Raw genomic sequence first — 53,371 nt, 5'->3', positions numbered from 1 at the left:
ATAAAGTGAAACTTTAATCATTGAGGTTTTCCTCATCCCCATTAATTATTAGCCCTCACCAAGCGGATTTGTACGGGATAAACAAGATAGGTGGTGAACATATGCCCAAAAAAGTTCTCATTTTTTGTGATCCTGGGATTGATGATACGATGGCTCTCCTCTTAGCATTCTTTATCGATGAAATAGAAATCGTCGGTATCGTTGCTGATTACGGCAATGTTCCAAAAAAAACGGCCGTAGAAAATGCTCATTTTTTTAATAACGAAACAAAGAATAGAAATATCAAGATATTCGGTGGTTCAGAACGTCCCCTTACTGGTGCCCCACCTGCGTTTTTTACGGATGTACATGGGAAACAGGGGCTCGGTCCAATTATTCCAAAGGTGAATGTGACTAACGGAGAAATGGAGAATTTTTTTGAAGTCATTCCTCTTATTGAACAGTATAAAGATGAATTAATCATTGTGAGTTTAGGAAGACTTACCTCCCTAGCAATTTTGTTTATCATGTGCAAACAGTTAATGAAACAAATTAAATCTTACTACGTAATGGGCGGTGCCTTTTTACATCCTGGTAATGTTACCCCTATTTCCGAAGCAAACTTTTATGGCGATCCTACTGCCGCTAATATAGTCCTTCAATCCGCAGTTAACATGTACATATACCCATTAAACGTCACTCAATACTCCATCATTACACCAGAAATGGCAGAATACATTGAGGCAAAAGGAAAAGCTCCACTTGTCAAACCGTTATTTGATCATTATTACTACGGATATTATAAAGACGCCCTACCACATTTAAAGGGGAGCCCCTTCCATGACACAATGCCAATACTCGCTTTATTTGATAACTCTATGTTCACGTATCATAAATCACCTATTGTTGTCATGACAGAATCCTCTGCACAAGGAGCAAGCATAGGGGAATTTCGCTCTCTAGTGAACCAGAAGCCATTTATTGATTGGCCGGTTCATCAAATCGCAATTGATTTTGACTATAACCGCTTCTTCAAACATTTCATGTCACTTATGACGGGTGAACAATTTTAGCATAAAAAAACAGACCGTGATTTCTCACGGTCTGTCGTTTATTTTCTACAATTATCGTTTGATGTTATAGAAAGATTTGATACCATCGTAAACAGCGATTTCGCCTAGTTCGTCTTCGATGCGTAATAATTGGTTGTACTTAGCAATACGGTCAGTACGGCTCATAGAACCAGTTTTGATTTGGCCAGCGTTAGTTGCAACTGCGATGTCAGCGATTGTAGCATCTTCAGTTTCACCAGAACGGTGAGATACAACTGCTGTGTAACCAGCACGTTTAGCCATTTCGATAGCTTCGAAAGTCTCAGTTAAAGTACCGATTTGGTTAACTTTAATTAAGATTGAGTTAGAGATACCTTTTTCGATACCTTCAGCAAGTTTTTGAGTGTTAGTTACGAATAAATCATCACCAACTAATTGTACTTTATCACCGATACGCTCAGTTAATAATTTGTGACCATCCCAGTCGTTTTCGTCTAAACCATCTTCGATAGAGATGATTGGGAAGTCTTTGCAAAGCTCTTCATAGAAATCAACCATTTCTGCAGAAGTTAAGCCAGTACGGCCCTCGCCTGCAAGGTCATATTTACCAGTTTCTTTGTTGTAGAACTCAGAAGAAGCAACGTCCATTCCTAAGAATACGTTCTCGCCAGCTTTGTAACCAGCTTTTTCGATAGCTTCGATGATTACTTCTAAAGCTTCACGGTTAGAACCAAGGTTTGGAGCGAATCCACCTTCGTCACCTACTGCAGTGTTAAGACCTTTGTCATGTAATACAGCTTTAAGTGCATGGAATACTTCAGCACCCATACGGATTGATTCTTTGAATGTTGGAGCACCAACTGGTAAGATCATGAACTCTTGGAAGTCAACGTTGTTATCAGCGTGAGAACCACCGTTGATGATGTTCATCATTGGAGTTGGTAATTGTTTTGCATTGAATCCACCAAGGTAACGGTATAATGGAAGACCTACGAAGTCAGCTGCTGCGTGAGCTACTGCCATAGATACACCAAGGATAGCGTTAGCGCCTAGTTTACCTTTGTTTGGAGTGCCATCTAATTCGATCATAGCACGGTCGATACCAGCTTGGTCAGTTACATCGAAACCAGCGATTTCTGGAGCGATAATTTCGTTAACGTTGTTTACTGCGTTAACAACACCTTTACCAAGGTAACGAGATTTGTCACCGTCACGTAATTCTACTGCTTCGTGCTCACCAGTAGATGCACCACTTGGTACGATAGCGCGTCCGAAAGCGCCGCTTTCTGTGTAAACTTCTACTTCTACAGTTGGGTTACCACGAGAGTCAAGGACTTCGCGAGCATAAACATCAATAATTGTTGACATAATAAATTCTCTCCTTTTTATATAAGCAAATTATTTAATAATTGTTTTACCTGTCATTTCTTTCGGTTGTTCCACATTTAAAAGTGTAAGCATTGTTGGAGCGATATCTCCTAAAATACCACCTTCACGAAGCTCTACATCATTTTTTGTAACGATGAAAGGAACCGGGTTAGTTGTATGAGCTGTCATAGGACCGCCATCAGCAGTTAACTCCTGATCAGCATTACCATGGTCAGCAGTAATAAGTGCTACACCATCTTTTGCAAGAATCGCTTCTACAACTTTTCCTAAACATTCGTCAGTTGCTTCTACTGCTTTAATTGTTGGTTCCATCATCCCAGAATGGCCAACCATATCACAGTTCGCAAAGTTAAGAATGATAACATCATGTTTATCATTTTCGATTTCATTTACTAAAGCGTCCGTTACTTCGTAAATGCTCATTTCAGGTTTCAAGTCATACGTTGCAACCTTTGGTGAGTTAATTAAGATACGTTCTTCTCCTGGGAATTCAGCCTCACGACCACCGCTAAAGAAGAATGTAACGTGCGGATACTTTTCAGTTTCCGCGATGCGAAGTTGCTTTAATCCCGCTTGCGCAACAACTTCACCTAAAGTGTTATCAAGGTTCATTGGCTTGAATGCCACGTAACCATCTACAGTTTCACTGAAGTGTGTCATACATACGAATTCTGGAATGTGAGGTACTTTTTCACCACGATCGAACTCACGGAAGTCTTCGTTTGTAAATACACGAGCAATTTGAATTGCACGGTCTGGACGGAAGTTATAGAAGATAACTGCATCATCATCATTGATTGTTGCAACTGGCGTGTTATCTTCGTTAACAATTACAGACGGCAATACGAATTCATCATAGATACCGTTAGCATAAGAGTCTTCTACACACTCTTCTGCTGATTTATAAGTAGGGCCTTCACCATTCACCATAGCACTGTAACATTTTTCTACGCGATCCCAACGCTTGTCACGGTCCATAGAGTAATAACGACCAGAGATAGTCGCAAATTGTCCTACTCCTGTTTCTTTAATTACTTCATTCGTTGCATCGATATAACCTTTTGCTGTTTGTGGTCCAACATCGCGGCCGTCTAAGAATGCATGGATATAAACTTTCTCCACGCCTTCTTTTGCTGCTAAGCGAAGAAGAGCAAACATATGGTTCATGTGACTGTGCACACCACCGTCAGAAAGTAAACCGAATAAATGAAGTGCAGTACCTTTTTCTTTTACGCTTTTAATTGCATTTTGAAAAGTTTCGTTCTTATCGAACTCGCCTTCACGAATTGCAACGTTAACGCGTGTTAAGCTTTGATATACTACGCGGCCAGCACCGATATTTAAGTGACCAACCTCAGAGTTACCCATTTGACCTTCTGGAAGACCTACTGCCTCGCCACAAGCTGTAAGCGTTGTGTGAGGGAATTTGTTCCAGTAACCATCAAAATTAGGTTTCTTAGCTTGTGCTACAGCATTCCCGTAAGTTTCTTCACGAAGTCCGAAACCGTCAAGAATGATTAAAGCTGTTGGCTTTCTCATTTTACCGCCCCCAGAAGACCTAAGAACGAAGCAGGCTCTAAGCTAGCACCGCCAACTAAAGCGCCGTCGATGTCAGATTGTGCCATATACTCTTTAATGTTTTCTGGTTTTACGCTACCGCCGTATTGGATACGAACAGCTTCTGCAGCTTCTGGAGAAACAGCTTCTGCAACAACTTTACGGATGTGCGCACATACTTCGTTTGCATCTGCAGAAGAAGAAGATTTACCTGTACCGATAGCCCAGATTGGCTCATAAGCGATAACAGTTGCTTTAACTTGCTCTTCTGTTAAACCTGCAAGTGCTTTTGTCACTTGACCTGCTACTAGATCAAATGTTTTTCCGCTTTCGCGCTCTTCTAAAGTCTCACCACAACATACGATTGGTGTTAAACCATGTTCAAATGCTGCGATAGTCTTTTTGTTTACTGACTCATCTGTTTCAGCAAACATTTCACGACGCTCAGAGTGGCCAAGTACTACATAGCCAACTTTTAAGTCGCTAAGTGCTACTGGGCTAATTTCGCCAGTGAATGCACCATTTTTTTCGAAGTGCATGTTTTGTGCACCTACTTGTAAGTCAGTTCCTTCAGTTGCTGCTACAAGGCGCTCTAAGAATAGAGCTGGAGAGCAAACTACTGCATCAACAGCTGAAGCTGCTGGGATTTGACCTTTAACTTCCTCTACGAAGCTAACTGCTTCTGATAGAGTTTTATTCATTTTCCAGTTACCTGCGATAATTGGTTTACGCATGCTTTGCACCGTCCTTTTTCTTTGGCTGCTACTTATTTGTCGTTAAGACAAACTACACCTGGAAGCTCTTTACCTTCCATGAATTCTAATGACGCACCGCCGCCAGTAGAAATGTGGCTCATTTTATCAGCCATACCGAATTTTTCAACAGCTGCTGCAGAGTCACCACCGCCGATAACAGAGTATGTATCTTCTGCATCTGCTAATGCTTGTCCTACTGCTTTTGTACCTTCTGCGAATGGAGTCATTTCGAATACACCCATTGGTCCATTCCATACAACAAGCTTAGAATTTTTAATTACATCTGCATAAATTTCACGTGTTTTAGGACCGATGTCCACGCCTTCCCAGTTAGAAGGGATAGAGTCGATACCAACGATTTTAGTTGTTGCAGTTTCAGAGAATTCCTCAGTGATTACAACATCAACTGGCATGTAGAAGTTTACGCCTTTTTCTTTTGCAAGTTGCATAAATTCTTTAGCTAGTTCGATCTTGTCGTCTTCACATAGAGATAGACCAATTTCATGACCTAAAGCTTTAACGAATGTGTAAGCAAGTCCACCACCGATGATTAAGTTATCTACTTTGTCTAATAGATGACGAATTACACCGATTTTATCTTTTACTTTCGCACCACCGATGATAGCTGTAAATGGACGTTCTGGGTTAGAAAGTGCTTTACCAAGTACATCTAACTCTTTTTCCATTAATAGACCAGATACTGCTGGTAGGTAGTCTGCGATACCTGCTGTAGAAGCGTGAGCACGGTGAGCTGCACCGAATGCATCGTTTACGAAGATGTCAGCAAGTGCTGCAAATTCTTTCGCAAGTTCTGCATCGTTCTTTTCTTCGCCCGCATAGAAACGTACGTTTTCAAGAACTAATACGTCGCCTTCGTTCATTGCTGCAACCATTTCTTGTGCAACTGGTCCGAATGCTTCGTCCGCTTTTTTAACGTCTTTACCAAGAAGCTCGCCTAAACGTGCTGCTACTGGAGTTAAACGCATTTCTTCTACTACTTGACCTTTTGGACGGCCTAAGTGACTTGCTAAAATAACTTTCGCACCTTGCTCTACTAAATATTGAATTGTAGGAAGAGCTGCACGGATACGAGTTTCATCTGTAATTTTGCCTTCTTTCATAGGTACGTTGAAATCAACGCGGCAAAATACACGCTTACCTTTTAAATCTACGTCACGAATTGATTTTTTGTTCATTGGATTTCCCTCCGACTACTAGTTAGGATTGACAAAACCCACTCAAAAGCTTAACACATTTGCTTTTAAAACGAAAGAAGAGAGAGAGGGAACAAACCCTCTCCCTCGTTTTGTCATTGATAACTTATATAATTAAGAATTAAAGACCTTTTGAAGTCATGTAAGCTGCTAGGTCTACTACGCGGTTAGAGTAACCAGTTTCGTTATCGTACCAAGAAAGTACTTTAACCATGTTACCTTCCATTACCATTGTAGATAATGCATCGATTGTAGAAGAAGCTGTACATCCGTTATAGTCGATAGATACTAATGGCTCTTCGCTGTATCCAAGGATACCTTTTAATTCGCCTTCAGCTGCTGCTTTGAATGCTGCATTTACTTCTTCAACTGTTACTTCTTTGTCAAGTTCAACAACTAGGTCAACTAGAGAAACGTTAGCAGTTGGAACACGTACAGCTCCACCGTTTAATTTACCTTTAAGTTCTGGTAATACTAATGCTACAGCTTTAGCTGCACCAGTAGATGTTGGGATCATGTTTTCAGCTGCTGCACGAGCACGACGTAAATCTTTGTGTGGTAAGTCTAAGATTTGTTGGTCGTTAGTGTAAGAGTGAATTGTTGTCATCATTCCGCGTTTTACGCCGAATTTTTCGTTTAATACTTTAGCGAATGGAGCTAGACAGTTTGTAGTACAAGAAGCGTTAGATACTACGTTGTGGTTAGCTGCATCGTATTGTTCGTGGTTAACACCCATAACTACAGTGATATCTTCGTCAGAAGCTGGAGCTGAGATGATAACTTTCTTAACTGATCCACCTAAGTGTTTCTCAGCGTCTGATTTTTTAGTGAAACGGCCAGTAGATTCTACTACTACTTCTACTCCGTAGTCGCTCCATGGTAATTGAGCTGGGTCACGCTCAGCGATAACTTTAATTTCTTTACCGTTAACAACGATGCTGTTTTCGTTAGCAGATACTTCTGCATTTAAAGTTCCGTGAACTGTGTCATATTTTAAAAGGTGAGCTAATGTTTTAGCATCTGTTAAGTCGTTGATTGCTACTACTTCTACCTCAGAGTTGTTAAGAGCTGCGCGGAATACGTTACGTCCGATACGTCCAAATCCATTAATACCAATTTTAGTCATTTGAATTTCCTCCTTGGGGGATTATATTAAAGGGTAAAACCCTTTGTTAACTGTTTTGCTGCACCTTCATCTGTAATTAGAATTGAAGTGTGCCCTTGTTTAATTACAGCCTGTATTGCTTTTGCCTTTGAAGAACCTCCAGCGACTGCAACAACATGAGATACATTTTGTAAGTCCTCTAGTTGCATACCAACTGTTCTTACTTTATGAACAACATTTCCTTCTTCATTAAAGTAGTAACCGAAGGCTTCGCCAACTGCTTCGCTTGCCTGAATCTTTAACCAATCTGCTTCTGAAGTACTTCTGCGACGTGCCATTGTTAACGCATCACCTATTCCATGAATGACGATATTGGAAGATCGAATCAACTCAAGAACTTCTTTCACGGAAGGCTCTGTCACAATAGACGCATATGCTTCGCTACTAACATGGTCTGGAACATACAATAAGCGATAATTACTCATCGTATTTTGCGCCATCTTGGCACAAATGGTATTGGCTTCTAATTCAACACCTTCTCCAATTCCACCACGTGCTGGGACAAACAGCATATGTAAATCTTTGCAATCAAGTTGCATCATGTCCGCAGCAGCAGCTAGCGTAGTTCCTCCAGCCACAGCAACGATATTATTCGCTGTCAGACGGTCTTTTATACAAGTCACACAAGCACGGCCCATCTCCAGTTTGACCCAAGGTGATTCATCACTATCACCAGGGACAACGAAAACTTCATCCAAGTCTAATGTTTCCTTAAGTTGCTTTTCTAAAACCTTTAACCCGGAAATTTCTTTCATAAAGTCTTCCAAAGCAAGAACTAAAGCTGTTCCTTCTTCTGTCAAAGTCATTCCAGAAGAAGCGACGTGAACTAAGTTTTGTTCTTTCAAAACTTGAACTTCACTTCGCAATACTCGTTCTGTCATACCGAGACTTGCTGATAAGTTTCTTCTTCCAATCGGCTGCATGAGCCTAATGTATTGAAGAATTTGCATTCTCGTTTGCATAACAGGTAGCAGATCAGGTAATAATTTTTTTGTGTTCTGAATCCATGAGCGCATATCTTTTCTCCTCACTACATCGGTTCATTTTCCCTCGTGGTCACTTTACGTCCCGTAGTGACATTTTGTGTCCCACATAGGTTAAAAAAATAATCCCTGCTACGTGTATTATTGTAACAGGAGATAGAAACTTATTCAACTCTTAACTGCATTCTTTATATAGTTTATTATGACACCTTTGTGAATGTTACCATATTCTACTTGTTTTCCGTCCATTTCTACAACCGGAATCATTAAGTGATATTTTTCTAAAAGGTCATTATCTTCATATATATCTATTTCCTCGATTTGAAAAGAATATTCACATTGTACTTCCTGTAAAACTTGTTTCGCCTTCACGCAAAGGCCACAATCTTTTTTAGTATACAGTACAACTTTCATCTTCTTCACCTATCCGATCGTTTTTCGTAATGACGAAGCTGGGATATGCATTTGTTCTCTATACTTCGCCACTGTTCTTCGAGAAATAACAATTTCATGCTCTTCTTCTAATAATTTTGAAATCTTTTGATCTGAAAGTGGCTTTTTCTTATCCTCTGCCCCAATTAGCGTTTGAATAAATTGTTTTACACGTTTTGTAGAAACTGCTTCATCTTCAGTCGTCGAAACGGCATTGCTAAAGAACGATTTCATCTCAAATAAACCGTGTGGTGTTTGCACATATTTATTTCGCGTCGCACGACTAATTGTCGATTCATGCACACTTAACTCTTCCGCTACCTCTTTTAAAGCGAGAGGTCTTAAATACTCTGGACCTTTCCAGAAGAAATCACGTTGTTTTTCCATAATAATAGTCATTACTTGCAGCAATGTCTGTTTTCTCTGCTTCAAACTGCGCATAATCCACTGCACATGCTGATACTTTTCTGATACGTAAGATGCTACTTCACTTTCACTATTATTAAGAAGCGCACTATATTCAGAATGAATTTCAATTCTCGGCATATTTCTCTCATTCATTTGTAAAACGAGGCGATCGCCATCTTTTTTCACCGCCATATCAGGTACAATGTAAAGTGGTTTATCTGAAGAAAACGCAAGACCTGGTTTTGGTTGTAATGACGTTATACAATTTACCGCACTCTGCAATTCCTCATTACTACATTTCAACACTTGAACGAGCTTTCGCCAATCTTTCTTCACAAAATAAGCGAAATGATCTTCTACAACCTCTTCTGCTAATCCATTACGTCTTTGTAAGCGCTTCAATTGTAAGGTTAAACATTCCTGAATATTACGCGCCCCTACCCCTGCTGGCTCCAGTGATTGGACAAGCTCTACAGAACGGTCGACTACATGAATATGTGCAGAAAGGAGCTCTGCTAACTCTTCATTCGTTTCTTGTAAATATCCATTTCCATCCATGTTCATAATAATGAAAGAAGCTACTTTTCGCTCTTCTTCATCTATTTTATAATACTGTATTTGATTTAATAAATGTTGCTGAATCGTTGTAGAATCCACACTGTAGATTTCCATCTGATTCTCGACTTGTTTGCTGGTACTTTTACTGTTGTTAGAGCTCTTTTTCTTCTCCCTCTCAAAACCACCTAACTCAATAAGGGGATTCTCTAACGATTGCTCATACAAAAACTCCGATAATTCTTGTACATTATACTGGAGCATTGTAATCGCTTGCCTTAACTCTTGTGTCATTGCCAAACGTAAGCTTTGTTCTTGTAAAAGACTTGCCTTCAAACTAATCTCCCCCTTGTTTCTATTGTACAATAAGTTTGGTAAAAGGAGAATCCTCACGCAGACACCCATTCCAAAATATTATTAATTTATATGTATTAATGAGATTTACAACTTACAACCGAAATTTGAATAATATTGAAAGAAAATAATAAAATTAAAAATTATTATCAAGTACTAATAGTAAATCTTATCACTAGATATAACAAGAGGTAAATAAAAAAAGTCCTAACCTACAAAACGTAAGTTAGGACTTTTTGACGCGCCCAGAGGGATTCGAACCCCCGGCAGACGTGGTACCGGAAACCACCGCTCTATCCGACTGAGCTATGGGCGCATGATTATAGAAAACACTTCATTTTCTTCTCATAATAATAGCAATAAAATCCATCTAAATCAATAAAAATATCCCCGTAATACCTTATGCATCTTAGCTAAAAGCATATAAAATCCATTCCACCCCTAAATTTTCCAATCATAAATTCTCCCCAACTCACAAATTATAATCTTTGAATTGATATTCCAAAGGGGGCTTCATTCAATGACTGTAATTACAAAATTAAAGCAGACTGTTTCTGGATTAAAAAGTGCACAAGCTAGCTTAGAGGGATTCGCTCTTGATACGGATAACCAACAAGCTAAGCAACTTTTCCAAACAGCTGCGCAGCAAACACAAACGATTATCGATTCTTTAAACCCACGTGTTGAAGAAGTCCAACAAGAAGAACCACAATACTCACAGCAATAACGAACCAATCTTGCTGTGAAATAGAAAAAGGATGATATGCAGTCATCCTTTTTCTATCACATTACATATTGCAATAGAAATGGAATGATGATTATGCGAAAGATTGGACTTATAACCGCGTTATTTATACTTCTATTTAGTTCTTTTACCGGTTGTGATCATAGCCCATTAGATAAAAAGGTAAAGAAAGAAGAAACAAAACGAACAGAAAAAGAAAAGGGTCCAAAATTAACAAAGATGAGTACAGAATCCTTTAATCAATCTATATCGCAAGGAGCTAAGAAAAAGGCCCTTGCTATGGATGAAATTATAAAAAGCGCAGCAGTGAATTCAAATTTAGATCTCTACATAGCGGTTATACCTGAGCATCATGAAAGGTTTGGATTAAAACCTTTGCGCAAGAAACTTCAAAAGCAACTAAGTGATGAATATCCTACTTTCGATGTTCGTGTTAGTACAGATAAAAAAATCTTTATGTTACTCGAAAAGCTTGCAAACAAAATTAAGAAAAAAGAAGTATCTAAAGATGAGATCAAAAAACAGTTAAAGCTAATCGGATCAGAAATGGAATCTAACACTTAACGCTTTCGAATAGAAAAGGAAGGATTGCAATGTCAAGTAAAGATAAAAACTTAACCCCTGTACAACAGGAATACAAAAAATTTGAGCAAGAACGCGAACCGAAACGCCCTGTTCTAAAAAATTGTTTAAAGGCCTTTTTCGTTGGTGGTTTTATCTGCCTAATCGGGCAACTGATATCAACTTTTTATATTACGTATTTCGATTTTACCGAACGTTCAGCAGGAAATCCAACAGTCGCAACTCTCATTTTTATCTCAATGTTGCTAACCGGATTCGGTGTATACGATCGTCTCGGTCAGTTTGCAGGCGCTGGAACAGCTGTACCTGTCACTGGATTTGGTAACTCTGTTATCTCCGCGTGTATTGAACACCGAACGGAAGGTTTTGTACTCGGTGTCGGCGGCAATATGTTTAAACTAGCTGGTTCTGTTATTTTATTTGGTGTATTTTCCGCTTTCGTCATCGCACTTATTAAAACTATTCTCGTTCAATGGGGAGGGCTATAAATGTTACAAGGACACCGAACGTGGGTATTTGAAAACAAACCAGTCATTATTTCAACAGGGGTTGTCGGTGGACCATTTGAAGCAAAGGGGAACATCCCAGAAGACTTCGATATCCTTCATGAAGATTTATGGCTCGGACAAGATTCCTATGAAAAAGCACATAAGATTTTATTCGAAGAAGCTTGTAGTCGCGCTACTGAAAAAGCAGAGCTTCGTAAAGATGATATTCAATTCGTACTCGCAGGAGATTTAATTAATCAAATTACTCCAACAAGCTTTGCTTGCCGCACACTTGGGACTCCTTATCTCGGATTATTCGGGGCTTGCTCTACTTCTATGGAAGGTTTAGCACTTGGGGCAAGTATCGTAAATGCAAAAGGTGCAAAATATTTATTAACTGGAGCTTCAAGCCATAATACAGCTGTAGAAAAACAGTTCCGCTACCCTACCGAATACGGTGGACAAAAGCCGCCTACTGCACAGTGGACAGTAACCGGAGCAGGAGCCGCTATTTTAAGCGATACTGGACACGGTCCAAGAGTAACCTCTGCAACAATCGGTCGAGTGGTTGATATGGGATTAACGGATCCGTTTAATATGGGAGGCGCAATGGCTCCAGCTGCAGTTGATACAATTGAAGCCCATTTACGTGAACGTCAAATTGATGCCTCTTACTACGATTTAATCGTAACAGGCGATCTCGGACATGTAGGACGCGAAATTGCTTATGACTTACTACATAAACACGGCACGAAAGTAACGAGCGAACAATTTCAAGATTGCGGAATTATCATTTATAGAGAAGGACAACCTGTCATAGCTGGTGCTAGCGGACCTGGATGTTCTGCAACAGTCGTGTACGGTCATTTATTAAACCGAATGAAAAGAGGAGAGTTCAAAAAAATACTTGTCGTTGCGACAGGCGCTTTACTATCTCCACTTACATTCCAACAAGAAGAAACGATTCCGTGTATCGCTCACGCCGTTTCGATTGAATTTGGAGGTGCAACGCAATGATTTTTTTCTGGGCTTTCGTCATTGGCGGACTCATATGTGTAATCGGCCAACTTATGTTTGATGTCGGCAAACTAACACCTGCTCATACAATGGCAACACTCGTTGTTGCTGGAGCTATATTAGATGGATTTAATTTGTATGAGCCATTAATTGATTTCGCTGGAGCCGGGGCAACTGTACCTATTACAAGCTTTGGTAATGCCCTCGTTCATGGCGCAATGGAAGAAGCTGCAAAACATGGCATCGTTGGCGTTATTACCGGCATGTTTAAAGTAACGAGCGCCGGTGTATCAGCGGCTATTATTTTCGGCTTCATTGGAGCATTGTTATTCAAACCGAAAGGATAAGAGGTGTTTATATGACTGTTATCGCTAGCGTAAAAACTTGCCTTGCTAGTGTAAGGGGCGCTCAAGCAAGTTTAAGCTCCCTTTCATTAAATTCACAAGACGAAGAATCAAAACGCGTATTTCATGAATGTATGTTAGAAATGGACAGCGTCATCGCTGATTTAAAGGATAGAATTTCAGTATTAGAACGTGAAGAACCTCAATATAAAGGGTTTTAAGTAGACTGGAGGAAACGACTATGTCTCACCTGCCGGAATGGACACTTGTCATTCTTCGCTCTGTATTCATATTAATTATTTTATTCGCTATTACGAAATGGTTAGGGAAAAGACAAATCTCTCAGCTTTCCTTTTTTGAATACATAGCCGGAATGACGATTGGTGACATCGCTGCCCAAGTATCTACAGGGCTCGATTCAAAATTTTTTCACGGCGTCTTTGCGATACTCATTTTCGCTGTGGTACCTTTTTTAACAGGAATCCTCTCTTTAAAGAACAAAACAGCTCGGGACTTCTTTGAAGGGAAATCTACCGTATTAATAAAAGACGGAAAGATACTCGAAGATAACTTAAAGAAAGAAAAATATACGAGTGACGAATTACTGGAACTTCTCCGTGGAAAAAGTGCGTTCAGCGTAGCTGAAGTCGAATTTGCTGTCTTAGAACCGAGCGGAGAATTAAATGTATTATTAAAGAAAGATTCCCAGCCACTTACAGCAAAAGACATCGGTTTAAAAGTACCAAACGAGAAAGAACCACAAACTGTTATTATGGATGGAAATGTACTAGATGAACCTCTTTCAGCAAGCGGACATAACCGCGCTTGGCTACATTCAGAATTAGAAAAACTCGGTGTTGTTATTGAAAATGTCTTCCTCGGTCAAGTGGATTCATACGGACAACTTACTATCGACATTTACAATGACAAACTCCAAATGCCTTCTCCTCAAAACAAACCTTTATTATTAGCATCTTTAAAAAAATGTCATGCTGATCTTGAACTATTTTCCTTAGAAACAAAGTCGAAATCAGCAAGTGAAATGTATAGTAAAAACGCGAAACAAATCGAAAAGATTTTAAATAAAGTAACCTATCTTTTAAAAGACTAATTATCGAAAGAACGCTTCAGTTAAAAGGCGTTCTTTTCTTTTTTCTCCAGTTTTCATAACGTTTAAATTTATGTAATTCGGTTATGATGTTGAAGATACATAAGCAGGGAATTTCGAAAACATAGCGAATATTTCATGGTACAACTACATATTTTTTTGATTTAAAGTGGTTTCGTTTGACCTTTATTGACCATAATTGTATTATAAGACTAAGAAAGCTTTATAAGGAGGAAATAACAGATGAATTTAATTCCTACAGTAATTGAACAAACAAATCGTGGAGAACGCGCTTACGATATTTACTCTCGACTATTAAAAGACCGCATCATTATGCTTGGTAGTGCAATTGATGACAACGTAGCTAACTCAATCGTTTCCCAGCTTTTATTCTTGGAATCTCAAGATCCAGAAAAAGATATTCATATCTACATCAACAGCCCTGGTGGTTCTATCACAGCAGGTATGGCAATCTATGATACAATGCAGTTTATTAAACCACAAGTATCAACAATCTGTATCGGTATGGCAGCATCTATGGGTGCATTCTTACTTGCAGCAGGTGAAAAAGGAAAACGTTATGCACTTCCAAACAGTGAAGTAATGATTCACCAACCACTTGGCGGAGCACAAGGTCAAGCGACTGAAATCGAAATCGCTGCAAAACGTATCCTATTCTTACGTGAAAAACTAAACCAAATTCTTGCTGACCGCACTGGTCAACCACTTGAAGTACTACAACGCGACACAGACCGCGACAACTTCATGACAGCAGAAAAAGCTTTAGAATACGGTTTAATCGATAAAATCTTTACAAATCGTTAATACTTAAAAGCGAAAGCGGCTCGTTTAGAATCGCAGGTCGCTGGAGCTGGATACAACTAAAAGTGGAAGCGCCCTATAATTGGGCGCTTCTTTTATATATTGTTCCCCGCTCACATACCCCATCCAGTATCTCTCTAAATATATCAGCGATTTTTCAAATATATCGACCGTAACTCCGATTATATCGGCGATTATTTTAATATATCGACGTTTCGACACCACTTATCGACTTACCGACAATCCTCGACAAGCACGTCCCCCTTAAATACCCCTCCCCGCTAATTCGCACAGACAACAAAACAAAAAGCTATCGCATATACGCGATAGCTTTTTATTGTACATATGCAGCTAATGCTTCTAAAGCCTCTTCTGCATCTGAACCTTCTGTTGTAATTGTTATCATGCTTCCAGTTCCAATTGCTAAGCTCATAATCCCCATTATGCTCTTTGCATTTACTGTCTTTCCATCTTTCTCGATGAAGATATCTGCATGAAAGCGATTTGCCTCTTGTACAAACAACGCAGCCGGACGTGCTTGTAAACCGTTTTTTAATGAAACTTGAACTCTTTTTTGAACCACAGCTCCATTTCCCCTTTAACCTCTTATTTTTTTGCTACCGTTTCCCCCGCGCGTAATTTCTCTGCAATTTCATCGATTTTACGCAAACGATGATTAATACCCGACTTACTAATCTTCCCCCCGGATACCATCTCACCTAACTCTTTCAATGTTACATCTTGATAATCTCTTCGTAATTGTGCAATCTCTTGTAGTTTATCCGGCAATATATCAAGACCAACTGTCTCATCAATGTAACGAATATTTTCAATCTGCCTTAGTGCTGCACCAATTGTTTTATTTAAATTAGCTGTTTCGCAGTTCACTAAACGATTTACAGAATTACGCATATCACGTACGATTCGAATATCTTCAAATCTTAAAAGTGCATTATGAGCACCTATAATATTTAAAAACTCTGTAATTTTTTCTGCTTCTTTCAAATACGTAATGTACCCTTTTCTTCTCTCCAGCGTCTTACTATTTAAATCAAATCCGTTCATCAGTTCACATATAGCATCATTATGTTCCTTATATAACGAAAAGATTTCTAAATGATAAGATGATGTTTCTGGGTTATTTACTGAACCACCTGCTAAAAATGCTCCGCGTAAATACGATCGTTTACAACATTTCTTCTCAATCAGTTCTTGTGATATATTTCGAATAAATGAAAAGTCATCTCGAACGATATGAAGATCAGCTAATATTTCGCGAGACTTCTCAACAAGCCGCACAATATATACATTATTTTTCTTCAATCGCATTTTTTTACGAACAAGTAATTCTACCGTCACGTCATATCCTTTTTTCAAAAGCGTATAAATCCTTCTTGCAATTGCCGCATTTTCCGTTTGAATATCGATAGATAGACGACGGTTTGAAAAAGAAAGCGACCCGTTCATTCGAAGTAGCGCTGATAATTCTGCTTTCTCACAGCATTCCTTCATCTCAAGATTCGTCAACTCTTTCTTTGTTTCTGATGCAAATGACACAGTCAACACCTCCTTATACGATTATTGCGGAACAAAATTCTTGTCCTATATGAATGAGGAGCGCTACCTCAAACGAGGCAACGCATATTTATAACAATGAATATAAAATCGAAGCTAACTTTAACGTATCATGCCTTACAACATGATCATCATACTTCGCTAATCCCTCTTGAATAACATCAATATTATTTTCAACAAAACGTTCTTCATCCACTACAACTGGTGTAGACATTTCTTCATCATATAACTTACGTAATTCACAAGGAATCTCACGGTTATTTACAATTGCAGTATTGATAAATGGTTGCCCTAAATGATCGTGTAACGCCTGCACATGATCAAAAGCAGTATATCCCATCGTTTCACCCGCTTGTGTCATAACGTTACATACATATACCTTCTTCGCCTTTGCAGCAAGAACAGCGTCTCCAATTTTGTTAACAACTAAATTGGGTAATATACTCGTATACAAACTTCCTGGGCCGAAAACAAGTAAATCAGCTCGTTTAATCTCAGCCAACGTTTCATGCAATGGCTCTACATCTTCTGGAGTTAAAAAGACGCGATTAATCTTCTTTCCGTAATAAGGAATCTTTGATTCACCTGTTACAATTTCTCCATCTTCAAGTTCCGCATGAAGTACCGCACTTTGATTCGCTGCTGGTAATACACGTCCTCTGACATTTAATACTTTACTTGTTTCCGTAATTGCATGGAAAAAGTCTCCTGTAATCGAGGTCATACCTGCCAATAATAGATTTCCTAACGCATGACCTTTCAGTCCGTCTCCTGTTGTGAAACGGTGCTGAAATAAAGCTTCCACCAGTGGCTCTACATCCGATAACGCAACAAGTACGTTACGGATGTCACCTGGAGGTGGAATTTCTAGCTCATCACGTAATCGACCCGAACTGCCACCATCATCAGCGATTGTAACAACTGCTGTAATATCAACAGGATATTGCTTTAATCCTCTTAATAAAACTGAGAGTCCAGTTCCGCCTCCCATGATGACAATTTTAGGTTTTCTCTCTTTTTTCATCCCTTAATGGCCCTTTCTCTTCTCCACATCACGATGAGATACATGAACACTATACTCTGGTTTCAAATGTTTCCCAAGGTATTCTGTAAGCGTAACAGAACGATGCTGTCCACCTGTACATCCAATTGCAATTACAAGTTGACTTTTGCCTTCTCTTTTATAATGAGGCAGCATGAAAGTAATCAGATCCGTCAACTTCTCTAAAAACTTATGTGTCTCATTAAATTTCAGTACATACGAAGAAACTTCTTCATCTAGTCCTGTTAATGGCTTCATGTGTGGAATGTAATATGGATTTGGTAAAAAACGAACATCAAATACTAAATCTGCATCAATTGGAATACCGTACTTAAATCCAAATGACATAACATTTACACGAAATGCTTGCTCAGTTTCTGTTGAGAACAAGTGAACAATTTTTTCACGTAATTCTTTCGGTTTTAAATCCGATGTATCAAGCACAATATTCGCTCGTGCCTTCATATCTGTTAATAAATTGCGCTCTGCTTCGATTCCCTTTAATGGCAAACCAGTTGGTGCAAGTGGATGCGAACGTCTCGTTTCTTTATAACGAGTTACAAGCGTACTATCTTTCGCATCTAAAAATAAAATATGAGGAATAATCCATGTACGTTCTGATAAATCATCAAGTGCTCCCCATAAATGTTCGAAAAACTCGCGGCCACGTAAATCAATACCAAGTGCCACTTTATTCATTTTCCCTTTTGAATCCGCCATAAGCTCAATAAACTTTGGCAATAACATCGGTGGTAAATTATCTACACAAAAATATCCTAAATCTTCAAAACTTTGTAAAGCTACTGTTTTTCCAGCTCCAGACATCCCTGTAATAATTACCATTTTTATATCATTATTCTCTGTCATCGTATCCTCTCCTTGACGGTTTAACTCGGATCTAATCGATATGAAAGCAACTCAAAATCTGGGGTATATACAAATGTACCGTAGATTATGCCATTTCCTTTAATTAAATAATCAATAATGTGATAATCTCCTGGCGCCATTGCTAAATCATCAATTTTATCAAATGTATGCCAACCAATGATGCCTTCTTCGCTCTCTAGTTTGTTTTCTCCTGCAAAATCTGTCGCTAAAAAGGAGAACATCATCCATTCAGAAACAACTTTATCACCTTCTTGGATGACAAAGGTGAAGACCCCCTTTAACGCTGGGTTTTTCAAATAAATACCTGTTTCTTCGCGATATTCGCGAACAACGGAATCTCTTACAGTCTCACCACGCTCCATTTTCCCGCCTGGTGCAACCCACCAATTCCGGCGAGGTTTTTGGAGTAAGAGTACTTCATTATCTCTAATTAACACACAGTTTGTCACTCTTTGCATGTTTCTTCACCTCAGCTACTTGCAGTAAAATTCCTCACTGCATACTTCTTTCATTATACTATCAAAAACAGTTTGCTACAACGAAGGAGCCAGTCCTCTTTCGCTAAGCATATGCTACTCAGCAATTTTAAAAAAGCTTTCTATAACAAGCAATGTAAATGCTTATACTTTTAATGAATAGCATGAAAAATCCCCTTAACGCTTTTTATCGCCAAGGGGATTAAAGTACTTATTTCTTACCGAAATAAGTAACAATCGCAAATCCTAAAATAAAGGTAATGATTGAACTTATAATTGAAAATCCACCAGTCGGAATCCCAGGGAATACAATTACAATCGAACCGATTACAAGTCCAATAATTGCCGCAAATGTCATACTTTTATAACGATCTAATAAAAAACTAATGCCTTTACTACTTACAACAAATCCGACCATAACACCAGCACCGATAACCACGATTAAAGGTAAATTAAGTGTAGTTAAAGCGTTAATTGCTGTTGGATACACACCAATAATTAATAAAATAAACGATCCACTAATCCCAGGAAGCAGCATGGCCATACTAGCCATCCATCCTGCGAAAAATAAACCAATTGCATTTAAAATTGTTAACGTCGTAATCGGATCTGCTGCCTTATCTGGTTTAAAGAAAGCTGTAATCGCAACAAGAATTGCTGCAACTATTAATAAAACGATGTGCTTACCTTTAAACGACGACTTTGCATCAGCTTCCCTCATTAACATCGGTAATATACTAATAATTAAACCGAGGAAGAAAAATTGAGTCGGTTCATAATGATTTGCAAGTAAATATTTAATAACGTGACTTAACGTTAAAAATGCCGCTGCCACACCAGCTGCAAGGGGAATTAAAAATCCTAAATGTTTTTTCCATTCACGACTAAAGAATCCACTAATTGCCGCAAGCAATTGTTCATAAATCCCTAACACAACAGCGATTGTACCGCCGCTCACACCAGGAATTAAATCACTAACGCCCATACAAAATCCACGATATATATTACGCCATTCCATACTGAATAAATTCCTCATTTCTTATAGTGATTTTTTCCGTAAAGTCCAGTATATCAATAAGAAAGCTTATAATCCTTATATTTTTTGACAAAACTTTGACATTTTCACACAAAAAAAGAAGAAAGCTCCTGTCGGTAGCTTTCTTCTCACAAGGTATATTATCCCTTATTTTTCTGATACAGTTTTTAATTCCTCTAATAATTCTTCTACATAATGTTGTGCACTTTGCGCTGCAATACTACCGTCACCTGTTGCAGTTACAATTTGACGAAGCATTTTTTCACGAACATCACCAGCTGCGAAAATACCAGGGATTTTCGTTTCCATACGCTCGTTCGTTTCAAGGTAACCATTTTCATTTGTAATACCTAGTTCAACAAATGGTTTTGATAAAGGTAACATACCGATGTATACAAATACGCCGTCAGTTTTGACTTCTTTCTCTTCTCCACTATTTACGTCCACAAGTGTTACACTTCCTACTTTACCACTTGCTTCGTTGATTTCTTTTATAGTGTGATTCCAAATGAAATCTACTTTTTCGTTTTGGAAAGCACGGTCTTGTAAAATTTTCTGTGCACGAAGCGTGTCACGACGGTGAACGATCGTTACTTTTGATGCGAAGCGTGTTAAGAACACACCCTCTTCAACAGCAGAATCTCCGCCACCAATTACGATAAGCTCTTTTCCTTTAAAGAATGCTCCGTCACATACTGCACAATATGATACACCGCGGCCGCCAAGTTCTGTTTCACCCGGTACACCAATTTTTTTATACTCTGCACCGCTTGCAACGATAATTGCACGTGCTTTATATTCTTTTTTACCAGCAATAATTGTTTTGTATTCTTTACCATCGATGACTTTTTTCACATCACCGTATGCATATTCAGCACCAAATTTCTTCGCATGCTCAAACATTTTATTTGATAAATCTGGTCCTAAAATAGACTCATAACCTGGGTAGTTTTCTACATCTTCCGTGTTTGCCATTTGGCCACCTGGAATACCACGCTCAAGCATTAATGTGCTTAAATTTGCACGAGATGTATATACTGCAGCTGTCATACCAGCTGGTCCTGCACCAATAATAACGACATCATAAATTTTTTCTTCTGACACACTATTCACTCCTATCCATTCCTACACAATTAAGTTACCCTCATTATACTGTTAGCATCATTTTTTTCCCAATGATTTGCTTATCTTATGTGTGCGTACGCTTAACAGCTTGCACATACTTTCGGACAGTCGCTACAGATACATTATATACATCTCCAAGCTCCGACTGTGTCATTTTATTTCCTTGTTCGCCGCGTACAATGTATTCAATCGCAGCTGACCAGCCGTACACATTTGTAAATATGTCTCCAGATGTATATAAACGTATGAACGTACAAAACCAAAAGTGTAAACACTCTTCAATTAATTCATCATCTTTTTTCGTATAATTGTATAATGCATCTGCAATTCTCGCGCACTGCTCAAATTGCTGTAAATCAGCTGGAATACTCTTATGACTATTAAGTAAAAAGAAGTACTTTGCAAGTTGCGATACGATGGGAACACCGTTCTTCGCTTGCGTTATATCAAAGAAGAATCCAACCTTCTCCGGCGTTGACAATTCATTCATTAAATATAAAGCTAGCATTTGTTCTTCTAGCGTCGCACTTTGCTGAAATGATTTTCGTAATTCTTCAAATAACACGTTTTGCCCTTCATCTGCTAAATTCAGCGCATTCCACGGTTCTTTTCCCTTTTTATCAGGATGTAATTCCACGACATATTGCCACATTTTTTCAGCTAGTTGCTGGTCTTTCACCATATACGCAGAATATGCAAACCAATAATAAAAACTAACGTCTCCCTCATATCCTTGACGCTTTAATAGTTTGAACCACTTATATGCATGCTCGAAATAACCAATTGTTGCAAGTGTAGTTCCCAGTTTCAAACGATGTTCAAATGAAATCGGATATACCGAAACTAGCTGTCCCGCTAATGCTTCTACTTGTTTATGCTCTCCAATTGAATATAGAAAAATAAGCGTATTACAAAGCGCATGTATATTGCCAGGATTTTTCTCTAAAATCATTTCTGTTAACTTCAGTGCTTTGTCTACATTACCAGATTGAAAATGTGCAATGGCTAAATTATTATGACCTGACCAAAATTCCGGATAATCTTTCGTAACAATTTCTAATGTAGCAATTGCTTCTTCCAATTGTCCATTACGAATATAGCGATTCGCTTCTTCCTGCATAACAATTAAATCATCTTCATCTTCAATCTCTTCCGCACCCATTGCTTCTTCTTCCATAATCTCAAGAAGTTCTAACGTATCTTCTACGAATTCCTTCTCTTTTGCAACTTCTAAATAACGATCTGCATATTTCTTAGCCTGTTGAAATAACCCCATATATGCATAATTATTTGCAATAAAATAATAGCACTGTTCAAGTTCTGGATTAGATCTAACTAACTTTAAGAAGATTTGATTCGATTCTTGATATTCACCAGCCTCAGATAATACTGATGCTAATTGACATAAAATAAACGGCTCCTTCTCACTTTGTGCCGCTCTTCGAAAATATTTAATTGCATCTTGCAATTTTTGTCCTTTGTAAGCTCTCATCCCTTTTTTATAAAAGAAGTCCGCTAATTGATTAAAAGAGATAACTTGTCCGTTCTCCTTATATATCCTTTGATTTTTCCCCATATATCCTCCAGTTTTTTGTTTTCTTCGTTCACACATTCTTCTATCTATAAGTATAAACGATTCCGTAAAAAACAAAACAGTATATTATACTCAATTATTTCCTTTTTATTCATAAAAAAAGAGGAGAAATGTTACATTTTCACCATGAACCTTCTCTTGCGGTCATTTGCTCTTTCGTATAAATAATACGCATTGGATTTCCACCTACGAAAGCACCGCTCGGTACATCTCTATGAACAAGTGTGCCAGCTGAGACAGTCGCACCGTCTCCAATTTCCACACCTGGTAATATTGTTACATTCGCTCCAATCATTACTTCATTTCCAATGAAGATTTCGCCAAGTCGATATTCACGAATTAAATATTCATGTGCTAAAAGCGTTGTGTTATAGCCAATAATCGAATTCTCTCCCACAGTTATCTTTTCCGGGAACATAATATCCGGCATTACCATAAGCGCAAATGATGTTTTCTTTCCTACTTTCATCCGTAAAAAAGTGCGGTACAACCAATTCTTCACAGATAAAAATGGCGTGTAACGCGCAATTTGGATAATAATAAAGTTTTTCATTACCTTCCAAAAAGACACTGTTTTATACACATTCCATAATGAATTTTCTCCTGAAACAGGATAGCGCGTTGTCCGTCGCACTTAGCTCGCTCCTCTACTAACTTACTTGGACCTTTATGAACGGTTCATATTAGACAAAATCGGTAGCAAATCACTCATTTTATCTAACATAAAGTCTGGCTTGTAAGCTTCTAAATACGCTCTACCTTTCAGCGTCCATGAAACCGCAGCTGTTTTCGTCCCCGCATTTTGACCACCGACAATATCATGATGATTATCCCCAACCATCAATGCCTCTTCTGGTTTTGCATCTAATAATTCAAGCGCTTTTTGAAGTGGCTCCGGATGTGGTTTCACATGCTCTACATCATCAATTGTCACGACAACATCAAAAAATTCATCAAGCTTTGACAACTGTAATCCCATCTCAACGGTTTGTCTCGCTTTCGTTGTAACAATACCAACTTTATAACCTTGCTTCTTCAACTCTCGAACTGTTTCATATACAGTTTCATATTCTTCTACTAATTCATCATGATGATCATGGTTAAATTGGCGATAGCTTGCGATCATCTCTTCAACCTTACTTTCATCAATCTTACTGAAAGTATCATGCAAAGATGGACCGATAAATGGCAACACATCTTCACGCTTATATTGATTTGGATAATATGTATTTAAAGTATGTAAAAACGAAGAAATAATAAGTTCATTTGTATTAATTAAAGTTCCATCTAAATCAAATAACACGGTATTTATTCTCATCGCCTTAGTCCTTTCGCCTTCCTGAATATGAAAGAAGCAGCATCTTATAATAAGATGCTACTTGTCTCTAATTTTCTAAATATCTTTTATCAGCTTGCCCCATTTTTCGTCTCACAATAATGAAAATAATAGAAATAACAACAAGTCCAATTGACATTACTTGTGCAATACGAAGTGGTCCTAGCATTAAACTATCTGTACGTAAGCCTTCTACGAAGAAGCGTCCTACTGAATACCAAATTAAATATGTGAAGAATAACTCCCCGCGACGTAAATTCACTTTTCTTAATGCAAGTAGTAAAATTACACCTGCAAAATTCCATAATGATTCATATAAAAACGTCGGATGATAGTACACACCCTCAATATACATTTGATTAATAATGAAATCTGGTAAATGAAGACCTTCTAAAAACTGTCTCGTTACTTCATCACCATGCGCCTCTTGGTTCATAAAGTTTCCCCATCGGCCAATTGCTTGTCCTAGTAAAATACTTGGTGCAGCAATATCAGCCAACTTCCAGAAGGAAACCCCGCGTCGCTTCGCAAAAAGAATTCCGGTAATAACAGCTCCGATTAAACCACCATGAATCGCCAAACCGCCTTGACGAATATTAATAATTTGACTTGGATTTTGTGCGTAATATTCCCATTCAAAAATAACATAGTACATTCTCGCAAAAAGAATAGCGATCGGTACTGCAATTAATACAAGGTCAACAAATGTATCTTTTGGAATACCTAGCCTTTCTCCCTCGCGAGTTGCCAGCCAAAGACCTAATAGCACACCTGTACCGATAATAATCCCGTACCAATACACAGGAAACGGCCCAAGTTGGATAGCTACACGGTCAAGCTGTGGTACAGAAGCTAACAGCATATGTATATGACCTCCCTCTCCAAAGTTTACTCCTGATTTCCTAACTCAATTGCACTCATTAATCGTTCAGAGAACTGCTGTGCTGCATTGACTCCCATACGTTTCAAACGGAAGTTCATCGCTGCTACTTCAATAATAACAGCCAAGTTTCGACCAGGACGAACTGGAAGTGTAATCTTCGTAAGTTCTGTATCAATAATTTTCATCTTCTCTTCATCAAGACCTAAGCGATCGTAATTTTTCTTTTGATCCCAAATTTCAAGATTAATAACAAGTGTAATACGCTTATAATTTCGTACTGCCCCTGCACCGAATAACGTCATAACGTTAATAATACCTAGACCACGAATTTCTAATAAATGCTCGATTAAATCTGGTGAACTTCCGACTAACATATCTTCATCTTCTTGACGAATTTCTACACTATCATCCGCAACAAGACGGTGACCACGCTTTACAAGCTCAAGAGCTGTCTCACTTTTACCAACACCACTTTGACCTGTAATTAAAACACCAACGCCGTAAATATCTACTAACACACCATGAACAGCTGTTGTTGGTGCTAACTTACCTTCTAAATAGTTTGTTAAACGACTTGATAATCTCGTTGTCGTTTGAGAAGAACGTAATAAAGGCATACCTGATTCACGTGATGCTTGTAATAACTCATCTGGTACATCTTGATTACGAGTTACAATAATACATGGCGTCTCCTCAGTACAAAGCGCTTTCATTCTCTCTTGTTTTTGCTCTGACGTTAACGTGTCAAAGAAAGTAAGCTCCGTTTTACCAAGAAGCTGCACACGATCTGCTGGATAGTATGTAAAAAATCCTGCCATTTCAATTCCAGGTCGTGATAAATCACTTGTATCAATTGGACGATGAATACCTTCTTCACCACTGATTAACTCCAATTGAAATTGTTCAATTAAATCTTTTGTCCTTACTTTCGGCATATGTATAAACCTCCACTCCGCTGCGGGTTCAGTCTCGTTTGATGTAAAATTCTATTCTATCGGATATTGTACCATTTTTTTCTGAAAACAAGAAATACGGTTTCTAATAAATAGAAAAAAACATTTCATACGAATAATGAAATGTTTTTCTTTTTGTCACTTTCTCTTTTTTTCATATAGAGGCTCAACAATTGCCTTTTCAATTATCATATTAAAAATTGAAATACAAATTGCCGCAACAATCGCTACACCAAATCCTGATATATTAAAAGCATCTCCTAATAATGAATCTGCTATTTTTAACGTAATCGCATTAATAACAATTAAGAAGAAGCCGAAAGTTACAACAGTAATTGGTAGCGTAATTAAAATTAAAAACGGCTTTACGAACACATTTAAAACCGCCAATATAATACTCGCAATAATTGCAGTTTGTATATTTGCTACGTAAAATGCATCTGGTGCAATCCCTTTTAAAAGTCCCGATACAGCGATTAACACAACGCTATTTACAAGAAGTGATACAATCCATCTCATTTCGTTACACATCCTTTTAAACATATATATTTCATCATACGCTAATAGATAATAAACGCAAGTATGATACGAACACTTATATCAACTTATTCTACCTTTCATGCTTGTATACCTACTAACATTTCTTAGTAAAATAAGGGCCGCACCATCTATGTTCATGAGTTTTTACAAAAGTCCAAGTGAACTCTTTATCTACAATATAGATATCACCTTTATACGCATCGTCCCTCTCACACAATATATCATCCATATGTAACAAACTCGCATCCTTTATTAACAGTACCTCATCACAGTGTTGATAGAAAATGTAGCAATCCTTTTTCACTTCATTATGAAACGCGTTCTTTGCTTCTTTCCCCTCTAAACACTTCTTTTTCTCATAACTAAATATGTGCCAAAGATACCCACATCCATACTTATCTCCGTAAAGAAAAATGTCTTCTTTTTCTTCATCACTTAAATGATTTGCAAAGTGATCCTCCCAGCGCTTTCGAAAATATACACCCCAATTTTGAAACTCTCTTACCTTCATATTTTTCTTTCTTAACACCTCTAAAAACTCCATTTTCTCCCCCTATAAAATAAAAACCGAGCGTCATTTCCACCCGGTTTTTATCAATAAACTTATTGCGATAATTCTACTTCTTTTATTTTCTCTTTCATTCTTGCTTTATCACGATTTAAAATCTCTTTTAAATATTTACCTGTGTACGAGCGCTCTTCTTTCACTACTTGCTCTGGCGTTCCGGAAGCAACGATTTGTCCACCTTTATCTCCACCCTCTGGTCCAAGGTCAACTATATAATCAGCTGTTTTTATCACATCTAAATTATGTTCAATTACAAGTACCGTCTCACCGCTCTCAACAAGACGTTGCAGCACTTCTAGAAGACGTGCAATATCATGCGCATGCAAACCAGTCGTTGGTTCATCTAAAATGTATAACGTACGTCCTGTAGAACGACGGTGTAATTCAGAGGCTAATTTCACACGCTGTGCTTCCCCACCAGATAATGTTGTTGCTGGTTGACCTAATTTCATATAACCAAGCCCAACGTCTACAAGCGTTTGAAGTTTACGCTTAATTTTTGGGATATTAGCGAAGAACTCTACTCCATCTTCAATTGTCATCCCTAACACTTCAGAAATATTCTTATCTTTATATTTCACTTCTAACGTTTCACGGTTGTAACGTTTACCATGACAAACTTCACACGGAACGTATACGTCTGGTAAGAAGTGCATTTCGATTTTAATAATTCCATCACCACGGCACGCTTCACAACGTCCACCTTTTACATTAAAGCTGAAACGTCCTTTTTGATATCCGCGCACTTTCGCTTCATTCGTTTGTGCAAACACATCACGAATATCATCGAATACACCTGTATACGTCGCTGGATTAGAACGTGGTGTACGACCGATTGGTGATTGATCAATATCAATTACCTTATCTAAATGTTCAAGACCTTTAATCTCTTTATGAGTACCTGGCTTCGCTTTCGCTTTATATAACTTTTGAGCTAGCGATTTATATAGTACTTCATTAATCATCGTACTTTTACCAGAACCAGATACCCCTGTTACCGCTACAAACGTACCAAGCGGGAATGACATTTTCGCATTCTTTAAGTTATTCTCTTTTGCGCCGACAATCTCTACTTTACGTCCATCACCTTTACGTCTTTCAAGTGGAACTGGAATAAACTCTTTACCGCTTAAATACTTCCCTGTTAATGAATTATCATCTTGCATCACTTCAGCCGGCGTCCCTGCTGAAACGACCTGTCCACCGTGAATACCTGCACCAGGCCCTATATCAAGTAAATAGTCAGCAGCCATCATCGTATCTTCATCATGTTCAACAACAATTAACGTATTACCTAAATCGCGCATTTCTTGCAATGTACGAATAAGACGATCGTTATCACGCTGGTGTAAACCAATTGAAGGTTCATCAAGAATATAAAGTACGCCAGTTAGACGAGAACCAATTTGCGTCGCTAAACGAATACGCTGCGCCTCACCACCTGATAAAGTTCCTGCGGCACGACTTAACGTTAAATAATCTAAACCAACGTTCACTAAGAACCCAACGCGCTCCTGAATTTCTCTTAAAATTAAATGAGCTATTTTTTGTTGCTTCTCCGTTAGCTCTACATTCGAGAAGAATTCTTGTACTTCTTGAACTGAATACTTCGTTACGTCAGCAATCGTTTTATTGCCAACAAATACAGCTAAGCTCTCAGGCTTTAAGCGTCCACCTTTACACTTCGGACAAGCTTGTTCTGCCATATACTTTTCCATTTGCTCACGAATGTAATCGGAGCTCGTTTCACGATAACGACGTTCAATGTTTGGAATAACACCTTCAAATAAAATCTCATTTTCCTTTACTTGACCAAATTCATTTACATAGCGGAAATAAACCTTCTCTTCCCCGCTTCCGTACAACACTTTATCAAATAAATCTTTCGGTATATTTTTCACAGGCACATCCATATCAACGCCGTAGTGATTACATACAGATTGTAAAAGTTGCGGGTAATATTGTGAACTTGTCGGTTCCCAAGGTGCAATTGCATGTTCATTTAATGATAAATCCCAGTTCGGGATAACAAGCTCTAAATCTACCTCTAGCTTTGAACCAAGTCCATCACAAGAAGGACATGCTCCGAACGGACTGTTGAATGAGAACATACGCGGCTCTAATTCTCCGATTGAAAAACCACAATGCGGACAAGCATGATGTTCACTAAATAGAAGTTCCTCTTCTCCCATTACATCAATTAACACTCGGCCTCCGCCAAGCTTTAATGCACTTTCAAGTGAATCAGCAAGACGGCTTGCGATTCCTTCTTTTACAACAATACGGTCAATTACAACTTCAATGGAATGCTTCTTATTTTTATCTAACGTAATATCCTCAGATACATCAAGCATTTCACCATCAACACGTACACGAACATATCCTTGCTTCTTAATATCTTCAAGTACTTTCACATGTGCACCTTTACGCCCAGACACGATAGGAGCTAACACTTGTAATTTCGTACGTTCAGGATATTCAAGAACACGGTCTACCATCTGCTCTACTGTTTGTGATGTAATTTCAATCCCATGATTTGGACAAATTGGCGTACCAATTCGCGCAAATAATAAACGTAAATAATCATAAATCTCCGTTACCGTTCCGACAGTTGAACGTGGATTACGACTCGTCGTTTTTTGATCGATTGAAATCGCTGGTGACAATCCTTCAATCGTGTCCACATCCGGCTTATCCATTTGTCCTAAAAACTGGCGCGCATACGCAGATAATGATTCTACGTATCTGCGCTGCCCTTCTGCATAAATCGTATCAAATGCTAATGATGATTTCCCCGAACCAGACAATCCCGTTACAACGACAAGCTGATTTCTCGGAATGGTTACATCAATATTTTTTAAGTTATGTGCTCTAGCACCTTTTACAACGATAAAATCCTTGCTCTTACTCACTTTTTTCACCCTTCCGCTTTTAATTCTAATAGTAAATCTCTTAGTTCAGCTGCACGCTCGAAGTCTAACGCTTTTGCTGCTTCTTTCATCTCTGCTTCCATCTTCGCAATTGTCTTTTCGCGCTCTTTTTTCGTCATTTTCTTAGAAGGAGTTGCTTCGTATGTTTCTGTCTCTTCAGCAGCTGTCGTTGCACGGATAACATCACGAACGCCTTTTTGAATCGTTTTCGGTGTAATACCATGCTCTTCATTGTAAGCTTCTTGTATACTACGACGACGCTTCGTTTCTTCAATCGCAATCCCCATAGATTTCGTTATACGATCTGCATACATAATAACGCGGCCGTTTTCATTACGCGCGGCACGACCAATTGTTTGAATTAATGAACGTTCTGAACGCAAAAATCCTTCCTTATCAGCATCTAAAATAGCTACAAGTGATACTTCCGGAATATCTAATCCTTCTCGCAATAAGTTAATGCCGACAAGTACATCAAATTTACCGAGGCGAAGATCACGGATAATTTCAATACGTTCTAACGTTTTAATTTCAGAGTGAAGATAGTTAACTTTAATTCCTACATCTTTTAAGTAATCCGTTAAATCCTCTGACATTTTCTTCGTTAAAGTCGTAATTAATACACGTTCATTTTTTGCAATACGATCTTGAATCTCTCCTAATAAATCGTCAATTTGCCCTTCAATTGGTCGTATATCAATTGGTGGATCTAAAAGCCCTGTTGGACGAATAATTTGTTCTATTACTTCTGGTGACTGCTCTAACTCGTACGGTCCTGGCGTTGCTGAAACGTAAATAACTTGATTTGTTTTCTCTTCAAACTCATCAAACATAAGCGGTCTATTATCTAGAGCCGATGGCAGACGGAATCCATGATCCACAAGCACTTGTTTACGTGCTTGGTCACCGTTATACATCGCTCTTACTTGTGGTACTGATACGTGCGACTCATCCATAACAATTAAGAAATCTTTTGGGAAATAGTCTAATAACGTATACGGCGTTGCCCCCGCTGGACGAAGTGTTAAATGACGGGAGTAGTTTTCAATACCTGAACAAAAGCCCATCTCGCGCATCATTTCTAAATCATAACGTGTACGTTGCTCTATACGCTGCGCTTCTAACAACTTACCGTTATCATTTAACTCCTTTAAACGTTCTTCTAATTCTTTTTCGATATTTTCAATAGCGACCTTCATTTTCTCTTCACGTGTAACGAAGTGAGATGCTGGGAAAATTGCTACATGATCACGTTCTGCTAATACTTCACCTGTTAACGCATTTACTTCACGAATACGATCGATTTCATCACCGAAAAACTCAATTCGAATACAATGCTCATCAAGTGATGCTGGGAAGATTTCAACTACATCTCCGCGTACACGGAATGTACCACGCTTGAAATCAATATCATTACGTCCATACTGTACATCAACAAGTTCACGAAGCAATTGATTACGGTCTTTTTCCATACCAACTCGAAGCGAAACAACTAGCTCGCGGTATTCTTCTGGAGAACCTAAGCCATATATACACGAAACACTCGCAACGATAATTACATCGTCCCGTTCAAATAATGCAGACGTTGCCGAGTGACGCAATTTATCAATTTCATCATTAATCTGCGCATCTTTTTCAATAAACGTATCTGTTTGTGGTACATACGCTTCTGGCTGATAATAATCGTAGTAACTAACAAAATATTCAACTGCATTATTCGGGAAAAAGTCTTTCAACTCACTATATAACTGCCCTGCTAACGTTTTATTATGAGCCATAACAAGTGTTGGCTTTTGCACTTCTTTAATGACATTTGAAATCGTAAATGTCTTACCCGTTCCTGTCGCTCCAAGCAACACTTGCTTTTTCTTTCCACTATTAATTCCCTCTACAAGCTTCTCTATAGCTACCGGCTGATCACCTTGCGGGGAATACGCTGAGACAATTTCAAATTGACGTTCCAAGAAAATCCGACCTCCTCATAAAAATCTGTATTATTATTTTACCACGAATACCTATAAAAAACCTAAAAAAACGAACAGATATTCGGTAAAGTTTTCGACAATATACACATAGAAAAAGGAAGGAGTAAATACCTCCTTCCTCTACTAATTCTATTTTTTAGGTACATATACTAAGTCATATCCATTGCGCCCAGCTTCATTCATACAATCTATTAACCGATAAGTACTTTCTGATTCGCGCTGCTCTTTAACAATACCTTTACAACTATCTTTATGTAACCCTTTATCCTTCCCAGCAAATTTGTCTTTTCTATTATCTGACACATAAAATATATCGTTCCCACTATACTCTAACGTTTGAAAAATCGGGTCCCCTTCAAGGGTATATTGTACAATTCTTATTTTATCAACTTCCCTTTGCTCGACATTCAAAACGAACTTTTCAAATTTATCTAGATTGAGAATTCCTGCTCCCTTTACAATGACATCATTCTTCTTATCAATTGTAGTGCTAGATGGTGAACATGCTACTAAACTAAAGAGAAATAGACTTATAAAACTGGTTCTTTTTCCTATTGTCATCCTCTCCTATAAAAATTATTTGTATACCAGAAAAGCTACTTTCAACTATGAAAGTAGCTTTTCTTTTCCTTTCTCCTTCTTCGGAAAAATCACATATGAAAATGAAATCGCTGTATCAACTAAAAATATAATCGCCCACACTTGACTCACGCGACTTGCAGCTTTATTTAAAACGATTCCCGATTCTAACCAATTACCCCATTGTTCAAATGGAATAAATCCATACGCGAAGAAAAAGAATATGTGCACACCAACGAATAAAACAAGATGTAATACCCAATTTTTTATTTCCTGCTTTGCATAGGCCATACCTGTTAATTCTACCTGTTCTTCAATAATAGGCGCCGGTTCATTACGCCATTTCGCAACTGATTTTTGTACAAATATATCAAGCTTCTTTAAATCCTTTTTCCCGTAGAAAACTGCATATAATAAAATGATTACAGTAATAATCTGAAAGTTAGAGAACTTTCCTGTTTGATAATAGTCCACTACCCCTAAAGTTAAAATAAATACTTCATTTACGAGGAGTACAATCCCCATAATAAAACTCGCCCTTTTCAAACGGAATCCGTAGCGAAGTAAAAAGAAACCGATAGCTGATAACCAAAATACAATTTCTGCCCCAATTAAAAAATACCAACGATATTCTGCGAGTATACTCATTTATCCTTCTCCCTTTCATCATAAATACGAAAAGCCTCATCCATATATACTAAAAGTTCTTCTTCAATTGGATACATGCTCATTTTCTGTGAATCTTCCTTTGATTTTCTAACTTCCCATAACTTATCTAAAAACGCTTCGTCACCATTAGCCATTTCTAAACATTTCTGCAGTAATTTCTTCGTTGCCTCTTGTACTTCATCACTCGCGACTTCTTTACCGTCTTTCATAAAAGTACGTAATTGCTTTAATAAATCTACCCATTCTAAAACATTCGGATCTTCCTCACTCATATTTGGCAAATTCTGAAGCAATTTTTGTTCTTCCTTTGAAAATACTTCATTTTGAAATATTTCACGTATACGAGGAGACTGTTTTGAAAGCTGAATAAGTTCAAACATAACTTTCCAATCAAGTTCTCCCTCTACATCTACCGAATAAACAACTGCTTGTAAAATACGCTCCATTCGATTAAATTTCTTTTGTTCTTCCTGTACAAACCGAAGTTGTTTTTCAAGCGAATTTTTTAAATCCAGCTCACCTTTTACTAACATATTCGCAGCTTCTTTTAATGAAAATCCCATTTCTTTCAAAAATAAAATTTGTTGCAAACGAATAACGTCATTTTCACTATATAACCGATGTCCACCCTCTGTTTTTCCGCTCGGCTTTAATAAATCTATTTGATCATAATAACGTAGTGTACGTACTGTAACCCCTGTTTCTTTCGTCAATTCTTGTATTGAAATCACTACCATCACCTCTTCCCTCTCATTATAAAAGATGACGTTACGTAACTTTCAAGCGTTTTGTAAAAAAAATACAAAAAGCTGTTTATACAAAGTGTATAAACAGCTTTTATGGAAATAACCCCTTTTGTATGGCGCGCCCACAAAATAAAATAAGTGCTCCAACAACAACACTCGTTGCCGTTTTATGATAATGGGCTAATAATAATAAATAATACGATAAACCTACAGTACCAATCATAATACAAATGCTCGGCACTGGATTACGAGAAAAGTTTTGCATTCCCCAAAGAAGCGAAAATATAGCTGTAGCGACACATAACACCGGTAATCCCATCCCAGTTCCCCTTTTTCTATCTATTATTCCTTGTTGCTAACACGCTCGTTGATGCGATACTAATTAATAAATCAAAACCAATCCTTATATATTTAAACGTTTACTCTAATTGAAATCTCTCAAGCTTATCATTTATTTTCTTTCTCCTTACTCCAGCGTAAATATTTCCTCCACCTTCACTCCAAAATACTTGGCGATTTTTAAAGATAACTCTAGACTCGGATTGTAATGATGGTTTTCAATCGCCACTATCGTCTGCCGCGTCACTTGCATCGCCTTTGCCATTTCAACTTGCGTTATATGATTTTGCTTTCTTAACTCTTTTATTTTATTTTTCACACCCATAGGCTCCACCTTCAAAAGTAAAGATATCTTTACTTAAATTATAAATATTTTCCAGTTATAAGTAAAGATATCTTTACAAATTTCAGAAAAATGTTTCATTAAACATCTACTCTAACGAAGTACAAGAGTAATTCAATTTATATCAGCGATTTTTTAAATATATCAGCGCAACTTAAATTATATCGGCGATTTCCCAAATATATCAGCGCAACTCCATTTATATCGGCGATTTTTTAAATATATCGACTTACCGACAAATATCGACATCCGTAGCGCTACTATAATCATAAGAAAAAGCTGTCCCCAAATACCTTCGGGAACAGCTTTCTCCTCTACTACATAAATCCTAGCGCATATACAAGAACGTATCCAAGAACCGATAAGCAAACCGAGCCAATCAGCCCCGCCACGAACGCTTTGCTTCCTAACTTACGGAACGTTTTAAACTCTACATTTAAACCAAGTCCTGCCATCGCCATTGCGATTAGCATATAAGCAATGACAACAATGTATCCCGCAACAACTTCTGGAATAATCCCGAGCGAATGCACTGCACTCATCGCTAAAAATCCGAAAATGAACCACGGAATCGGAAGATCACGCCACGATCTTTTTTCCTTGCTTCCTTCACTCTTTCCAAACCATAATCCAATTAAAATTGCTACTGGTACGAGCATTGCAACGCGCGTTAACTTCACGATAACTGCGATGTCTACAGCTGTACTTCCTCCTGGCGCCGCAGCTGCGATAACATGAGCAATTTCATGCAGCGTGGCCCCTGAGAATACACCGTAACCATATGGAGATAGGCCAAGCACTGGATATAACAACGTATAAATAAGCGTAAATATCGTACCTAAAATAGCAATAATTGCAGCCCCAACTGCCGTTTCATCATCTTTTGCTTTCACTTGCGGCGCAATTGCCACGACCGCTGCCGCCCCGCAAATTGCTGTACCACATGCGGTTAAAATCCCAAGTTTCTTTTCTACCTTAAATACTTTCGTTAGTCCATATACAACGAAAATCGTAAATGTAATAACAACCGCTGCGATGACCAATACTTTCGGCCCTGCCTTCGCAATATCAACAAGATTTAATCGCATTCCAAGTAAGATGATTCCAAAGCGCAGCAACTTCTTACTCGCAAAGTTCGTCCCTGCAATCGCATCTTGAGGGACTCCAATTGCCGCACGCCAAACCATCCCAATTAGAATAGCAATTACTAATTGTCCCATAATATTTAAAAATGGAAGCTCTGCTAAATATTTCGCGGCAATTGCGATTAATAGCGTAATCCCAATCCCTTGCGAAAATCCAAAACGCTTCTTCTTTTGTATAACAAGTGTTTGTTCCATTTTGAACCACTCCAATAATCGTATTGGAACATGCATGTTCTTTCTACTTACATTATAAGAGAGTTTCTATAATAAGTTTAATACCAATACCAAATCTCTATCATTAGAAATACTTATGATAAGATAATAGAAAAAGAAAGGAGCCCATTATATGAACGTAGACATTTTAAAAATTTTTGTTACTGTCGTTGAGCAGAAACACTTCTCTCGTGCAGCAGAATTATTAAACCTTTCACAGCCTGGAGTAAGTATGCATATACGCAACTTAGAAAACGAATTTGGTACTACACTTATTCAACGCTCCCCGAAGCACGTCCAAGTTACGGAAGCTGGAAACATATTATATATACATGCAAAGCAAATGCTCTCTCTTTACGAAGATGCGAAACAAGAAATTAATGAACTACATAACGTTGTAACAGGAACACTGCGCATTGGTGCTAGTTTTACAATTGGCGAATACTTACTTCCAAAAATACTGGCTAACTATGCAAATGAAAATCCACACGTCGAAGTTCATACCTTTATCTCAAATACAGAAGACGTTTTGCAAAGCCTTCGTTCTAATCAAATTGATATCGGCTTAGTAGAAGGGCAAGTCGTATACGCTGACGTTGACGTTGAAACATTTATGCAAGATGAAATGAAGCTCGTCGTCCCGCCAAATCATCCATTGCTCCGCACAAATGAAATAAATGAAAGCTCACTCCAAGATCAAGTATGGGTATTAAGAGAAAGTGGTTCTGGTACACGCGCTTATAGTGACCGCTTTATTCATCAACACCATTTAAAAATGAAACGATTCTTTACATTCAGCAGTATCCAAAGCGTAAAGGAAGCTGTTAGTGCTGGGCTTGGCATCGCTATCCTTTCTGATTGGACTGTACGGAAAGAGCTACTAGCAAAAGAACTATTCCACGTCGAAGTTCCAAATGAACAACTCATCCGTCCATTCTCCATCGTGCGCGGCAAATATTTTATTCCGTCTAAAGCTATTCAAGTGTTTTTAAATCATGTAGATTCCTTTGCGAAAAAACAGCATTGACCTTCACATTAGTGTGAAGGTTTACAATACATGTAAAAGGAGTGAAACACATTGCGAATTGGAGAATTATCAAAAGAAACTGGCGTTAGTGAAAGATCTCTAAGACATTATGAAGAAAAGGGGTTACTCCCTTCGAAACGCCTCGCAAATGGTTACCGTGATTTTGATGAAAGTGCCATCGAAAAAGTGGAGCTTATTCAAATGTACTTACAAATTGGCTTAAATTTAGAAGAGACGGCAAGGATGCTGCGCTGCCTTGAAATTGAACCGCACCTGTACGACAATCCGTGCAGCAGTATCCTTACGCTTTACGAAGATAAACTCAATGAAGTAACAAAGCAAATCTCATTGCTTTCCAACATCCAAACGAATTTGCAAAAACACGTTTCACTCCTAAAACATGCAAAAGAAAAGGGATGATTACATGTTTGTTATACATGGCAGTTCAAGACAAAACGGAAATACAGAAGCTTTAACACATATGATGATAGAGGACATTGAAACAGAACAAATTTATTTGCGTGATCATACCGTCTATCCTATTACAGACCAACGTCATGATGCAGAAGGATTCCAATCCGTAAATGATGACTATGAGCAGTTAACGAAACGCATGCTAGAACACGACACGATTATCTTTGCTACACCATTATATTGGTATGGAATGAGTGGACATATGAAAAATTTTGTTGATCGCTGGTCACAAAGCTTGCGCGATACATCCCTTCATTTCAAAGAAAAAATGAAAGGCAAAAAAATGTATGTTGTCATCGTTGGCGGGGACAACCCAAAGGTAAAAGCATTACCGCTTATTGCTCAATTCCAATATATCTTTGATTTTGTTGGCTCTTCATTTGAAGGTTATGTTATTGGGAATGCGAATGGACTGGATGAAATTAAAAACGATGCTGAGGCGCTGGCAAAAGCACAATTGTATAATGATACATTCAAAAATAGCGAACAGAAATAAGTTTGACAAACCCTTTTGTATGCGCATACAATAAAAGTAATATTATGAAAGGAAGGTACTTTGACCAATGAAGTTCTAATTCTCTTATTTATTTCATCCATCACAAATAGTGAACAAAAATGATGAAAACTAGCAGGGGATTAGTCTGTCCATTTGTCGATACTTTCTTTCGAAACGATCATGTAAAAAATCGTTTATTTATGTACGATTTTTTACATACAAGGGCGACGTTTATCCTCTCTAGTGAAACTAGGGAGGTTTTTTTATGACTATTTTATTCGCAAGTAATATTGAAAAGAGCTTTGGTGATCGCACACTATTTACATTACCATCACTGGAAATTCAAGCACAGGATCGCATAGGAATTGTCGGAGTCAACGGAGCTGGTAAATCTACGTTATTACAAATATTAAGTAAAGAAATAGAAGCTGACAGAGGCATAGTAACTCATCATAGTTCTATCAGCATCATTCCTCAGCTTAGCGAAGAACTACCGGAAACTGCTTCTTCTCTTGCAAAAGGAAAATGGAGTATTTCAAACGTTACCGACGCAATGAGCGGCGGTGAACGAATGCGGCTAAAGATCGCCCATGCTCTCGAACAAAATGCAGGCATTTTATTCGCTGATGAACCAACAAGCCACTTAGATATGGTCGGTACAGAGCAATTAGAAAAGGCACTTTCATCTTATAAAGGAACACTTGTTTTAATATCGCATGATCGTGAATTTCTAGATAATATATGTACCAAAATTATTGAAATTGAAGACGGTACTATTCAAGAGTACAAAGGGAATTATTCAAACTATCGAAAACAAAAAGAACGTGAACGAATACAAAAACAAGCAGAATATGAGCAATATGTACAAGAAAAAAATCGTTTAGAACAGTCCATTCTACAAAGAAAGCAACGTGCTTCTAACATGACAAAAATCCCAACGCGGTTCAGTTCATCTGAATCTAGACTTTATAGGTTAAGTGGGGCTCATGGCCAAGAACAGGTTAGCAAAGCAGCGAAGGCATTAGAGACACGTCTCGAAAAACTAGAAAAGAAGGAAAAGCCAAAGGATCTTTCTCAAGCTCAATTTGACGTGCAATACCATACTCCCATTCATAGTAAGGTGGCAGTACAATTCAATAAAGCAACAAAGAAAATAGGCGACCGCACACTATTTAAAAATATGAATGGAACTATTGCCCCTGGTGCAAAGCTTGCCGTTTTAGGGGCAAATGGAAGCGGCAAAACCACTTTGTTCAACATGCTTCTCACAAACGAGCGTGGCATGCAGCTATCGAAAAGTTGTAAAATTGGATACTTCGAACAAACATTATCTATTTTAAAAACAGATAAAACCATTTTAGAAAATGTTCTAGAAGAAACAAACTATACAGAAGCATTCGTTCGCACAATACTTGCACGACTTCTATTCCGCCGTGAGGATGTTCATAAACCTGTGCACGTTCTAAGCGGGGGTGAACGAATGAAGGTTGCACTCGCAAAAGTATTTTTAGGAAACTATAATATGCTTCTGCTAGATGAACCGACAAACTATTTAGACTTAGCAACGCAAGAAGAATTAGAAACCATGTTACAAGAATATCCTGGCACAATACTTTTCATTAGCCATGACCGTGCCTTTATTCGCTCTGTTGCAGACCATATTCTACAAGTAGATGAGAGTGAACCAAGAATCTTCCACGGTAATTACGAGCAATACACAAAAAGAACCACCGGAGCTTCTGTAAACGTTACTGAGCAAGAATTGTTACGATTACAAACAAAATTAACAGAAGTCATCGGCCGGATTTCCATTCCAAATCATCACGATGACATCACATCTCTCGAACAAGAATACGCAAAATTATTAACTCAAATTCAAAAATGTAAAGAAGCGCTCTAATGTCTTCCCTATATATCGACGGGGCCTTCCACATTTCCCAAGAAATATTGAAACTTCGACATACAAAGTAAAAAGCCGTGCATCAGCACGGCTTTTTACTTTATATGCGGACAGCAGTCCCGCTCACCGCAACCATTAACATACCTTCGCGAACTACTTCGTAATCCACGTCGATACCAACAATTGCATTTGCATTTTTTTGTCTTGCGAAAGTTTTCATCTCTTCCATTGCGATGTCGCGTGCTTCTTTTAATTTACTTTCATAAGCGCCAGCACGACCACCGACAACGTCACGAACAGAAGCGAAAAGGTCACGAACGATATTCGCACCCATAATCGCTTCTCCATTGACGATATCGATATACTCAATAATTTCTTTTCCTTGAATTGTAGACGTTGTTGTTACAATCATACTTTATAGCCTCCCATATGAGATTTTTACCTACTTATGGTGCACTAATTCAGTACAAATTATATTTACGAACTAAACTGAGCTTCGTATAACCTACTGTATCCTCCGCCTTGCTCAATTAATTCATTATGTGAACCTTGTTCTGCAATGCCATCTTTATTTACAACGACGATGCGATCTGCATTTTTAATCGTTGCAAGTCTGTGAGCGATAACTAGCGTTGTGCGACCGACAGCTAATTCAGCAAGCGATTTTTGAATCGCAAGTTCTGTCTCTGTATCTAGTGCAGAAGTTGCTTCATCCAATATTAAAATTGGCGGGTTTTTCAAGAACATACGAGCAATAGCTAGACGCTGCTTTTGTCCACCTGAAAGTTTCACGCCGCGCTCACCGATAACAGTATCTAAACCTTCCGGCTGTGAGTAAATTAAATCTTCTAACTGCGCACGTTTTACTGCCTGCCAAATTTCAGGCTCTGATGCCTTTAAATTTCCGTAAGCGATATTTTCACGAATTGTTCCTGAAAATAAGAACACGTCTTGCTGCACAATTCCAATTTGCTTACGAAGTGAAGATAATGTCATATCTTTCGTATCAATCCCATCAATTTGAATTGATCCAGATGATTGCTCATAAAAACGTGGTAATAGGCTACATAACGTCGTTTTCCCAGCTCCTGATGGTCCAACGAACGCAACCGTTTCACCTGCATGTATTTTCAAACTAATGTCATTTAAAATTGGTTCTTTATTTTCATATCCGAACGTAATGTTGTTATATTGAATATCACCATGTACATGTTTAACTTCCATTGCATCTTTAGAGTCTACAATGTCAGGCTCTGTTTCAAGAAGCTCTACATATCTTTTAAAACCGGCGATTCCTTTCGGATAGCTTTCGATTACCGCGTTAATTTTTTCAATTGGGCGGAAGAAAATATTCGTTAATAGAACGAATCCGATAAATCCACCGTACGTTAATTCTCCTTGCAGAACAAACCATGTACCGCATATTAAGACGAAGAGCGTTACGAGCCGCATGAGCATATAACTAATCGATGAATTTAACGCCATAATTTTATACGCCATTAATTTCGTTGTACGGAAACGAGCGTTGTTGATAGCAAATTGCTCTTTCTCAAACTTTTCATTTCCGAATGCTTGTACAACACGAATTCCCCCAACATTGTTCTCAATGCATGCATTAAAATCAGCAACGTCTGAGAATAAACGTCTAAATGTACCTGTCATTTTTTTATTAAAGTAAAGTGCTAACCATAATAGGAATGGAATGACGAAGAACGTTAATAACGCTAACTTCCAGTTGATCATCATCATAAATGAGAATGCCCCAACTAAAGTCATTACGGCGATAAATAGATCTTCTGGTCCATGGTGAGCAATTTCCCCAATTTCCATTAAATCGTTTGTAAGGCGTGAAATTAAATGACCAGTTTTATTATTATCAAAAAATCTGAATGATAGCTTTTGAATATGATCAAATAATTTCTGCCTCATATCTGTTTCAATGTTAACACCAAGCATATGTCCCCAATATGTAACGACATATTGTAAGCCTGCATTTAACATATAAATTGCGAGTAAACCGAAACAAGCCCATAAAATAAGCGTCCAGTTTTGCCCTGGCAATAACTTATCAATAAATTGATTTACGATAAGCGGGAAGCCGAGTTCTAATAATCCTGCGACAACCGCACAAGAAAAGTCGAGTATAAATAAACCTTTATACGGTTTATAGTACGAGAAAAATTTACGCAGCATATCTTACCTCCATTTTCCAAAATTAAAAAGACTCCCTAAATGATAACCATTATCAAATAATTATTCAAGTTATCCGTCTATGAAACTGAAAATAAGCTTTGCGATAGTTGTCGTTTTTTGCTGGAAAGTCGATATATTCGAATAATCGCCGATATATTTCGAGTTGCGCTGATATATTTGCAAAATCGCCGATATATTTCAAGTTACGCTGATATATTCGGATAATCGCCGATATAAATTTCATTTACTAACTACTCTCCCCTCCCCCAAAAACAAAAAAGGTACCACCACAAGGTGATACCATTCCTTCTATTAAATCGCTTCCGAATCCCACTCATGCTCCTGTTCAACGAATACAATACCTAATTCGTGATGTCCACCAGCATATAATGCAGTTTGTGCAAGACGAAGCTCACCATTTGTATCTAATACTTCTAATTTACAAAATGCTCCTGTAGTCTTGGTTTGAAGCGCATCATAAAATTCCTCGGCGCTTTTTGGAATGACTCCATTTACTTTCGTAATAATTTCTCCAGGCAGTAATTTTAGCTCTGCTCCAATTGTATTTGGAATTGTATCTAGTACAACGAGCCCATCATTGCGTGCAGCAAAATATGCTGGTCTTGTTTCATCGGCAATTTTCTCTTGCATCGAGATTGTGAAACGCCCAAGCATTGCGACTCCCATTGCGATAATTGCAAGTACGTGCCACCAATAACTTGCGATTCCTAAAACGAGCACAAGTCCTGCTAATCCATAAACACGTCTTCCTGTAAATAATAAAGCTTCCGTCGGCTCATAACTTTTAATCTTTCTCATAAATCCAATTAAAAATGGAACGAGGAATAGAGAATATGTATTTGACCCTATTGAAACGACAGGCCACCATGAAATAAACTGAGTTACCGCATCACCCGGTACAAGAATAAAAATAGGAACGATCCATAAACGCTTTGATTCGTGTAAACCAATCTTTAATCCACGCTTCCCCTTCCTAATCCTCGGCGTCGAATATCCTACTGCGTTTTTAGAAATCAATAAGCCTTCTACAATAAGCATAACGCCTAGTAAAATAACAAGGGATACAATGGTACTCTCTTCACCTTCTCGAAGCTGTAAAAAGGAAACTGGTAGCTTAGAAGATAATAGAACACATACAATCGCAATGCTAAATGTATAAGCCGCCGATAAATATCGATACATAGCCGTTAATCCAAATAATAACGTCCAAATTAAAATGGCCCATAAGCTCGCTTTAGAAACAACAAGTCCAAGCCCAATCGTAACAATAGATACTACTAATCCGTATCCAATCCCTGCAAATAGAGAGGTTCGCAGTTCAAACCAAATATCATAAACTTTAAAAGAAAAATCTTTTCGTTCTCTTAACATACGTAAGTATCCAACGAAGATACTACTTATTACAAATATATAGACAGCAGGGTGTAAGAAAAAACGTCCAACTGCCCGCATTATTTCAAAAATCCACGCCTCCATGAACTCATTCACCACCATTTATATCATTCTTTCTTTTTATATTATCATAACTAAACAAACGTTTGTTTAACACAAAAAAATACAGGCAGCAAACTGCCTGTATTTCTTCTTATTTTGCCATTAATTTTAATGCTGACTGTAATTGTAGATCATTTTCTCCAGAACGAATTTTTTCGATAATTTTAGTTTGAATCGCTTCAGCTGTCTTTTTATCAAGCTGTCCTGTCGCTTCCATCTCATTTGCATTTTGGAATGCTTTCAGAGCCGATTCTGTCTCTTTACTAAAGTATCCATCTTCACGACCTGGTACATACCCTAAGCTCTTAAGCATTTCTTGAGCATGTTTTACTTGTACATCATTTGAATTGTATGAAAGTGTTTTTTCAATTTGAATTGGTGTCGCATGATAATAATTTGGTTGCTTCACTTCTACTGTTGGCGCGATTCCTTTTTTATGAATCCAGTTCCCATCCGGTGTTAACCATTTAAACATCGTTAATTTAATGTTGCTGCCGTCTTTAAATGGAACAGCTTGCTGGACAGTACCTTTACCAAATGTCTTTTCACCAATTAAATCGTATCCTTCTCCTTCTTTTAGCGCACCCGCTAAAATCTCTGAAGCAGAAGCACTTCCATTATCAATTAATACTGAAATTGGATATGGTTTTCTCTCTTTCAGTTCCGTAGAGAATTTCTTCTTCTCACCATTTCGCTGCTCTACTTGTAGCATCGGCTTTTTATTCGTCATAATTTCCCCTAGTATATCTTCTACACTATTTAAATAGCCACCAGGATTACCACGTACATCAATAACTAAGCCTTTTATATTTTTCTTCTCTAACTCTTTTAACTGATCCTTAAATTCTTTCGCTGTATTTTCAGCAAAAGAAGTGATTTGCATATAACCGATATCTTTTCCACTCTCTTGCTTCACAGAACTAAATACTGTAAAGATTGGAATCTTTTCACGCTTAATTTTAAATACGATCGGATCAGTTACTCCCGCACGTTTAATTTCAATTGCGACAGTCGTTCCCTTTTTACCACGAATTTTTAATACTGCTTCTTCACGTGATAAGTCTTTCACACTGTTTCCATCTACAGATAAAATTTGGTCATTCGGTTTAATTCCTATCTTTTCTGCTGGTGAACCTTTAATTGGCGATACGATAATAAGCTTACCGTCCGTCTTGTTCACCTCAGCCCCAATCCCCTCTAATTCGGGATCAAGCGATTCACTAAACTGTTTGGCTGTTTCTTTATCCATATACGTGGAATAAGGGTCCTTCAGCGTAGACAACATACCTTGTATTGCACCTTCAACTAACTTTTCATCTTTCACGTCTTCCACATAACGTGAATCAATTAGTGCATACGCCTCATTAATTTTTGCCAAATTCCCTTGCGCAGTGCTAGCATTCCCACTCGAAATTGTTTGCGTTACTTCTGATGGGTTAACCCCAAATACAGACATGCCTGCAAACATTCCGCCAGCACCAATTAAAAATGCAACAACCATTCCAATAATTGCAACTCTACGTTTCAATGCGGAATTCCCCTTTCCAAAACACACAGGTGGTGTAGCAAAAGGCATCACACAGTGTGTGATGCCTTTACCTATTTCTACTATATGATAAGCTTGTACGAATTATGTTTGCAACTTTTTATACTTTTAAGAAGCGACGAATTGACATTACACTTCCCCACATACCGATTAAAGCACCGATTAACACTAGTAAACCAGCTAATTGGAATACGAACGGACTGTATGGTAGAAGCTCGAAAATTGTTCCGCCAAGTTTTTCATTAAACACACCTTGCAACGAATTATACGTAATTAGAATTAGGCCAATTGGAATAATTGATCCTAATACTCCTAAGAATAATCCCTCTAGCAAGAATGGCCAACGAATAAACCAGTTTGTTGCACCAACAAGTTTCATAATTTCAATTTCTGTACTACGAGCATAAATTGTAATTTTAATTGTATTAGAGATTAAGAACATCGCTGTGAATAAAAGACCAGCAATTAACGCAATCCCAATGTTACGACCAGTTTTTACAGTATCAAATAATCGTTCAACTTGTCCTTTTCCGTACTGAACATTACTAACAAACTGCATTTTTTCAACCTTCTTCGCGATTGTCGCTGTATCGGTTGGTTCTTTTGCTTTTACAACGAATACGTTTTTAAGTGGGTTATCTTGTTCAAATAACTCAAACGTTTTTCCACTATCACCTAAGCTTTTAATTAAACGTTTTAACTCTTCTTCTTTAGAAGAATATTTAATAGAATCTACTTTTGCAATCTTACTCATATCTTCTTCTAATTTCTTTTGATCCGCTTCTTTTGCAGCTGGATCAATGTGTACACGAATCTCTACATCTTGCTCTACTTTCGTCGCAAAATGGTTCATATTCATAATCGCTGTTAAAAAGACACCTACAAGTAATAATGTAACTGTTACTGCACTAACAGAAGCAAATGTCATCCATCCGTTACGTGATAGATTCTTTACACCTTCTCGCAAATGTCGACTAAGGGTCTTAGCCTTCATATCCGTATCCTCCCTCAATCTCATCTCGAACAATTTTTCCGCCTTCAATCGCGATTACACGATGACGGATTGTATTTACGATATCTGCATTATGCGTCGCCATAACGATCGTTGTGCCGCGCTCATTAATGCGAGTAAAAATATTCATAATATCAAGAGCTGTTTCAATATCTAAGTTACCTGTTGGCTCATCGGCAATTACAACCTTTGGTCTATTTACAATTGCTCTTGCAATAGCCACACGTTGTTGCTCCCCACCTGAAAGCTCACTTGGAAGTGCGTCTGCACGATCTTCAAGGCCTACAAGACCTAGAACTTCTGTTACACGCTCACGAATTGCATCCGGTTCTTCTTCAATTACTTCTAAAGCAAACGAAACATTCTCATATACCGTTAATTTAGGTAGCAATTTAAAATCTTGGAAAATTACGCCTAATTGACGACGAAAATACGGAACGTCTCTTTCTGCCAATGTTTCGATAGTAAGTCCATTTACATTAATAGATCCTGTAGATGGTTTCTCTTCACGATACATCATTTTAATAAATGTAGATTTCCCGGCTCCACTCGGTCCAACTACGTATACGAATTCACCTTGTTTAATGTTAACTGTAAGACCAGCAATGGCTTTCATACCATTCGGGTACTCCTTATAAACATTCGTCATTTTTATCATTATTTATCACCCAATACTTAATGATTTTTTTCGAAATACTTTTCTGTACATCTGAAAATAAAAGACATCCTTCATTTTCATTTAGTCATCCTTGTTGAAGGTAGTTTACTTATGCTTTCTCATAAGCAATACCACTCTATGTAATATATTTCAGCAAAATTCTACAAACCCCATTGTAACATCAAACGGTTTCCAATTTGGATACATTTTTGTTACAGTTATGTTACATACCAGAAAAAAGGAAAACGAGTTGACTATATTATCAACTCGTCCATTTCACCTTTTTTATTTATGTTCAGCTAACCATTCAGACACTTTTTTCGCATCTTCACCTTGAATAAGTCCTGGTGACATTGAACCGCGGCCTTTTTTAATAATCTCTTCGATATCTGCAGCGTCGTACTTACCGCCTACTTTTCTTAAATCAGGTCCAGTTGCCCCTGATAAATCTGTTGCGTGACATCCCGCACAACTTCTTTGGAAAATTTGTTCTGCGCTGTCTGTGCTTGCAGACTGTTTCGAAGACTTACTCTCTTCTTTATTTCCACATGCTCCTAAAGCAAAAACAACCGATGTCCCTAGCGCAATAGCCAACAATTTCTTTTTCACTTCTATCGCTCCCCATTGTTGATATTCTTTTTATTCCTAACACACTCATTTTCATTATAAGCATTATCTTTATATAGAAAAACTAAGGTGTATTTCATATTCCTCAAAAATACAGTGAGAACCTTGATAAAATAAAGCTTTCATAAGTTGTTTCAATTCTGTGAACAACTAAAAAAACTTCTATAAAGTGTCCTTTTTAAAAGGAAAATTAGAAAAGTTCTATATAAATCTTTACCCTATTACCGCTCTATTTTACTATTCTCTACTTTTTACAAAACAATATACAGCATTGTAATCTACATATAATCCCATCAAAAAGAGAAGTTGTCGTTTCCAACTTCTCTTCCTCTTTACTTCATCTATAAAAATAAAATCAAATTCTTTATATCCTCTATTGTCCTCAGCATGCGCCAACAATTTCGTTGGCTTTTTTTCGCTTATTAGATGCGAGAACGTAAGTAAGCATCAATAAATGGATCAATCTCTCCATCCATAACAGCTTGTACGTTACCAACCTCCGTATTTGTACGATGGTCTTTTACAAGAGAATACGGGTGGAATACGTAAGAACGGATTTGGCTACCCCATCCGATTTCTTTTTGCTCTCCGCGAATTTCATCTAATTCTGCTTGTTGCTCTTCTAGTTTCTTTTGATATAATTTCGCTTTTAACATTTTCATCGCATGCTCACGGTTTTTAATTTGAGAACGCTCCGACTGACATGTTACAACCGTATTTGTCGGTGTATGTGTAATACGAACTGCTGAATCTGTCGTATTTACGTGCTGCCCACCAGCTCCACTTGCTCGGTACGTATCAATTTTTAAGTCTTCTGTACGTACTTCGATTTCAACTTCATCATTGAACTCTGGTACAACTTCACAAGATACGAACGATGTATGACGGCGCCCTGAAGAATCGAATGGTGAAATACGTACAAGACGATGTACACCTTTCTCTGCTTTTAAGTAACCGTAAGCGTTATGACCTTTAATTAATAAAGTTACACTCTTAATACCAGCTTCATCACCTGGTAAATAATCAACCGTTTCTACTTTGAATCCGCGTTTTTCAGCCCAGCGTGTGTACATACGTAATAACATAGAACCCCAGTCTTGTGACTCAGTTCCACCTGCACCTGGATGTAATTCTAAAATCGCATTATTTTTATCATAAGGATCACTTAATAGTAACTGAAGCTCATACTCATTCATTTCTTGAATTAAGCCTTTTACTTCTGATTCTAATTCCTCATGTAAATCTTCATCATACTCTTCTTTTAAAAGCTCATGCGTGATTTCTAAATTTTCGAACGTCTCATCTAACTGACGGAACTTTCCAACCATATCTTTTAACGCATTCGCTTCATTAATTACAGCTTGTGCGCCTTGTTGGTCATCCCAAAATCCTGCGCCCATCATTTTTTCTTCTAATTCTGCAATTTGTTTCTCCTTAGTAGGGAGGTCAAAGAGACCCCCTAAAAGCCGCTAATCGCTTAGCCATTTTCTCTAATTCCTGTCTAATTTCTACTAATTCCATTTCCTTCACCTCTATGTAATTGCTATTACTTTCGTATGAAAACAAGGGAAACTCTCTCCACTTATTACGGAGAGAGTTTAATCCTTCTTAATTATACATTTTTGATATAAAAGTTTGCAAAACAGCCAAAGCTACCATCCTATATTACTGAACGATACCACAGCAGTTTTTATATTTTTTACCGCTACCACATTTACATAAATCGTTGCGGCCCACTTGGTCACCTTTTACAACTGGCTTTTTCTTTGCTTCTTCGCCATCGCTAGAAGGATGAACAGCTTCACCTTGAACAACTTCTTGACGTTCTAAGTTTTGTTCAATTTCAGCTTTCATAATGTAACGAGAAATTTCCTCTTCAATAGAGGCAACCATTGACTCGAACATCGCGAACCCTTCCATTTGGTACTCACGAAGTGGATCGATTTGACCGTAAGCACGTAAATGAATACCTTCACGAAGGTGATCCATCGCATCAATATGCTCTGTCCATTTCGTATCTACAACGCGGAATACAACAACCTTCTCAAACTCACGCATTTGCTCTTCTGGCATAAGCTTTTCCTTTTCATTGTATCGCTCTATTAATTTCGCGATAATCGGTTCGCTCATTTCCTCAGGAGCAAGGCGACGTAATTCTTCTTCTTTTACATCTCCGTCTTGAAGAAGGTTTGTATTTAAGTAGTCAACAAGACCTTTAATGTTCCAATCTTCTTCAATTTCCTCTTGTGTATGAAGGGCAACAGCACGTTCTACTGTAGATTTCATCATACCTTCAATAATGCCGCGTAAGTTGTCAGACTCCATTACCTCTTGACGCTGTTTGTAAATAACTTCACGTTGTTGACGAAGTACATCATCATATTGCAGTAACTGCTTACGTGCATCATAGTTATTTCCTTCAACACGTTTTTGTGCAGATTCTACCGCACGAGAAACCATTTTACTTTCAATCGGCTGAGAATCATCCATACCAAGGCGGTCCATCATTGCTTTCATATTATCTGAACCAAATCGGCGCATTAATTCATCTTCCATCGATAAGTAGAACTGCGTAACACCAGGGTCCCCTTGACGACCAGCACGACCACGTAACTGATTATCAATACGACGACTTTCGTGACGCTCTGTACCGATAACTGCTAAACCAACGTTTTTCACATCGTCTCCAAGCTTAATATCTGTACCACGACCTGCCATGTTCGTCGCGATTGTTACAGCACCTTTCATACCAGCCTCTGCAATGATATCTGCTTCACGAGCATGGTTTTTCGCATTTAAGATGTTATGACGTACACCTTTACGCGTTAACATTTTTGAAATAAGCTCTGAAGTTTCAATTGCAACTGTACCTACAAGAACAGGTTGTCCTTTTTTATGACGATTTACAATATCTTCAACAACAGCATTGAACTTACCTTCCATTGATTTAAAGATTAAATCGGCACGATCATCACGAATAATCGGTTTGTTGGTCGGAATTACAATAACGTTCATATTGTAAATGTTACGGAATTCCTCTTCCTCTGTTTTCGCTGTACCAGTCATACCAGATAATTTTTCATACATACGGAAGTAGTTCTGGAATGTAATTGTTGCAAGCGTCATGCTTTCATTTTGAATTTCTACACCTTCTTTTGCTTCAATCGCTTGGTGTAATCCTTCGCTATAACGACGACCTTTCATAAGACGACCAGTGAATTGGTCTACAATTACGATTTCGCCTTCTTGTACAACATAATCTGTATCACGGTGCATAACAACGTGTGCACGAAGTCCCTGATTAATATGGTGAAGAAGTGCTACATGTTTTAAATCGAATAAGTTTTCAATATGGAAAGCTTTCTCTGCTTTCGTAATACCATCTTCTGTTAGCATTACATTTTTCGTTTTCACATCAAATGAATAATCTTTTTCATTTTCTAACGTACGAACAAATGCATTTGCAAACATGTATAGCTCTGTTGATTTTTGAGCTTGTCCTGAAATAATAAGCGGCGTACGTGCTTCATCGACTAAAATAGAATCGACTTCATCGATAATAGCAAAGTGAAGTGGACGTTGAACGCACTGCTCTTTATATAAAACCATGTTATCACGTAAGTAATCGAATCCAAGCTCATTATTTGTGCTATACGTAATATCAGCAGCATAAGCCTCTTGTTTCTCTTCGCGTGACATACTATTTAAGTTAATTCCTACCGTTAAGCCAAGGAACTCATGAAGTTGTCCCATTTCGCTCGCATCACGTTGTGCTAAATATTCATTGACTGTAACAACATGAACACCTTTTCCTGTTAAAGCATTTAAATATACAGGTAATGTAGATGTTAACGTTTTACCTTCACCCGTTTTCATCTCAGAAATATTCCCTTCATGTAAGGCAATACCACCCATTAACTGTACGCCATATGGACGCATTCCAAGAACACGAGTTGCCGCTTCGCGAACAACTGCAAAAGCTTCAGGTAGTAGATCATCTACTGTTTCACCTTTTGTTAGACGTTCTTTAAATTCAAGCGTCTTTCCTTTTAATTGTTCATCAGTTAGTGGCTTAATAGATGACTCTAATGCATCAATTTGCTCAACTGTCTTTTGCATACGTTTAATTTGGCGTTGATTTACATCAAACACCTTTTTTAAAATACCGATCATAGGAAATACGCTCCTCTTTTTATTAAAATAAAACTTCCGATTGTTTTCTTTTTCTCTATTACAATCAGTCGTTATAAAAATCAAATGTATGTTATGCCAATTTTTCTCCTAATTAAAAAAACTAAAATGTATATACCTAATGATAATTGTAACACTTGTCTCATAACTATGACAACAATCGGCAAGATGTCGGGCCTTATATTCAGAAAAAGTTTTTATTTCATTTGTTACGTTCCTTTTCTCTGGCTCGCTATTTCAATTTCACGTTACAAATTTCGTATTAAATCTAAGTCATATTCTTTCAAGTTTCCTTTTAAAGAATATGACTACCAGAAATTCCTTAATAAAATCTAAATCGACAATTACAAAAAGCCGGAAACTTTGCAGGTGCAGCATCCATAGATACTTACACCTACAAAAAAACTCCGACTTTAAAAGATATTGTTATGTTGCAAGATCTACAAACACCATTAAAATATAGCTGTATCAATCATAAATTTTATTAATTTATCGGTATTTCTAATTCATGATATTTCCCTTTCTTATCCTTTATACAAGAAATGAATTTCACTTTAGTTGATTCATTTGAAAAGTTTTTATAATTTTTATAAGGGTCATCTCCTATAAAATAATTTGTCCCTATATACCCTCGTACTGTTTTACCAGCAGGTATTACAGGATCAAACTGATATTTTTTAGGTAATTCCATTGAATAAGGGATTAAATTATAAAACTCACCTATTTTAGAATAAAACATTGTATCGGAAATAGACTTATTACTAAGCAAGTTAATATCTCGATTTGTTGTATTTGTAATATCTAAAGGTAAAACATACGTCACTACTTCACGGTCTTCATAGGGATCATAAACTTTTGTAGGATCAAGAGGATTGAGTGCATGAAACGTAACTCCTTGCCCATCTTCAAAAGTTCTATTAGATAAAAACTCATCTTTTACCACTTTATAAGATTCATTATTAAGATTTAATGTTTTAAATCTTAATAAACTAGCAAATATACATAGCAACAGACACAATCCAATACTTATTAAGATATGTTTTCTCGTCACTCTTAATCTACCAACTTTCCATTATTAACATGTACAATACGATCTACCATTTCATTATCTAGAACATGCACATCATGACTGGCTACAACAATAGTCGTTCCCTTGGCTTTTTCTACTTTCAAAATATCTAAAACATCTTTTATCCCATCACTATCTAAAGCATTAGTTGGCTCGTCTAATAACAGTAATTTGGGTTGTTCCATTAAAGCTTGCGCTATCCCTAAACGTTGTTTCATACCTAAAGAGTATCTTTTATACTTTCTCTTATCTGTTTTATCAAGTCCAACCCTTTGAATAATATTATAAATCTCCTCATCGGAGATTTTATTGTTAATCGATGATAAAAATTTCAAATTCTGAAAACCAGTATACCCTGGAATAAAACTTGGATATTCAATCAATATTCCCATAGAATCAGGAAATTGCTTTTGTTTTCCAATTATTTCATTATCTATATAAACAACTCCAGAATTCAAGCGCATTAACCCTGATATAGCGCGTAAAATCATCGTTTTACCAGAGCCATTATGCCCCTTCAAAACTAAAAATTCGCCTTTTTTTACTGACAAACTAATATTATCTAACACAATATTTCCTTTTAATCTTTTCGTCATACATTCACATTTAATATAATTGTCCATAAATTATTCACCTATCACATCTAGTTTTTTAAAACAAAAACTACCTAATAAAATCATTACAACAACAATTACTACTCCTATTAAAAGTAAATCATTATATTGAATAGATTGATTATTACCTAAAGT

At 37.6% G+C, this 53,371-nt stretch carries 54 protein-coding genes, 1 tRNA gene and 1 pseudogene; 14 read left to right on the top strand and 42 right to left on the bottom strand.

Annotated elements, in window-relative coordinates:
- The first annotated feature begins 101 nt into the window (after positions 1–101).
- Positions 102–1,052, top strand: a complete 951-nt coding sequence (locus ABWK52_RS03630) for a nucleoside hydrolase (protein ID WP_074553718.1) — start codon at positions 102–104, stop codon at positions 1,050–1,052.
- A gap of 51 nt (positions 1,053–1,103) precedes the next feature.
- Here the strand turns inward: ABWK52_RS03630 and eno are convergent, their stop codons facing one another.
- The 9 genes from eno to ABWK52_RS03585 form a co-directional block, all read right to left on the bottom strand.
- Complete coding sequence (eno, locus tag ABWK52_RS03625; protein ID WP_000103951.1) at positions 1,104–2,399, bottom strand: phosphopyruvate hydratase; 1,296 nt, start codon at positions 2,397–2,399, stop codon at positions 1,104–1,106.
- A gap of 30 nt (positions 2,400–2,429) precedes the next feature.
- Positions 2,430–3,959: a 2,3-bisphosphoglycerate-independent phosphoglycerate mutase gene (gene gpmI / locus ABWK52_RS03620; RefSeq protein ID WP_001231158.1), complete on the bottom strand. Its 1,530-nt coding sequence runs from the start codon at positions 3,957–3,959 to the stop codon at positions 2,430–2,432.
- Positions 3,956–4,711, bottom strand: coding sequence for a triose-phosphate isomerase (gene tpiA, locus ABWK52_RS03615; RefSeq protein ID WP_001231038.1), 756 nt, complete (start codon positions 4,709–4,711; stop codon positions 3,956–3,958). The genes gpmI and tpiA overlap by 4 nt, the downstream gene beginning before the upstream one ends.
- A 32-nt stretch (positions 4,712–4,743) precedes the next feature.
- The gene (locus ABWK52_RS03610) at positions 4,744–5,928 is read right to left on the bottom strand and encodes a phosphoglycerate kinase (RefSeq protein ID WP_001036350.1); all 1,185 of its coding nucleotides are present in this window, start codon (positions 5,926–5,928) and stop codon (positions 4,744–4,746) included.
- A 139-nt stretch (positions 5,929–6,067) separates the two neighbouring features.
- Positions 6,068–7,072, bottom strand: a complete 1,005-nt coding sequence (gene gap / locus ABWK52_RS03605; protein ID WP_000161236.1) for a type I glyceraldehyde-3-phosphate dehydrogenase — start codon at positions 7,070–7,072, stop codon at positions 6,068–6,070.
- Positions 7,073–7,098: 26 nt separating this feature from the next.
- Positions 7,099–8,127 (bottom strand): gapA transcriptional regulator CggR, encoded by a 1,029-nt coding sequence (cggR, locus tag ABWK52_RS03600; protein ID WP_001258185.1) that lies wholly within the window; start codon positions 8,125–8,127, stop codon positions 7,099–7,101.
- 135 nt (positions 8,128–8,262) lie between these two features.
- Entirely contained in the window at positions 8,263–8,508 is a 246-nt protein-coding gene (locus tag ABWK52_RS03595; RefSeq protein WP_000869730.1) for a glutaredoxin family protein, read from the bottom strand.
- Between the two features lie 9 nt (positions 8,509–8,517).
- Positions 8,518–9,825, bottom strand: a complete 1,308-nt coding sequence (rpoN, locus tag ABWK52_RS03590) for an RNA polymerase factor sigma-54 (RefSeq protein WP_000647955.1) — start codon at positions 9,823–9,825, stop codon at positions 8,518–8,520.
- A 258-nt stretch (positions 9,826–10,083) separates the two neighbouring features.
- Positions 10,084–10,159, bottom strand: a tRNA-Arg gene (locus ABWK52_RS03585).
- A 204-nt stretch (positions 10,160–10,363) separates the two neighbouring features.
- Between ABWK52_RS03585 and ABWK52_RS03580 the strand changes: the two genes are divergently transcribed.
- The 8 genes from ABWK52_RS03580 to clpP all read left to right on the top strand — a co-directional run bounded on the left by ABWK52_RS03580 (position 10,364) and on the right by clpP (position 14,952).
- Positions 10,364–10,570, top strand: coding sequence for a DUF1657 domain-containing protein (locus tag ABWK52_RS03580; RefSeq protein ID WP_000216166.1), 207 nt, complete (start codon positions 10,364–10,366; stop codon positions 10,568–10,570).
- 93 nt (positions 10,571–10,663) lie between these two features.
- Positions 10,664–11,152, top strand: coding sequence for a YhcN/YlaJ family sporulation lipoprotein (locus ABWK52_RS03575; protein ID WP_001226064.1), 489 nt, complete (start codon positions 10,664–10,666; stop codon positions 11,150–11,152).
- 29 nt (positions 11,153–11,181) lie between these two features.
- The gene (spoVAC, locus tag ABWK52_RS03570) at positions 11,182–11,658 is read left to right on the top strand and encodes a stage V sporulation protein AC (RefSeq protein WP_000095408.1); all 477 of its coding nucleotides are present in this window, start codon (positions 11,182–11,184) and stop codon (positions 11,656–11,658) included.
- Positions 11,659–12,675, top strand: coding sequence for a stage V sporulation protein AD (gene spoVAD, locus ABWK52_RS03565; RefSeq protein WP_000938972.1), 1,017 nt, complete (start codon positions 11,659–11,661; stop codon positions 12,673–12,675).
- The gene (gene spoVAE / locus ABWK52_RS03560; protein ID WP_000575919.1) at positions 12,672–13,022 is read left to right on the top strand and encodes a stage V sporulation protein AE; all 351 of its coding nucleotides are present in this window, start codon (positions 12,672–12,674) and stop codon (positions 13,020–13,022) included. The genes spoVAD and spoVAE overlap by 4 nt, the downstream gene beginning before the upstream one ends.
- 11 nt (positions 13,023–13,033) lie before the next feature.
- Positions 13,034–13,240, top strand: coding sequence for a DUF1657 domain-containing protein (locus ABWK52_RS03555; RefSeq protein WP_000215909.1), 207 nt, complete (start codon positions 13,034–13,036; stop codon positions 13,238–13,240).
- 20 nt (positions 13,241–13,260) lie between these two features.
- Positions 13,261–14,130: a DUF421 domain-containing protein gene (locus tag ABWK52_RS03550; protein WP_000018924.1), complete on the top strand. Its 870-nt coding sequence runs from the start codon at positions 13,261–13,263 to the stop codon at positions 14,128–14,130.
- Between the two features lie 240 nt (positions 14,131–14,370).
- Positions 14,371–14,952: an ATP-dependent Clp endopeptidase proteolytic subunit ClpP gene (gene clpP, locus ABWK52_RS03545; protein ID WP_001049162.1), complete on the top strand. Its 582-nt coding sequence runs from the start codon at positions 14,371–14,373 to the stop codon at positions 14,950–14,952.
- 331 nt (positions 14,953–15,283) lie between these two features.
- On the opposite strand, the gene ABWK52_RS03540 is transcribed toward clpP, so the two are convergent.
- The 22 genes from ABWK52_RS03540 to ABWK52_RS03435 form a co-directional block, all read right to left on the bottom strand.
- Positions 15,284–15,532, bottom strand: coding sequence for an HPr family phosphocarrier protein (locus ABWK52_RS03540; RefSeq protein ID WP_000250307.1), 249 nt, complete (start codon positions 15,530–15,532; stop codon positions 15,284–15,286).
- 23 nt (positions 15,533–15,555) lie between these two features.
- Positions 15,556–16,506, bottom strand: a complete 951-nt coding sequence (gene whiA, locus ABWK52_RS03535) for a DNA-binding protein WhiA (RefSeq protein ID WP_000006560.1) — start codon at positions 16,504–16,506, stop codon at positions 15,556–15,558.
- Between the two features lie 88 nt (positions 16,507–16,594).
- A complete protein-coding gene (locus ABWK52_RS03530) occupies positions 16,595–17,548 on the bottom strand; it encodes a gluconeogenesis factor YvcK family protein (protein ID WP_000712186.1) in 954 nt (317 codons plus the stop codon).
- A gap of 3 nt (positions 17,549–17,551) precedes the next feature.
- Positions 17,552–18,433: an RNase adapter RapZ gene (gene rapZ / locus ABWK52_RS03525; protein ID WP_000138459.1), complete on the bottom strand. Its 882-nt coding sequence runs from the start codon at positions 18,431–18,433 to the stop codon at positions 17,552–17,554.
- 20 nt (positions 18,434–18,453) lie between these two features.
- Positions 18,454–18,912, bottom strand: coding sequence for an NUDIX hydrolase (locus ABWK52_RS03520; protein WP_001190080.1), 459 nt, complete (start codon positions 18,910–18,912; stop codon positions 18,454–18,456).
- Positions 18,913–19,141: 229 nt separating this feature from the next.
- Positions 19,142–19,948, bottom strand: a complete 807-nt coding sequence (locus tag ABWK52_RS03515) for a DUF368 domain-containing protein (RefSeq protein ID WP_000455196.1) — start codon at positions 19,946–19,948, stop codon at positions 19,142–19,144.
- Between the two features lie 165 nt (positions 19,949–20,113).
- Positions 20,114–21,070: a thioredoxin-disulfide reductase gene (trxB, locus tag ABWK52_RS03510; RefSeq protein WP_001288079.1), complete on the bottom strand. Its 957-nt coding sequence runs from the start codon at positions 21,068–21,070 to the stop codon at positions 20,114–20,116.
- An 85-nt stretch (positions 21,071–21,155) separates the two neighbouring features.
- A complete protein-coding gene (locus tag ABWK52_RS03505) occupies positions 21,156–22,667 on the bottom strand; it encodes a tetratricopeptide repeat protein (protein WP_000517720.1) in 1,512 nt (503 codons plus the stop codon).
- A gap of 139 nt (positions 22,668–22,806) precedes the next feature.
- Entirely contained in the window at positions 22,807–23,319 is a 513-nt protein-coding gene (locus ABWK52_RS03500) for an acyltransferase (protein ID WP_098541825.1), read from the bottom strand.
- 33 nt (positions 23,320–23,352) lie between these two features.
- Entirely contained in the window at positions 23,353–24,003 is a 651-nt protein-coding gene (gene ppaX, locus ABWK52_RS03495) for a pyrophosphatase PpaX (protein WP_048568725.1), read from the bottom strand.
- A gap of 67 nt (positions 24,004–24,070) precedes the next feature.
- Entirely contained in the window at positions 24,071–24,883 is an 813-nt protein-coding gene (gene lgt / locus ABWK52_RS03490) for a prolipoprotein diacylglyceryl transferase (RefSeq protein ID WP_000922848.1), read from the bottom strand.
- A 26-nt stretch (positions 24,884–24,909) separates the two neighbouring features.
- Entirely contained in the window at positions 24,910–25,839 is a 930-nt protein-coding gene (gene hprK, locus ABWK52_RS03485; protein ID WP_001127250.1) for an HPr(Ser) kinase/phosphatase, read from the bottom strand.
- Between the two features lie 156 nt (positions 25,840–25,995).
- Complete coding sequence (locus ABWK52_RS03480; RefSeq protein ID WP_001267308.1) at positions 25,996–26,376, bottom strand: phage holin family protein; 381 nt, start codon at positions 26,374–26,376, stop codon at positions 25,996–25,998.
- A 115-nt stretch (positions 26,377–26,491) separates the two neighbouring features.
- Complete coding sequence (locus ABWK52_RS03475) at positions 26,492–26,941, bottom strand: DUF4275 family protein (RefSeq protein WP_098541823.1); 450 nt, start codon at positions 26,939–26,941, stop codon at positions 26,492–26,494.
- Positions 26,942–27,000: 59 nt separating this feature from the next.
- Complete coding sequence (gene uvrA / locus ABWK52_RS03470) at positions 27,001–29,877, bottom strand: excinuclease ABC subunit UvrA (RefSeq protein WP_000045583.1); 2,877 nt, start codon at positions 29,875–29,877, stop codon at positions 27,001–27,003.
- A gap of 5 nt (positions 29,878–29,882) precedes the next feature.
- Positions 29,883–31,859 carry an excinuclease ABC subunit B gene (uvrB, locus tag ABWK52_RS03465; protein WP_000441055.1) on the bottom strand — a complete coding sequence of 659 codons (1,977 nt, stop codon included), beginning with the start codon at positions 31,857–31,859 and terminating at the stop codon, positions 29,883–29,885.
- A gap of 150 nt (positions 31,860–32,009) precedes the next feature.
- Entirely contained in the window at positions 32,010–32,441 is a 432-nt protein-coding gene (locus ABWK52_RS03460) for a DUF4362 domain-containing protein (protein ID WP_000152001.1), read from the bottom strand.
- Positions 32,442–32,486: 45 nt separating this feature from the next.
- Complete coding sequence (locus tag ABWK52_RS03455; RefSeq protein ID WP_000025225.1) at positions 32,487–33,107, bottom strand: hypothetical protein; 621 nt, start codon at positions 33,105–33,107, stop codon at positions 32,487–32,489.
- Complete coding sequence (locus ABWK52_RS03450; protein WP_000260336.1) at positions 33,104–33,865, bottom strand: MerR family transcriptional regulator; 762 nt, start codon at positions 33,863–33,865, stop codon at positions 33,104–33,106. Before ABWK52_RS03450 ends, ABWK52_RS03455 begins: the two co-directional genes overlap by 4 nt.
- A 100-nt stretch (positions 33,866–33,965) precedes the next feature.
- Entirely contained in the window at positions 33,966–34,193 is a 228-nt protein-coding gene (locus ABWK52_RS03445; RefSeq protein ID WP_000524139.1) for a hypothetical protein, read from the bottom strand.
- 147 nt (positions 34,194–34,340) lie between these two features.
- The gene (locus tag ABWK52_RS03440) at positions 34,341–34,538 is read right to left on the bottom strand and encodes a helix-turn-helix transcriptional regulator (protein ID WP_000538364.1); all 198 of its coding nucleotides are present in this window, start codon (positions 34,536–34,538) and stop codon (positions 34,341–34,343) included.
- A 335-nt stretch (positions 34,539–34,873) separates the two neighbouring features.
- Positions 34,874–35,896 (bottom strand): YeiH family protein, encoded by a 1,023-nt coding sequence (locus ABWK52_RS03435; protein ID WP_000438439.1) that lies wholly within the window; start codon positions 35,894–35,896, stop codon positions 34,874–34,876.
- 151 nt (positions 35,897–36,047) lie between these two features.
- On the opposite strand from ABWK52_RS03435, the gene ABWK52_RS03430 reads away from it, so the two are divergent.
- From ABWK52_RS03430 to abc-f, 4 genes are all read left to right on the top strand, one after another.
- Positions 36,048–36,941 (top strand): LysR family transcriptional regulator, encoded by an 894-nt coding sequence (locus ABWK52_RS03430; protein ID WP_001099982.1) that lies wholly within the window; start codon positions 36,048–36,050, stop codon positions 36,939–36,941.
- 51 nt (positions 36,942–36,992) lie between these two features.
- Complete coding sequence (locus ABWK52_RS03425; protein ID WP_001219199.1) at positions 36,993–37,361, top strand: MerR family transcriptional regulator; 369 nt, start codon at positions 36,993–36,995, stop codon at positions 37,359–37,361.
- Positions 37,362–37,365: 4 nt separating this feature from the next.
- Complete coding sequence (locus ABWK52_RS03420) at positions 37,366–37,911, top strand: flavodoxin family protein (RefSeq protein ID WP_000497612.1); 546 nt, start codon at positions 37,366–37,368, stop codon at positions 37,909–37,911.
- Positions 37,912–38,176: 265 nt separating this feature from the next.
- Positions 38,177–39,811: a ribosomal protection-like ABC-F family protein gene (gene abc-f, locus ABWK52_RS03415; RefSeq protein ID WP_098541821.1), complete on the top strand. Its 1,635-nt coding sequence runs from the start codon at positions 38,177–38,179 to the stop codon at positions 39,809–39,811.
- 100 nt (positions 39,812–39,911) lie between these two features.
- On the opposite strand, the gene ABWK52_RS03410 is transcribed toward abc-f, so the two are convergent.
- The 9 genes from ABWK52_RS03410 to secA form a co-directional block, all read right to left on the bottom strand.
- Positions 39,912–40,223, bottom strand: coding sequence for a heavy metal-binding domain-containing protein (locus ABWK52_RS03410; RefSeq protein ID WP_000637523.1), 312 nt, complete (start codon positions 40,221–40,223; stop codon positions 39,912–39,914).
- A gap of 65 nt (positions 40,224–40,288) precedes the next feature.
- The gene (locus tag ABWK52_RS03405; protein WP_098541818.1) at positions 40,289–42,004 is read right to left on the bottom strand and encodes an ABC transporter ATP-binding protein; all 1,716 of its coding nucleotides are present in this window, start codon (positions 42,002–42,004) and stop codon (positions 40,289–40,291) included.
- A gap of 312 nt (positions 42,005–42,316) precedes the next feature.
- Positions 42,317–43,501: a PDZ domain-containing protein gene (locus ABWK52_RS03400; RefSeq protein WP_141537383.1), complete on the bottom strand. Its 1,185-nt coding sequence runs from the start codon at positions 43,499–43,501 to the stop codon at positions 42,317–42,319.
- A 109-nt stretch (positions 43,502–43,610) separates the two neighbouring features.
- Positions 43,611–45,047 (bottom strand): S41 family peptidase, encoded by a 1,437-nt coding sequence (locus ABWK52_RS03395; RefSeq protein WP_000830313.1) that lies wholly within the window; start codon positions 45,045–45,047, stop codon positions 43,611–43,613.
- A gap of 118 nt (positions 45,048–45,165) precedes the next feature.
- A complete protein-coding gene (gene ftsX / locus ABWK52_RS03390) occupies positions 45,166–46,059 on the bottom strand; it encodes a permease-like cell division protein FtsX (protein WP_000645027.1) in 894 nt (297 codons plus the stop codon).
- Entirely contained in the window at positions 46,049–46,735 is a 687-nt protein-coding gene (ftsE, locus tag ABWK52_RS03385; protein WP_000594321.1) for a cell division ATP-binding protein FtsE, read from the bottom strand. The genes ftsX and ftsE overlap by 11 nt, the downstream gene beginning before the upstream one ends.
- A 285-nt stretch (positions 46,736–47,020) precedes the next feature.
- Positions 47,021–47,344: a cytochrome c551 gene (cccB, locus tag ABWK52_RS03380; RefSeq protein WP_000727971.1), complete on the bottom strand. Its 324-nt coding sequence runs from the start codon at positions 47,342–47,344 to the stop codon at positions 47,021–47,023.
- 440 nt (positions 47,345–47,784) lie between these two features.
- A protein-coding gene (prfB, locus tag ABWK52_RS03375) for a peptide chain release factor 2 (protein WP_096001716.1) occupies positions 47,785–48,883 on the bottom strand; the annotation gives its coding sequence in 2 pieces (ribosomal slippage) (positions 47,785–48,810 and positions 48,812–48,883; 1,098 coding nt in all).
- 144 nt (positions 48,884–49,027) lie between these two features.
- Positions 49,028–51,535, bottom strand: a complete 2,508-nt coding sequence (secA, locus tag ABWK52_RS03370) for a preprotein translocase subunit SecA (RefSeq protein ID WP_000579387.1) — start codon at positions 51,533–51,535, stop codon at positions 49,028–49,030.
- A gap of 356 nt (positions 51,536–51,891) precedes the next feature.
- On the opposite strand from secA, the pseudogene ABWK52_RS29705 reads away from it, so the two are divergent.
- A pseudogene (locus ABWK52_RS29705) lies at positions 51,892–52,041 on the top strand (tyrosine-type recombinase/integrase); the annotation flags it as partial.
- On the opposite strand, the gene ABWK52_RS03365 reads toward ABWK52_RS29705, so the two are convergent.
- Together ABWK52_RS03365 and ABWK52_RS03360 are read right to left on the bottom strand one after the other, a co-directional pair.
- On the bottom strand, positions 52,038–52,565 hold the full coding sequence (locus ABWK52_RS03365; protein ID WP_033668381.1) for a hypothetical protein: 528 nt from the start codon (positions 52,563–52,565) through the stop codon (positions 52,038–52,040). The pseudogene ABWK52_RS29705 and the gene ABWK52_RS03365 sit on opposite strands and share 4 nt — an antisense overlap.
- Before the next feature lie 41 nt (positions 52,566–52,606).
- Positions 52,607–53,245, bottom strand: a complete 639-nt coding sequence (locus tag ABWK52_RS03360) for an ATP-binding cassette domain-containing protein (RefSeq protein ID WP_000371027.1) — start codon at positions 53,243–53,245, stop codon at positions 52,607–52,609.
- Positions 53,246–53,371 lie beyond the last annotated feature (126 nt).

This window comes from Bacillus sp. AP50 (assembly GCF_040492675.1).
Taxonomy (GTDB): Bacteria; Bacillota; Bacilli; order Bacillales; family Bacillaceae_G; genus Bacillus_A; species Bacillus_A cereus.
The sequence above is the reverse complement of the archived record's forward strand: the minus strand, read 5'-3'. Positions and strand labels throughout refer to the sequence as shown.

Excerpts from the sequence above, each read along its gene's own strand:
- ABWK52_RS03410 (WP_000637523.1), bottom strand. The coding sequence starts at position 40,223 with ATGATTGTAACAACAACGTCTACAATTCAAGGAAAAGAAATTATTGAG.
- ABWK52_RS03440 (WP_000538364.1), bottom strand. The coding sequence starts at position 34,538 with ATGGGTGTGAAAAATAAAATAAAAGAGTTAAGAAAGCAAAATCATATA.
- gpmI (WP_001231158.1), bottom strand. The coding sequence starts at position 3,959 with ATGAGAAAGCCAACAGCTTTAATCATTCTTGACGGTTTCGGACTTCGT.
- ABWK52_RS03530 (WP_000712186.1), bottom strand. The coding sequence starts at position 17,548 with ATGAAAAAAGAGAGAAAACCTAAAATTGTCATCATGGGAGGCGGAACT.
- gap (WP_000161236.1), bottom strand. The coding sequence starts at position 7,072 with ATGACTAAAATTGGTATTAATGGATTTGGACGTATCGGACGTAACGTA.
- hprK (WP_001127250.1), bottom strand. The coding sequence starts at position 25,839 with ATGCCGAAAGTAAGGACAAAAGATTTAATTGAACAATTTCAATTGGAG.
- ABWK52_RS03475 (WP_098541823.1), bottom strand. The coding sequence starts at position 26,941 with ATGGAGTTTTTAGAGGTGTTAAGAAAGAAAAATATGAAGGTAAGAGAG.
- ABWK52_RS03430 (WP_001099982.1), top strand. The coding sequence starts at position 36,048 with ATGAACGTAGACATTTTAAAAATTTTTGTTACTGTCGTTGAGCAGAAA.
- ABWK52_RS03550 (WP_000018924.1), top strand. The coding sequence starts at position 13,261 with ATGTCTCACCTGCCGGAATGGACACTTGTCATTCTTCGCTCTGTATTC.
- rapZ (WP_000138459.1), bottom strand. The coding sequence starts at position 18,433 with ATGACAGAGAATAATGATATAAAAATGGTAATTATTACAGGGATGTCT.
- clpP (WP_001049162.1), top strand. The coding sequence starts at position 14,371 with ATGAATTTAATTCCTACAGTAATTGAACAAACAAATCGTGGAGAACGC.
- spoVAE (WP_000575919.1), top strand. The coding sequence starts at position 12,672 with ATGATTTTTTTCTGGGCTTTCGTCATTGGCGGACTCATATGTGTAATC.
- ftsE (WP_000594321.1), bottom strand. The coding sequence starts at position 46,735 with ATGATAAAAATGACGAATGTTTATAAGGAGTACCCGAATGGTATGAAA.
- ABWK52_RS03420 (WP_000497612.1), top strand. The coding sequence starts at position 37,366 with ATGTTTGTTATACATGGCAGTTCAAGACAAAACGGAAATACAGAAGCT.
- ABWK52_RS03595 (WP_000869730.1), bottom strand. The coding sequence starts at position 8,508 with ATGAAAGTTGTACTGTATACTAAAAAAGATTGTGGCCTTTGCGTGAAG.
- ABWK52_RS03435 (WP_000438439.1), bottom strand. The coding sequence starts at position 35,896 with ATGGAACAAACACTTGTTATACAAAAGAAGAAGCGTTTTGGATTTTCG.
- spoVAC (WP_000095408.1), top strand. The coding sequence starts at position 11,182 with ATGTCAAGTAAAGATAAAAACTTAACCCCTGTACAACAGGAATACAAA.
- cggR (WP_001258185.1), bottom strand. The coding sequence starts at position 8,127 with ATGCGCTCATGGATTCAGAACACAAAAAAATTATTACCTGATCTGCTA.
- ABWK52_RS03630 (WP_074553718.1), top strand. The coding sequence starts at position 102 with ATGCCCAAAAAAGTTCTCATTTTTTGTGATCCTGGGATTGATGATACG.
- ABWK52_RS03610 (WP_001036350.1), bottom strand. The coding sequence starts at position 5,928 with ATGAACAAAAAATCAATTCGTGACGTAGATTTAAAAGGTAAGCGTGTA.
- secA (WP_000579387.1), bottom strand. The coding sequence starts at position 51,535 with ATGATCGGTATTTTAAAAAAGGTGTTTGATGTAAATCAACGCCAAATT.
- ftsX (WP_000645027.1), bottom strand. The coding sequence starts at position 46,059 with ATGAAGGCTAAGACCCTTAGTCGACATTTGCGAGAAGGTGTAAAGAAT.
- spoVAD (WP_000938972.1), top strand. The coding sequence starts at position 11,659 with ATGTTACAAGGACACCGAACGTGGGTATTTGAAAACAAACCAGTCATT.
- ABWK52_RS03505 (WP_000517720.1), bottom strand. The coding sequence starts at position 22,667 with ATGGGGAAAAATCAAAGGATATATAAGGAGAACGGACAAGTTATCTCT.
- eno (WP_000103951.1), bottom strand. The coding sequence starts at position 2,399 with ATGTCAACAATTATTGATGTTTATGCTCGCGAAGTCCTTGACTCTCGT.
- ABWK52_RS03445 (WP_000524139.1), bottom strand. The coding sequence starts at position 34,193 with ATGGGATTACCGGTGTTATGTGTCGCTACAGCTATATTTTCGCTTCTT.
- ABWK52_RS03405 (WP_098541818.1), bottom strand. The coding sequence starts at position 42,004 with ATGCTGCGTAAATTTTTCTCGTACTATAAACCGTATAAAGGTTTATTT.
- ABWK52_RS03575 (WP_001226064.1), top strand. The coding sequence starts at position 10,664 with ATGCGAAAGATTGGACTTATAACCGCGTTATTTATACTTCTATTTAGT.
- ABWK52_RS03520 (WP_001190080.1), bottom strand. The coding sequence starts at position 18,912 with ATGCAAAGAGTGACAAACTGTGTGTTAATTAGAGATAATGAAGTACTC.
- ABWK52_RS03555 (WP_000215909.1), top strand. The coding sequence starts at position 13,034 with ATGACTGTTATCGCTAGCGTAAAAACTTGCCTTGCTAGTGTAAGGGGC.
- ABWK52_RS03515 (WP_000455196.1), bottom strand. The coding sequence starts at position 19,948 with ATGGAATGGCGTAATATATATCGTGGATTTTGTATGGGCGTTAGTGAT.
- ABWK52_RS03450 (WP_000260336.1), bottom strand. The coding sequence starts at position 33,865 with ATGGTAGTGATTTCAATACAAGAATTGACGAAAGAAACAGGGGTTACA.
- ppaX (WP_048568725.1), bottom strand. The coding sequence starts at position 24,003 with ATGAGAATAAATACCGTGTTATTTGATTTAGATGGAACTTTAATTAAT.
- lgt (WP_000922848.1), bottom strand. The coding sequence starts at position 24,883 with ATGCTGTTAGCTTCTGTACCACAGCTTGACCGTGTAGCTATCCAACTT.
- ABWK52_RS03400 (WP_141537383.1), bottom strand. The coding sequence starts at position 43,501 with ATGGAGGCGTGGATTTTTGAAATAATGCGGGCAGTTGGACGTTTTTTC.
- abc-f (WP_098541821.1), top strand. The coding sequence starts at position 38,177 with ATGACTATTTTATTCGCAAGTAATATTGAAAAGAGCTTTGGTGATCGC.
- tpiA (WP_001231038.1), bottom strand. The coding sequence starts at position 4,711 with ATGCGTAAACCAATTATCGCAGGTAACTGGAAAATGAATAAAACTCTA.
- ABWK52_RS03480 (WP_001267308.1), bottom strand. The coding sequence starts at position 26,376 with ATGAGATGGATTGTATCACTTCTTGTAAATAGCGTTGTGTTAATCGCT.
- ABWK52_RS03460 (WP_000152001.1), bottom strand. The coding sequence starts at position 32,441 with ATGACAATAGGAAAAAGAACCAGTTTTATAAGTCTATTTCTCTTTAGT.
- ABWK52_RS03360 (WP_000371027.1), bottom strand. The coding sequence starts at position 53,245 with ATGGACAATTATATTAAATGTGAATGTATGACGAAAAGATTAAAAGGA.
- ABWK52_RS03455 (WP_000025225.1), bottom strand. The coding sequence starts at position 33,107 with ATGAGTATACTCGCAGAATATCGTTGGTATTTTTTAATTGGGGCAGAA.
- ABWK52_RS03580 (WP_000216166.1), top strand. The coding sequence starts at position 10,364 with ATGACTGTAATTACAAAATTAAAGCAGACTGTTTCTGGATTAAAAAGT.